Consider the following 55423-nt stretch of genomic DNA (forward strand, 5'->3'; position numbering starts at 1 on the left):
GCCGAAGGCATAGTCGGCCGTCACGAAGAACCAGCGCTTGCCGCCGCTCTTGAGCACGGCGCTGGCCGTTCCGCGCGCCATGGCCACCGTGTCGTAGGCATACATGACCGTGTAGGGCGAACACTGCTCGTTGGTGAGGCTGGAAGCACCCGAGCCGACCACGAAATAGGGCTTGCGCTTATCGCGCGCCACGCCCGCCATGGCAATGGCCGCGCCCGAGTTCACGCCACCGATCAGCATGTCGAAGCGCTCCACGTCGAACCATTGACGCGCCTTGGCTGCGGCGATGTCAGCCTTGTTCTGGTGGTCGGCCGCCACCAGCTCGATCTTCTTGCCGTTGATGGCTCCGCCCATGTCGGCGATGGCCATGCGTATGGCCTCTGCGCCTGCCGGCCCGTCGTAGTCGCGGTATACGCCCGACATATCGCTGATGAAGCCTATGCGTATCACATCGTCCGAAATCTGGGCTGCTGCCGTGGCCGCACCGGCCAGCGTCACGGCGCCCGCCAGGGCCTTGTATGTGAAGTTCATGATGCTGTCTCCTCGTTGTTTTGTGAGCTGTGCTGCGCCGTGCGCGGCTCAGGCAGCCTGTGCCATGGCGGCGGGCGCGAACGCGGGTCGCGGCATGCCACTGCGTTGCAGCCCCATGATCTGACGTGCTTCCTCGGGTGTGGCGGGCTCCATGTCGAGCTCGCGGATCAGGCGCACGATGCGCTCCGTCAGCTGCACATTGGTGGCCAGTTCGCCCTGGCGGTAGTAGAGGTTGTCCTCCAGGCCCACACGCGCATGGCCGCCCAGCAGCAGCGCAGCCACATTGGCCTCCAGCTGCGAGGGGCCGATGCCGCTGACGCAGAAGATGCTGTTGGCGGGCAGAACGTCCACCATCTGCTGCAGATAGCGCGGCGAGAACGGCATGGCGTTCTGGAAGTTGCGGTGGACATTCATCACCAGGTTGATGAAGTGCGGTGCGGCATCGTGGTCTTCCTCGATCAGCGTCGTCACGTCCTGCAGGATATGGGTGTGTGCGAAGACTTCCCACTCTGGCTTGATGCCGCGCGCCTTCATGCCTACGGCCAGCTCGCGGCCTCGGGACAGCGGCGTGTCCATGAGGATCTCGCGCCCTCCGAAGCTCAGGTTCAGCGTGGTCGCATCCAGCGTGCACATCTCGGCGCCTGCGTCCATGCCCTTGATGCGCTCCTCCCAGGCGATTTCCCAGCGCCCGCCCTGCAGCTCGCGCACCATGTCGCCGTGCACGCCACCACCCGTGGAGTTGTTGATCACGATGTCGCAGCCCGCAGCGCGGATGCGGGTGTTGATGTCGCGGTAGATGTCGGCATTGCAGGTGGCGCCGTCGTCGGGGCGGCGCGCATGGATGGCGGCCACGCTGGCGCCCGCATTGAAGCAGCGCACCACGTCCTCGGCGATTTCGTCCGGCTGGGTAGGGAGATGGGGGTTCTGCGATTTGTGGGCCATGCCGCCCGTGGGGGCAATGGTCACGATCACTTTGCGCTTGCTCATGGCGTCTCCTGATGCGTGGGGTTGGGTCGTCAGCTATTATTTTTTTCACCCCTGCACGAATCAGTCGTTGCGATGACATTTGACCTCGGGGTAAGTACGCAAGGAGCTTCACCATCGCCCGCCATCACCGCTCAACGGCCGCGGCCCGTCCCACCCTCGACGAACTGCTCTCCGGCTCGGCCTGGTTTCCCGTGCTCGACGTTGCCGTGCGCGAACGCGTGCGTGCGGAGATGCGCGAGGTGGACCTGCCCGCGGGCACTGCGCTGTGCCGTATGGGAGATGCGCCTCGGCACTGGTATGGCGCCATCGAAGGGCTGCTCAAATGGTCGGTGAGCAGCGCCGACGGCCGCTCTGTCACGCTGGGCGGCTTGTCGGTGGGCAGCTGGTTCGGCGAGGGAACGGTGCTGCGCGGAGTGGCGCGCACGGCGGACGTGATCGCTCTGCGCGACAGCCGCGTGGCCTTGATGCCCGCCGAGGTCTTTGAATGGCTGCGCGGCAGCGAGCGCAGCTTCGAAGCCTTTTTGCTGCGTCAGATCAACGAGCGCATGCACTGGTTCCTGGGCAACTTTGCGGCCCACCATCTGCTCGATACCGACAGTCAGGTGGCGCGTGCACTGGTAGGCCTGTTCCACCCCTGGCTGCATCCGGGCAGCGACCCGCGCCTGCGGGTGTCCCAGGAGGAGATTGCCAACCTCTCTGGCCTGTCGCGCCAGCGCTGCAACGCAGCGCTGCGGCGCCTGGCGGCGGCCGGCCTGATAGAGATCGAATACGGCGGCATCACCGTCATCGACCTGCCGCGGCTGCGATCACGCGTGCTCGCCGCGGCGTCGTTCTAGCGGCCAGATTCGCTCTGCGTCACGTTGCTCTCGCCGTGCTCATGGTAGGCAGCGATGGCGTCCATCAGTTCCTGCAGCTGGACCGATACCTGCTGTTCCTCGCGCACCAACATATAGCGGGGGCGCACTGCCCAGGCGTCGGTCAGCGGCACGCGGCAGACGCGCGGCAGGCCGCGGTAGCGCTGGGCCACGGTCTCGGGCACCACGGCCACGCCCACGCCTGCCGCGACCATGCGGCACATCGAGTCGAAGCTGGACAACTGTATGCGCAGCTTCAGCGTGGTGCCCAGTTGCTGGCTCAGCCGCTCCAGAAAGGTCTGCAGCGTGCTGCTACGGTGCATGCCCACAAAGCGCTCGTGCAGCACATCGGCAAAGGCCACGCTGCTCATGTCCGCCCAGCGCGCGGTGTCGGGGGTCACCAGCACCAGCCGGTCGGTGCTGAAATGCAGCACGCGCAGGCCGTGTGTGTCCACCTCGCCGGCCACGATGCCCAGGTCGGCGCGGCCGTCGCGGATGTCGGTGGCAATGCCGGCATTGGGGCGCTCCTGCAGGTCCACGCTGATGTGCGGGTGCTGGGTGAGGTAGGCCGCAAGTATGTCGGGCATGAACTCCGTCACGGCCGTGGTGTTGGCGAATACGCGCACATGGCCGCGCAGGCCCGCGCCGTACTCCTGCAGGTCGGCTTGCAATTGCTGCGAATGCTGCAGCATGGCGCGCGCATGGTGCAAAAAGGCCTCGCCGGGTGCCGACAGCTTTACCCCTCTAGCCTCTCGTATCAGCAAAGGCATGCCGGCCTGCTCCTCCAGTGCCTTGACACGTGCGCTGGTAGCTGCAAGCGATAGGTGAGACTGTTCGGACGCCCTTGTCAGGCTTCCTGTCTGTGCTATCAAAACAAAGAGTCTTAAATCCTTGAGATCGAATTGCATGGCGGCTCATGGTTTATACCAATCAAGTCAAGGCTTCGGAAAAACAAAAGGCTTGATTCCAATATCAGAGATTGTGCACAGAGCTGGCGCCAGCGAGCATAGGGCTATCAACCCCAAAAGAGGAGACAGTCGCCGTGCCAGTCCGATCAGCCCCGCCCTCCACTCCATCGGTATCGCGCCGCAGCCTCTGCGCCGGCGCCCTGCTGACCCTGGGCCTGCCGACCTGGGCGCAGACCTCCTATCCCGCCCGCCCCATCGTGCTGGTGGTGCCCCAGGCAGCGGGCGGAACCAATGACATCGTGGGCCGCATCGTGGCACAGAAACTGGGCGAGAAGCTGTCCGTGGGCACGGTGGTCGAGAACCGCCCCGGTGCCGGCGGCAACATCGGTACCCAGGCCGTGGCGAAGGCCGCCAGGGACGGCCATACATTGCTGATGACCATCAGCAGCAGCCAGGCCATCAATCCCGCACTCTACAAGTCGCCGGGCTTCGATCCCGTGGGCGACTTCACGCCGGTGAGCATGATCGGCGCCGTGCCCAATGTGCTGCTGGCCCATCCATCATTTCCTGCCCGCACCGTTCCCGAGCTGCTGGCCCTGGTCAGGTCCAAGCCCGGCGAGTTGCAATATGCATCGGCAGGCAACGGTACGCTCAACCACTTGCTGGGCGAGATGCTTAACCAGATGGCCGGCGTGCAGCTGCAGCATGTCCCCTACAAGGGCGTGGCGCCGGCACTTAACGATGTGCTGGGCGGGCAGCTACCGCTGCTGTTCGGCAGCCTGCCGTCCACGCTGCAGTACATCAAGTCGGGCAAGCTGCGGGCACTGGCGGTCAGCAGCGCAGCGCGCTCGCCCTTGCTGCCCGACGTGCCATCGCTGGGCGAGTTCGTGCCCGGATACAACGGCACGCTGTGGATTGCCCTGTTCGCGCCGCGCGGCCTGCCGCCTGCGGTGATGAGCCGGCTGCGCGAAGGCATGCAGCAGGCCATGGCGGACAAGGACATGCGAGCCCAGTTGCAGGCTCAGGGCGTGGAGCTTGCGGGCACGCCAGAGCGTCAAGTCACGCCTGACGAGCTGGCTGCCGTTCTCAAGCAGGACATCGCCAAATGGGCGCATATCGTGAAGACCTCCGGCGCCACGGTGAACTGAATCTCTTCCAGCACTTCCATCCATGCACCCGAACACTGTCCAGATCGACGCAGCCACCCTGACCAAGCTCCAGTCTTGGCAGGAGCGCAGCGAGACCATGTCCGACATCATCACCGCAGCTCCGCTGCGTGCCCTCTCGGCCACGCTGGATCGTGACGATCCCGTGCCTGAGGATGGCTCAGCCGTGCCTGCGCTATGGCACTGGCTGTATTTCCTGCCGCATGCGCGCCAGAGCGAGATCGGCCCCGACGGGCATCCCCGGCGCGGCGGCTTCCTGCCGCCCGTGCCGCTGCCGCGCCGCATGTGGGCGGGCGGACGGCTGCGCTGGGAGACAGACAATCCGCTGCGTGTGGGGCAGGAGGTGCAGCGCGTCTCCACCATCCGCAGCGTGCAGCACAAGACCGGACGCTCGGGCGAGCTGCTGTTCGTGCTGGTGGAGCACCGGTTCTTGAATCACGACGGCCTGGCGCTGACCGAAGAGCACGACATCGTCTACCGAGCCGCTGCAAGACCTGGCGACCCGGTGCCGCCACCGCAGCCGCCGCTCGCGGGCCAGGCTGCCTGGTCGCGCAGCATCGTGCCCGACGACATCTTGCTGTTTCGCTACTCGGCGCTGACCTTCAACGGCCACCGCATCCACTACGACCGCCGGTACGTGACCCAGGTTGAGGGCTACCCGGGCCTGATCGTGCATGGTCCGCTGATTGCCACGCTGCTGCTCGATCTGCTGCGCCGCCAGCTGCCCGGCGTCAGGGTGGTTGCGTTCGACTTCAAGGCCTTGCGACCGACCTTCGACCTGCATCCTTTCAGCGTGCACGGAAAGCCGCGCGATGACGGCAGGACCATCGACCTGTGGGCTCAGGACCACGACGGCTTTCTCACCATGCAGGCTACGGCCACGGTGTCCTGAAGAATTAAAAACCATAGCATATGACGCTTGATGGATAAGCGTTATAGGCCAAAAGGCTTTAAATGATCGAACATACCAGCTCGAATAACCACCATGAGATCCGCGATGCCATCCGCGCGCTGTGTGCGCAGTTCCCCGACGAGTATTTCCGCAAGATCGACGAGCAGCGCGTCTACCCCGAAGCCTTCGTCAACGCGCTCACGAACGCAGGCTGGCTGGCCGCGCTGATTCCGCAGGAGTACGGCGGCAGCGGCCTGGGCCTGACCGAGGCCAGCGTCATCATGGAGGAGATCAACCGCTGCGGCGGCAACTCGGGCGCCTGCCACGGCCAGATGTACAACATGGGCACACTGCTGCGCCATGGCTCGCAGGCGCAGAAGGAGAAATACCTGTCGCGCATCGCCTCGGGCGAATGGCGGCTGCAGTCCATGGGTGTCACAGAGCCCACCACGGGCACGGACACCACCAAGATCAAGACCAGCGCCGTGAAGAAGGACGGGCGCTATGTGATCAATGGTCAGAAGGTCTGGATCAGCCGCATCCAGCACAGCGACTTCATGATCCTGCTGGCGCGCACCACGCCGCTAGCGGAAGTGAAGAAGAAAAGCGAGGGCATGTCCATCTTCATGGTCGATCTGCGCGAGGCCGAGAAGAAGGGCATGACCGTGCGCCCCATCCTCAATATGGTCAACCACGAGACCAACGAGCTGTTCTTCGAGGACCTGGAGATCCCCGAGGAGAACCTGATCGGCGAGGAAGGCAAGGGCTTCAAGTACATCCTCGACGGCCTGAACGCCGAGCGCACGCTGATCGCGGCCGAGTGCATAGGCGACGGCTACTGGTTCCTGGACCGTGTGACGAACTACGTGAAGGACCGCCAGGTGTTCGGCCGTCCCATAGGCCAGAACCAGGGCGTGCAGTTCCCGATCGCCGATGCCTTCATCGAGGTCGAGGCCGCCAATCTCATGCGCTGGAAGGCCTGCGAACTGTTCGACGCGCGAGAGTCCATGGGCGCTCAGGCCAATATGGCCAAGTATCTTGCGGCCAAGGCCAGCTGGGAGGCGGCCAATGCCTGCATCCAGTTCCACGGAGGCTTCGGCTTTGCCTGCGAGTACGACGTGGAGCGCAAGTTCCGCGAAACCCGCCTCTATCAGGTGGCGCCGATCTCCACCAACCTGATCTATTCCTATGTGGCCGAGCACCTGCTGGGTCTGCCACGTTCGTTTTGATGTGCGACACCCCCCTGAGGCGCTGCGCGCCTTCCCGTTGCACGGCGCCCCCAAAGGGGGATGACAGCCTCGCTGCGGGGCGGCGTGGCCGGCCCAGGCCCTTGCTTGCTGTCCCTGGCTTTGAGCGCGTCAGTTGTTCGGGTCGTGAGTTTCGCCAAAGTGCAATGGATTTTCAAGATGAAAAAGCATAGTCTTCGACCCCTCGACGGCATCACCGTGGTCTCGCTGGAACATGCGGTGGCTGCGCCTTTCTGCACCCGCCAGCTAGCCGATCTGGGCGCGCGCGTGATCAAGGTGGAGCGTCCGGGAAATGGCGATTTCGCGCGCGGCTACGACCAGCGCGTCAACGGCCAGTCCTCGCACTTCACCTGGATCAACCGCAGCAAGCAAAGCCTGGAGCTCGATCTCAAGCGGCCCGACGCACTCGAGGCGCTGATGCAACTGCTCGAAGGCGCCGACGTGCTGGTGCAGAACCTGGCGCCCGGCGCGGCCGCGCGCATGGGTCTGTCCTGGGAGGTGCTGAAGGCCCACAATCCCAAGCTCATCGTCTGCGACATCAGCGGCTATGGCGCCGACGGTCCCTACCGCGACAAGAAGGCCTACGACCTGCTGATCCAGAGCGAGGCGGGGTTTCTATCGGTCACGGGTACGCCCGAGGTGCCGTCCAAGGCAGGTATCTCGGTGGCCGACATCGCGGCCGGCATGTACGCCTACACCAACATCCTGTCGGCCCTGCTGCTGCGCGGCCGCACGGGTGAGGGGAGCCATATCGATGTCTCCATGCTGGAGGCGCTGGGCGAGTGGATGGGTTACCCCATGTACTACGCCTGGGAGGGCGCGCCGCCGCCGCCGCGCACGGGCGCATCGCATGCCAGCATCTACCCCTATGGCCCCTTCGAGGCGGGCGACGGCGGCACGGTGATGCTGGGCCTGCAGAACGAGCGCGAATGGAAGCTTTTTTGCGAGCAGGTGCTGCTGCAGCCGGCACTGGCCAGCGATGCGCGCTTTGACAGCAATGCGCAGCGCAACGCCAACCGCGAAGAGCTGCGAGCGCTGATTCTGGATGTGTTCAACGCGCTGAATGCGGCCCAGGTCGTGCAGCGGCTGGACGCGGCCGGCATTGCCAATGCGCGAGTCAACGACATGGCCGGCCTATGGGCCCATCCGCAGCTGGCCGCGCGTCAGCGCTGGTGCAGCGTGGGAACGCCGGCCGGGCCGGTGCAGGCACTGCTGCCGCCCGGTGCCAACAGCGCCTTTGACTACCGCATGGAGGCTGTGCCGTCCGTAGGCGAGCACAGCGAGGCCATCCTGGCCGAGCTGGGCTGGTCGGCCGAGCGCATCCGTGCTCTGTACGCCGAAGAAGCAACTCTGTGAAAGCTGTGCGCAGCGTATGCGCGGGAGTGATTCCATGAAGAACGAGACCCAAGTGAGCATTCATCCGCTGGCCCGGTTCGCGGCCACGCTGTGCTGGGAGGGTGTCCCGCTGCAGGTGCAGCGCCGCGCCGAGGATCTGTGGGTGGACTGGTTCGGCTCCGCTCTCGCAGGCCAGAACGCGCGCCCCGTGCAGAGCATCACGCGCTTCGCGCTGTCCCAGGGCCCGGCCGCGGGCCCCTGCGAGATACTGGGCAGTGCCGCCACCAGTTCACCTCTGATGGCGGCCCAGGCCAACGCCGCTGCTTCGCATGTGGCCGAGCAGGACGATGTGCACAACGGCTCGGTGTTCCACCCTGCGGCCGTGGTCTTCCCGCCCGCGCTGGCGGTGGCGCAGAGCCTTGGTGCCAGCGGCGTCGAGCTTATGCAGGCCTGTGTTGCCGGCTATGAGGTCGGCATCCGGGTGGGCGAGTTTCTGGGCCGCAGCCACTACCGCATCTTCCACACTACGGCCACGGCAGGCACGCTGGCGGCGGCTGCCGCCGTGGGCCGTCTGCTCAAGCTGACGCCCGAGCAGATGCAGCATGCCTTCGGCTCGGCCGGCACGCAGTCGGCGGGGCTGTGGGAGTTTCTGCGCACAGGCGCCGACAGCAAGCAGCTGCACACGGCGCATGCTGCCTCAGCAGGACTGACGGCCGCCTTCCTGGCGCAGGACGGCTTCACGGGCGCGCAGGACATCTTCACGGGGCCGCAGGGACTGGCGGCAGGCATGTCCACGGATGCCGACCCGGCACGGCTCAGCGATGGACTGGGCACACGCTGGGCCACAGCCGAGACCTCATTCAAATGGCATGCCTCATGCCGCCACACCCACCCGGCCGCCGATGCGCTGCTGCAGGTCATGCAGGACCATGACCTGACCCCCGCCGACCTGGCCCAGGTCACCTGTCATGTGCATCAGGGCGCCATCGATGTGCTGGGCCCCGTGGTCAGGCCGAGCACCGTGCACCAGAGCAAGTTCTCCATGGGCACCGTGCTGGCGCTGGCGGCGCGTCATGGCCATGCGGGGCTGACGGAGTTCGACCGCGACTATCTGGCACAGGAAACCGTGGCGCTGCGCGACAAGGTGAGCATGGAGCTTGATGCCGAGGTCGACGCTGCCTATCCCCGACGCTGGATAGGCAAGGTCAGCGTGCAGACCACGGATGGCCGTTTGCTCAAGGGCCGTGTCGACGAGCCCAAGGGCGACCCCGGCAACACGCTGTCGCGCGAGGAAATCACGGCCAAGGCGCTGCGGCTGATCGCCTACGGCGGCCATGTGCCAGCCGAGCCCGCCCAGGCAGCGGTGGCAAGGCTGTGGCAGGTCGCGCAATGGCCGCGCGCGCGGCGTCTGCTGGACTGAGTTCTCCCGCCGGTCCCGGCCGGCGGATCCAAGGGAAAGGCGCCGTCACAGAGCGCCTCCCGCTTCCACCAAAGTGCACAGGAGACAAACCATGCAAAGCACAAACCCTTTCCGCCGCCGCCTTGTTCACGCAGCGGCCGCCGCCTGCGCGCTGGCGGCATGCGCCGGCGCCCAAGCCAGTTCCTGGCCGGAGAAGTCGGTTGTCCTTGTCGTTCCCTACAGTGCGGGCGGACCTACCGACGTGGTGGCGCGCCTGCTGGCCATCCCCATGGGGCAGGTGCTGGGCCAGAGCGTGCTGGTGGAAAATACCGTGGGAGCGGGCGGCACCATCGCACCGGCCCGCGTAGCCAAGGCCAAGGCGGACGGCTACACCATCCTCATCCACCACATGGGCATGGCCACGGCGCCGGCGCTGTACAAGAAACTGTCCTATGACCCGCTCAAGGACTTCGAGTACATCGGCCAGGTGCTGGACGTCCCCATGACCCTGCTGTCGCGCAAGGACTTCCCGGCCAGCAACTTCGCCGAGCTGCTCGACTACGTGAGGAAGAACCAGGACAAGGTCTCTCTGGCCAATGCCGGCATCGGTGCCGTGTCCCAGTTGTGCGGCATGCTGTTCATGCACCAGGCGGGCGTCAAGCTCACCACCGTGCCCTACAAGGGCGCGGGCCCCGCGATGAACGACCTCATGGGTGGTCAGGTGGACCTGCTGTGCGACCAGACCACCCAGACCGTGCCCGTGATCAAGGACGGTCAGCGCGCCAAGGTCTTCGGCGTGACCACACCTCAGCGCCTGTCGTCGCTGCCCAATATCCCGACGCTGGACGAGCAGGGCCTCAAGGGCTTTGACGTCAAGGTCTGGCATGGCATGTATGCGCCCAAGGGCACGCCCAAGGAGGTGGTCATGGCCATCAACAAGGCACTGAACGTGGCCATCAAGGACGAGAACGTCAGAAAGCGCATCGCCGAGCTCAGCTCCGACCTGGTATCGCCTGAGAAGGCCACGCCTGAAGGCCTGCGCACCCATCTGCAGGCCGAAGTGGTGCGTTGGAACAAGGTCATCAAGGCCGCCGGCGTTTCAGCCGAATAAGCCATTCTTCAAGGACATACGCATGCACGATCTGGCGCGACAGGCCACCTCCTTTCTTTTCGTTCCTGCCACGCGCCCCGAACGCCTTGGAAAGGCCATGGACAGCGGTGCCGACATGGTGATCGCCGACTGGGAGGACGCCGTGGCACCGGCCGACAAGGAGGGCGCGCGCCAGGCGCTGGCCCAGGCCGTGGAAGCGCTGGAAGGCACGCAGCGCGCACGCCTGCTGGTGCGCATCAACGCCGAAGGCACACCCTGGCATGCCGAGGACCTGCGCGCGCTGGCGCAGCTGGTGGAGATGGGCGTGGCCGGTGTCGTGATCTCCAAGGCCGAGCGTGCCCAGACCCTGCATGCGGTGGCCCGGGCTGCGGGGGCACAGGCGGCCTTGCTGCCCCTGATCGAGAGCGTGGCCGGACTGGACGCTGCGGCTGCCCTGGCTGCCGCTCCTCAGGTGGTGCGGCTGGCCTTCGGCCATCTGGACTTCCAGGTCGATGCAGGCATGGCCTGCGGGCTGGAGGAGGAAGAGCTGCTGCCCATGCGCATGGCACTGGTCCTGGCCTCGCGCCGCGCCGGCATTGGCGCGGTCGTGGACGGCGTGACCGTGGAAACGCGCAACCCCGAACGACTGGCACTGGACGCGGCGCGCGCCAGGCGCATGGGCTTTGGCGGCAAGCTGTGCATTCACCCGGCCCAGGTGCAGCCCCTGCACGCCGTCTTCGACCCCGACCCCGCCGCCGTGGCCCATGCGCAGCGCCTGTGCCAGGCGCTGGCCGAGGCTGGCGGCGGTGTCTGCGTGCTGGACGGCCGCATGGTCGATGCGCCGGTGCTCCACATGGCACAGCAGACGTTGGCTCGTCACGCCCGGGCACAGCAGCGCATGCATCGCAAGACATAGTCTTATCAGACGTTGCCGGGCGCCGCAGTTTGCTCCAGATTCATGCTGCTTCAAGACACAAAGGAAAGAGCATGAACCAGGCTTTGATATGTGTGGTGACGGGGGCCAGCCGTGGCGTGGGCCGGGGTGTGGCGCTGGCGCTGGGTGCGTCGGGTGCAACCGTCTATGTGACGGGGCGCAGCGTGAAGGAGGGCGACTCGCCGCTGCCCGGCACGGTAGGCAGAACAGCTGCCGATGTGACGGCAGCCGGCGGCCACGGCATTGCCGTGGCCTGTGACCATGGCGATGATGTCCAGGTGGCGGCGCTGTTCGAGCGTGTGCGCCGCGAGCATGGTCGGCTCGACATTCTGGTCAATTGTGCGATTGCGATTCCCGATGCGCTGACCGTTCCCGGCCCCTTCTGGCAGAAGCCGCTGGAGATGACCGGGCTGCTCGATGTGGGTCTGCGTTCCACCTACGTGGCCAGTCATTGCGCGGCCGGCCTGCTGATCGCGGCGCGCGGCCTGGTGGTCAATATCTCGTCGGCAGGCAGCCGCTGCTATATGCATGGGCCGGCTTATGGCGCGGGCAAGGCCGGCACGGACAAGATGAGCTTCGACATGGCCCACGATTTCAGGCCTGCCGGCGTGAGTGTGGTTTCGCTCTGGCCCGGACTGGTCAGGACCGAGCGCTCCGAACGCGTCTGCGCGGCCGAACCCGACAAGTACGGCGACAGCTTCGATAGCGCCGAAACGCCGCAATTCATAGGTCGGGTGGTACTGGCCTTGCATGGCGATGCCGACTGTCTGGAGCAGCGCTCCGGCGGCGTGTTCTATACGGCCGAGCTGGCCAGCGAGTATGGCGTGCAGGACATCGATGGCGCGCAGCCTGCGTCGCCGCGTGCCTACTTCGGCGCGCCACCGGAGTTCAGCCCGGTGGTGGTCGAATAGGCCGGTGCACTGACTGCACGCAAGAGCAGGGCCGTTGTGGCGACTACACTGCGGCCTTCTTTGCTTTTGCTGTACCCGGTCCGTGTCTGCTTCTGTCTCCCTTTCCCGCCGCCGATGTCTGCTTCTCCCCTTCTCGCTGTCTCTGGCTCTGGGTCTGTCGGCCTGTGCCACGACCACCCCTGAACAAAGTCAGGATGAACTGGTCCAGCACTTTTACCAACTGATTGCCGAAGGCGATTTCGACGCTTGCATGCGTTTGATTTCGGCACGCCATATTTCCAAGCAAGAGCTGGCAGGTTTCGAGAGCAAGCTGCGCCGGATACTGACCAGCGGTCAGAAGCTGATCAACTCCCGCGGCGGTTTGCTCAAGGTCGAGGTGCTGGAGCGAGTTGTGTCCCAGGAAGAGCAGGTCACCAAGCTCAGGGTTCAGGTTTACTACCGCGATGGTAGCAGTCGCCGCGAGCGCATCAATCTGTTCCAGGAACAGGGCGTCTGGAAAGTGCAGCTGTGATTTCTCGGCGGCTGGCAACGGCCGCTGTGATGGCGCTGTCGGCCTGCTGTGCTGGCCTGGCTTTTGCAACGCCGCAGCTGCCGCCGCAGGCTGCGCCGGGTGATCTGATCTTTCGCCAAGGTACGGAGAACGTCAGCCAACTGGTGCAGGCCGTGGACGGTGGTGACTTCAGCCATGTGGGCATGCTGGTGGGCCGGCCCGGTCACTGGCAGGTGCTGCATGCCACGCCGTCCGAACGCGAGGGCCAACCCGATGCCGTGGTGCTGGATTCGCTGGACTTTTTCCTGGGCGTTCAGCGCGCTCAGGCCTTTCGCCTGTATCAGGTCGCGGCAGACCACGGTGCGCGTGAGCGGGCCGTGGCCTGGGCCATGGCGCAGCAGGGCAAGCCGTTTCAGCTGCAGGGTTCGGGCCAGGGCGTCTATTGCACCACGCTGGTCTGGCAGGCCTGGCTGCAAAGCGGCGTGGATCTAGAGGTGGTTTTCACCGAAGTGGAACTGCCGATTTTCGGGGGGAGCTACCTGCTGCCCGGCAAGCTGCTGCGCTCATCCCGTTTGCGCCCGCTGACGCCCTTGCTGTCGTTACGCTAGACCAGGGTTTCAGACGCCCAGATATTGCTGGCGTGCCGCCTTGTCGCTCGCCAGCTCGGCCATGCTGGCCGCGTGCACGATCTGGCCTTTTTCCAGCACATAGGCCCGGTCGGCCACGACTTCGGCAAACGGCAGGTTCTGCTCGCTGAGCAAGATGCCTATGCCCTGTGCCTTCAGCTCCAGAATCGTGCGCGCCATCTGCTCGACGATCAGCGGAGCAACCCCCTCGGAGGGCTCGTCCAGCAGCACCAGACAGGGCTGGCCCATCAGCGTGCGGGCCACGCTCAGCATCTGCTGCTCGCCACCGCTCATGCGCCCGCCAAGGCGGTCAGGCATCTCGCCCAGGTTGGGGAACAGCGCAAAAAGCTTTTCGGGCGTCCAGTGCGGCATGGCGGAGCCATCGGGCCATCGGCGAGGCTTTTGCTTGCCGACCTCGAGGTTCTCCAGCACCGTCAGCTCGGTAAAGATGCGGCGATCCTCGGGCACATAGCCCAGGCCGCGCTGCGCGATCTGGTGCGAGGCTTTTTTCTCTATCGCCTCTCCCATGAAGCGGATACTGCCCTCGCGGTGCGGCACCAGGGCGGCAATGCTCTTGAGCGTGGTGGACTTGCCAGCGCCATTGCGACCCATCAGCGCCACGACTTCGCCCCGTCCCACGGCCAGAGATACCTGATGCAGGATATGGGCCGCGCCATACCAGGCATCGAGGTTCTGAACTTCAAGCAATTTGGGGCTCTTACCCTTATCCATCAAGCGCTGGTTGCTATGCATTTGATTCATTGCTGTTTTTCAAGAACGAGGCCGGTACCGAGGTAGGCCTGCTGTACGCGCGCGTCGTCGCGAATGGCTTGCGGCCTACCTTCGGCCAGCAGCTGGCCGCGCACCAGCACGGCCACACGGTCCGCCTGACCGAAGACCACGTCCATGCTGTGTTCGGTAAACAGCACGCCCATGCGGCGCTGCTGCGCCAGCTGGCGCGTCAGCTGCATCAGCGCGACACGCTCGCCCGGGGCCATGCCGGCCGTGGGTTCGTCCATGAGCAGCAGCAGCGGATCATGGGCCAGCGCCATGGCCAGCTCCACCCGCTTCACATCGCCATAGGCCAGAGCGCTGCAGGGGCGATCGGCCTGAGCCGCCATGCCCACCTGTTCCAGCAGGGTCAGGGCGTCCGCACGCCGGTGGCTGGCGGCACGCGGCCACCAGCTGAAGATCCTGCGATCGGCCGACAGCAAAGCCATCTGCACGTTTTCCACCACGCTGAGCGAAGCAAAAGTCTGTGCAATCTGGAAGGTGCGTCCCACGCCCTTGCGCCAGATGGCGCGCGGCGGCAGGCCGGTGATGGAACGGCCGTTAAGCAGCACCTGGCCGCTGTCGGGCGGCAGCTGGCCGCCGACCATATTGAAGGTGGTGCTCTTGCCGGCGCCGTTGGGGCCGATCAGGGCCAGCAGCTCGCCTGCCTGCAGGCTGAATGAGACCTGCTGCACGGCCTTCACGCCGCCAAAGGCCTTGCTGAGGTTCTGTACTTGCAGCAGGCTCATGTCCTGGCTCCTGCTTTGTCCTTGCCGCATACCTTGCCACATGTGCGCGACCACAGCAGTTGTGCATAGCCTGCAATGCCCTGCGGTGCCAGCAGCACCAGAATCAGCATGGTCGCCCCCATCAGCGCGCGCCAGTATTCGGTGTTGCGTGCCACGGTGTCGTGCAGCCAGGTAAAGGCGGCCGCGCCCACCACGGGGCCGGCCAGTGTCTGCACGCCGCCCAGCAGCACCATGACCAGTGCATCCACCGACTTGGTGACAGACATGGCGTCGGGCGCAACGCCGCCCTTGCTGAAGGCAAACAGCGCTCCGGCCAGACCGGCAAACAGCCCGGCGATCACGAATGCCGTCCACTGAATGCGGCGCACGTCGATGCCGATCGCATCGGCCCGCAGAGCCGAGTCGCGCGATGCGCGCAGCGCATAGCCCAGCGGCGAAAACAGCAGGCGGCGCAGCAGATAGATGCCAAGCGCGCAGATGCCCAGAGCCAGCCAGTAGAACGTCGAGCCCTGCGATACCCATTCGGGGGGCCAGACGCCGGTCAGGCCGTTGCTGCCGCCCGTGAAGTCATCCCACTGAAAGACGATGGCCCAGCTGATCTGCGCAAACGCCAGCGTCAGCATGGTCAGATAGACGCCCGACAGCCGCACGCAGAACCAGCCATAGAGCAGGGCGCCCGCAGCGGCGGCTAGGGGGCCGAGCAGCAGCGCCGCTTCCATGGGCAGATCCAGCGTACGCACCAGCAGTGCCGCACCGTAGGCACCCAGGCCAAAGTAGGCCGCGTGACCGAAGGAGTGCATGCCGCCAGGCCCGAGTATGAAGTGCAGACTGCTCGCAAACAGCGCGGCGACAAAGATATCGGCCAGCAGCACGGTGGCATAGCTGCCGCCTTCGGCGACACCCGTCGTCAGCGGCAGCAGCACCAGCGCGCTCAGCAGACCCAGCCAGGCGGCCGTTGCACCACGCCCCGAGCGGCGCAGAGGTTGTTCAGGCTCGCCCGCGTTGCGAGCCAGCGCCTGTGGCTTGCCCAGCAGGCCCCAGGGCCGCCAGATCAGCACCACGGCCATGACCAGGAACTCCACCACCAGCGTGAGCTTGGAGAACGACAGCTCAAGACCCGCGATCTCCTGCACGCCCAGCCAGATGCAGACGGCTTTGAGCTCTGCCACCAGCAACGCGGCAATGAAGGCGCCCGGTATGCTGCCCATGCCGCCGACCACGACCACCACAAACGCGGCGCCAATGGTGAGCATGTCCATCTCGAGGCTCGCGGGCTCGCGCGGCAGCTGCAGCGCTCCGCCCAGGCCTGCCAGCAGCGTACCCAGTGCGAAGACGGCGGTGAACAGCCAGGCCTGGTTGACGCCAAGGGCGCCCACCATTTCGCGGTCCTGCGTGGCGGCACGCACCAGGGTGCCAAAGCGGGTCCTGGTCAACAAAAGCGTCAGGCCCAGGAGGACGCAAGGGCCGACAGCTATCAAGAAAAGATCGTAAGTGGGGAACTGGCGGCCCAGAATCTCCACCGAGCCTTCAAGCCCTGTGGCACGCGGGCCGAACAGTTCCTCGGGGCCCCACAGCCACAGCGCAGCATCCTTGATGACCAGTACCAGCGCAAACGTGGCCAGCAGCTGAAACAGCTCTGGCGCCTTGTAGATGCGACGCAGAAGCAGTGTCTCGGTCAGCGCCCCGAGTGCGCCGCAGGCCAGCGGAGCCAGCAGCAACGCGGGCCAGAAGCCGATATGGGGCGAGAGCAGGTCCACGCTGCTGTAGGCGATGAAGGCACCCAGCATATAGAACGAGCCATGGGCGAAGTTGATGGTGCGGGTGACACCGAAGATCAGCGACAGCCCGACCGAAACCAGAAACAGCGACGATGCGCTGGCCAGTCCGTTGAGCAACTGGGCCAGCAGGCCGGATGCACTCATGCTGCGTAGCTCCTGAAGCTCGACATAGTGTGTTCAGAGATGAAAAAGCCACCTGCTGCAGTGCAGGTGGCCTGGTATTTTCGCCGATGCGAAATCAGTTCGCTGTCGCGGGGCGCAGCTTCTTCACTTCCTCGTCCGTGGGCTGGTAGTTCTTGCCGTCGGCATAGTGGTAGTTGACCAGCACGCCGCGCCCCAGCTTCTCGTCATAGGCAGTCTTGCCGATATAGGCGCCCATGGTGGACTGGTTGTCCTGTGCCCGGTAGGTGATGGGGCCGAAAGGCGTGGCGACTTCCAGGCCCTTGAAGGCCGCAATCAGTTTCTCGGTGTCGGGGTCGCCCTTGGTCTTGCGCAGGCCCGCAGCAATCGACTGGATGGCGTTGTAGCCCACGATGGTGCCCAGACGCGGGTAGTCCTTGAACTTGGCCTGATAGGCCTTGAGGAAGGCAGTGTGCTCGGGGGTGTTGATGGAATACCAGGGGTAGCCGGTCACGGTCCAGCCGACAGGCGCTTCCTTCTTGAGCGGATCCAGGTATTCGGGTTCTGCCGTCAGCAGGCCCACGACTTCACGGCCCTTGAACAGGCCGCGTGTATTGCCTTCGCGCACGAATTTGCCCAGGTCGGTGGCGAACAGCACGTTGAAGATGGCATCGGGCTTGGCGTCAGCAAGCGCCTGCACGACGGAGCCGGCGTCGATCTTGCCCAGCGCAGGTGCCTGCTCGGCCACAAACTCGATATCGGGCTGCTTGGCCTTCATCAGCGTCTTGAAGGTGGCAACCGCGGATTGGCCGTATTCGTAGTTGGGGTAGACGATGGCCCAGCGCTTCTTCTTGAGCTTGAGCGCTTCCTCCACCAGCATGGCGGTCTGCATATAGGTGGAGCCGCGCAGACGGTAGGTGTAGTGATTGCCGTCAGCCCAGACGATCTTGTCGGTCAGCGGCTCGGAGGCGAGGAAGAAGCGCTTTTTCTGCTTGGCGTAATCGGTCAGTGCCAGGCCCACATGCGAGAGAAAACTGCCCGTGAGCACATCGATCTTTTCGCGCGTGTAGAGCTCTTCTGCGGCACGCACGGCATCGCCCGGCGTGGCATTGTCGTCACGCACGATGAGCTGCAGCTTCTTGCCGGCAATGCCGCCTGCGGCATTGACCTGTTCAACCGCCAGTTCCATTCCCTTCTTGTAGGGCTCCAGAAACGCGGGTTGAGCCTTGTAGCTGTTGATTTCGCCAATCTTGATCACGCCCTGTGCCCAGGCGGGCAGGGCGGCCAGTGTCAGCAGGGGCAGGGACCAGCGCAGCTGCATTGTCATTCTCCTTGGTGCTAGGTGGGCGACCATGGCCTGAGACACAGGGTCGCCGCAATCACTAATGCTCAATCTGAGCATTTATATAGACAAATAAAGCGCTTGTTCAAAGCGCGTGGGGAATGATCCTAGAGCAGCGTTTTCCCTGAGTCAAGAACGGCGGGGCAGTTTTTCGTCGATACCGCGGTATCGGACAGCTTCATTCTGCTTATCACTATTCGATCTCAAGACATTCATGTGTGATTCACCCGTTTCTGTGCAATTGCCGGACAATATAGGTCTTGTCCCGCTTGGCAACCGGCAGCCAACGCGCTAGCAGCCCTGACCTGCAGTGCCCCGCCACCGCCCAGCATTTGCCGCGCAGGTTTTCTGCTTCGAGTTTTTATTTCAGACGAATCATGAGTGCTTTTCTTGAAGAACGCGTGCTGTCCGTCCACCACTGGACCGACCGTCTTTTCTCCTTCACCACCACCCGCGACACATCGCTGCGCTTTTCCAACGGCCACTTCACCATGATCGGCCTGAAGGTGGATGGCAAGAATCTGCTGCGCGCCTACTCCATCGCCAGCCCCAATTACGAAGAGCATCTGGAGTTCCTGTCTATCAAGGTACCCGAAGGCCCTCTGACTTCCAAGCTGCAGAATATCCAGGTGGGTGACACCATCATCGTGGGCAAGAAGCCCACGGGCACGCTGCTGATCGACTATCTGCTGCCCGGCAAGAATCTGTATCTGATCGGCACGGGCACCGGCCTGGCTCCCTGGCTGGCTGTGGCGCGCGACCCCGAGACCTATGAGCGTTTCGACAACGTGGTCGTGGTGCATGGCGTGCGTCAGGTGCAGGAGCTGGCCTATCAGGAGCTGTTCGAGAAGGAATTGCCCGAGCATGAATTCCTTGGCGATATCGTCAAGGGCAAGCTGCACTACTACCCCACGGTGACACGCGAGCCATTCCGCAACCAGGGCCGTATCTCCGCCCAGATCAACAACGGCACCTTCCCGCAAAACCTGGGTCTGCCCGATCTGAATCCCGAGACCGATCGCGTCATGCTGTGCGGCAGCCCCGCCATGCTGTCCGAACTCAAGGAGCTGCTGGAAAAGCGCGGCTTCAAGGAAGGCAACACCACCACGCCCGGCGACTTCGTCATTGAGCGTGCGTTTGTGGAAAAGTGATTCCACCTCGCCCCGAGCAAAAGGCCTGCATCAGCAGGCCTTTTTACATTGTCGACATGACGCAGATGGTTGCAAGCCCAGGTATGGCAGTCGATCTCGGCGGCTTCATATGTTCTCCCCTGCATTTTCGGGAAGACGCTGCACATCCATGGGTGTGGCGCTGGACGGCTTGCGTGAGACAAACGGGACGCCCAGCTGGACCTTGGATTTGCTGCAGGCCTTGGCCGTGGCGGCCGAGAACAGCAGGATGGCCGAGGTGAAATAAAACCACATCAGCACGACCACCAGCGAGCCGGCTGCGCCATAGGCCGATACCACGGCGGCGGTGGACAGATACCAGGCCAGGGCCTGTTTGCCGATGGTGAACAGGGCTGCTCCCGTCAGCGAGCCCAGCAGCAGGTATCTGGTGACGGGTTTGATGCCGGTACCCATGCGCATCAGGCCCCAGAACAGCAGCACCGCAATGCCGAAGGACAGGCCCTCGTTGATCAGTCCCATCAGCGGGCCCAGCGGCACAAGCTGCAACTCGTCATTGGCCCATTTGGTGATCATCTGGATGGCGGTCGAAAGCACCATGGACACCAGCAGCAAAAAGCCCAGGCCCACGACATAGCTCAATCCCCACAGACGTGAGATGGCCATGCTCCACCAGGGCTTGTTTTCCTGCGGGCGAGACTCTTCGCCCATGGACCAGAGCTTGTCCAGCGAAGCCTGCAACTCCACAAATACACCGGTGGCGCCCGAGAGCATCATCACCAGACCGAGCACGGACGCGAGCGATCCCTGATTGGCGTTCTGGGCGCTGGCCAGAGCGCTCTTGACGACCTGTGCCGCGCGCTCCCCGACCACGCTCTGTATCTGGCTGATCAAGGTGCTTTCCACATAGCTGCGATCCAGCCACCAGCCGAGCAGCCCCACGACGGCCAGCAACAGCGGCGCCAGGCTCAGCATGCCGTAAAACGACATGGCGGCACTCATGCGCAGACCGTCGGCCTGCAGCCAGAGCTGTACGGAGTCGATCAGCGGTTGCAGGGGGTGGGCGAGGCGTCGCAGCTTGTGCTGCCAGCCGGAGGTATCAAAAGCCATGTGTCGAATTCTGGTTGCTGAACCATGGTGGTTTTGTCAGCCTATGTCTGCTGGCAGTGAGTACAGGCAAATATTTTGTAATTTCCGCCTGCATTCTGGCAACTCTGCCATGGTGGTCGATTTCAGCAGTTTCAAGTTTTCATCCTTTATCCGTTGAGCGATGAATGCTCACTTTTTTGAGTTATGAATCCAACTTCGTCGGCTTCTTTAAAGAAAGCACATCGGGGTTTTCTCTAGTCAACTACGCTTGGCGACTCTCTGTGTGTCGTAGTTCAATCCGGGTTTGCACCAGTCAAAGTGCAACTATTGAACTACAAAAAAATACCATCCCTCTTCAAGAAGGCTGGCAAGACGAGACACATTACATGCAGACTTCCTTTTCCACCGCTTCTCCTGCAGATCGCGTGCTTTGCCCTGTCTTGCGCGAGCGCATCATGACGGCGGACCAGGCCGCCGGCCTGATTCAATCCGGCATGACACTGGGCATGAGCGGTTTCACACCCGCAGGTGCACCCAAGGCTGTGCCTCAGGCACTGGCACGCCGCATTGAAGAGCGCAACGCCAACGGCGGAAACTTCCGCATCAGTCTGTGGACGGGAGCTTCGACCTCGCCCGAACTCGATGGCGCACTGGCCAAGGTACATGGCATCGAACGCCGTCTGCCCTATCAGTCGGACCCAACAGTGCGCAAGGAGATCAACGAGGGCCGCATGCAGTATGTGGACATCCATCTGTCCCATGTGGCGCAGCATGTGTGGTTCGGCTTCCTCGGTCATCTTGACGTGGCGGTGATCGAAGTGGCGGGCATCCTGCCCGACGGTCGCCTGATTCCGTCGACCTCGGTGGGCAACAACAAGACCTGGCTGGAGCAGGCCGACAAGATCATTCTCGAGGTGAACAGCGCCCAGCCCGCCGAGCTCGAAGGCATGCACGATATCTACTACGGCGCGGCCGTGCCGCCAAAGCGCAAGCCCATACCCATGGAGCATCCGTTCGACCGCATCGGCGAACCCTATCTGCATTGCGATCCGAGCAAGGTGATTGCCGTGGTGCCCACTGCCCAGCGCGACAGGCTGGCGGCATTCACGGCACCCGATGAAGGCTCCATGCGCATTGCCGAGAACATCATCGACTTTTTGCAGCACGAGGTGAAGGCGGGCCGTTTGCCGCCAGAGTTGCTGCCTCTGCAGTCGGGCGTTGGCAATATCGCCAACGCCGTGCTGGCGGGGCTGAACAAGGGCCCGTTCGACCACCTGAACGCCTATACCGAGGTTCTGCAGGACGGCATGCTGGACATGCTGGAGTCGGGCAAGCTAGATACCGCATCGACCACCTCGCTGGCGCTGAGCCCGGCGGCCATGGAGCGCTTTCTGGCCAATATCGACTATTACCGCCAGCGCATCATGCTGCGCCCGCAGGAGATATCGAACCACCCGGAGCTGATCCGCCGCATGGGTTTGATTTCGATGAACGCGCTGATCGAGGCCGATATGTACGGCAACGTCAACAGCACGCATGTCATGGGCTCGTCCATCATGAACGGCATTGGCGGCAGCGGCGACTTTGCACGCAACGCCTATCTGTCCATCTTCATGACGCCATCCACGGCCAAGGACGGCAAGATCAGCTGCATCGTGCCCATGGTCTCCCATGTCGATCACACCGAGCACGACGTGCAGGTCATCGTGACCGAGCAGGGCCTGGCCGATCTGCGCGGCCTGGCTCCGGTGCAGCGCGCGCGTCTGATCATCGAGAAATGCGTGCACCCCGACTACAAGGCGGCGATGAGCGAGTATCTGGAGCGCGCGCTGCGCGACGCACCGGGCAAGCACACGCCACATTTGCTCGACCAGGCTTATGACTGGCATCAGCGCTATCTGAAGACGGGCTCCATGCAGGCCTAAGGGCGCATGCGCAAACCGGAAACGCTGCCATGGCAGCGTTTCCGGCGATTCTGTCTGCAGCTCAGGCAGCAGCTTCGCAAAGCACTCTGGATTGGCAAGTGTTTCAGAGGTGAGGGCGCCGTACGGCTTCAGGTCACCGGGGCCGGGTTGAACAGCACCAGCGCGTTGTGCAACTGCCAATGTTCGGCCCAGGTCTTTTTGCGACCGCTGGCGACATCGAGCATCAGCCTGAACATTTCCCAGCCTATGTCTTCGATCGTGGCCTCGCCGTCGGCAATGCGTCCGGCGTTGATATCCATCAGATCGTGCCAGCGTCGCGCCAGGTCGCTGCGCGTGGCCACCTTGATCACCGGCACCTGTGCCAGACCGTAAGGCGTGCCGCGGCCCGTGGTGAAGACATGCAGGTTCATTCCCGCCGCCAGCTGCAGCGTGCCGCAGATGAAGTCGCTGGCTGGCGTGGCCGCATAGACCAGGCCCTGGCTGATGTCGCGATCGGCCAGCCGCTGGCCCGGCGACAGCACGCCGGTGATGGGGGCCGTGCCGCTCTTGATGATGGAGCCCATGGCCTTCTCGACGATGTTCGACAATCCGCCTTTTTTATTGCCCGGCGTGGTGTTGGCGCTGCGGTCCACGCGGCCCTTGTCGAGATAGGCGTCGTACCAGGCCATTTCCTCGATCATGGCTTCGGCCACCTCGGGGCTTGCGGCGCGCGAGGTGAGCTGGTCGATGCCGTCGCGCACCTCGGTCACCTCGCTGAACATCACGGTGGCGCCCGCGCGCACCAGCAGGTCGGTGCAAAAGCCCACGGCGGGGTTGGCCGTGACGCCGCTGAAGGCGTCGCTGCCACCGCATTGCACGCCCACCACCAGGGCACTGGCGGGCACGGTCTCGCGGCGGCGGGCGTCGAGGCGGCGCAGATGCTGCTCGGCCTGGCGCATGATGGAGTCGATCATGGACATAAAGCCCACATGGGCCTCGTCCTGCAGACAGACCACATCGAGTGCTGGTTCGCGCTCGTCGACGATGGGAAAGCTGCCCGGCGGCAGCAGGCGCTCGGGCTGCAGCTTTTCGCAGCCCAGGCTGACCACCATGACCTCGCCGCCGAAGTTCGGGTTGCGGCTGATATTGCGCAGCGTGCGCTGCGGGATCTCGGCTCCCACGGCGTCGATGGCCACGCCGCAGCCATAGCTGTGCTCCAGGCCCACCACGTCGTCGACATGAGGGTATCGGGGCAGCAGCTCGGACTTGATGCGGCGCACGGCAAAGTCGAGCACCCCGGCCACGCATTGCACCGTGGTGGTGATGGCCAGGATGTTGCGCGTGCCCACCGTGCCGTCCGCATTGCGGTAGCCCTCGAAGCTATAGCCTGTCAGCGGCTCCAGCACGGGCGGCTTGACGGTGGCGATGGGCAGGCCCTCAAGCGAGCGTGCCTCGGGCATCTGCAGCAAGCGCTCGTGCACCCAGCTGCCGGCGGCAATGGGTTTGAGCGCATAGCCGATGATCACGTTGTAGCGGCGCACCTCGCCGCCCTCGGGAATGTCCACCAGCGCCACCTTGTGCGCCTGTGGCACCTGGTCGGCCAGCACCAGGCCGGAGGGCAGCACCGTGCCTGCGGGCAGGCCGCCGTCGTTGGCGACGATGGCCACATTGTCGGCCGGGTGCATGGTGATGGAAAGTGGGGCGGGGGTACTCATGGCAATGTCTCAATTTTCTATTTCGCTGCTCGCCTGGCGCGGTCCACGCAACCGGCATGGTCCATCAAGGGGCGCCGAGCAAGAGCCGCCTCGCGGCGGGGGCGCCCAGCCGAAGGCGTCGTCCCCCTCCGCGAAGCGAGAAGGGGCGCCGTGCAACGGGGAAGGCGCGAAGCGCCTCAGGGGGTCATTCCGCTTTAATTCCAGCAGACTTGATCACCTTGGCCCACTTGCTCACCTCGGCCTTCTGATAATCGGCCAGCTCGACGGTGCTCATATTCGACGGCAGCATGCCGAAGTTCTTGAGGCGGGCCTGGACTTCCGGGGTGGCCACGATCTTCAGGATTTCGGCATGCAGGCGGTCCACGATGGGCTTGGGCGTGCCCGCAGGGGCGAAAACGGCCTGCCAGGAGCCCATGTCGAAACCCTTCTCGCCGGCCTCGGCAATCGTCGGTACATCGGGCAGCGATTCCAGACGTTTGGAGCTGCTCACGGCGATGGGGCGCAGCTTGCCGGACTGGATGTGCGGGCCGACGACCAGAGCAGTGTCGAACATCATGTCCACCTGTCCGCCCATGACATCCTGCACGGCGGGACCGCTGCCCTTGTAGGGAACATGGGTGAACTTCACGCCGGTCTGATAGGCCAGCAGTTCCAGCGCCATGTGGTTGGAGGTGCCGTTGCCCGGAGAGGCCGAGGTCAGGCCGCCCGACGAGGCCTTGGCCTTGCTGCCAGCCAGCACGTCGGCCAGAGTCTTGTAGGGACTGGAGGCAGGCACTACCAGCACCAGAGGGCCGGAGCCGAGCATGGCGACGGGCGTGAAGGACTTGACGGGGTCATAGTCCAGCTTGGAGTACAGGCTGACATTGATGGCGTGCGAGCTGATGGTGCCGCCCAGGATGGTGTAGCCGTCGGCCGGGGCGCGTGCCGCCAGGGCCGAGCCCACGCTGCCGCCGGCGCCGCCCTTGTTCTCGATGACCACGGGCGTGCCCAGGGCCTTGCTCAGCGGCTGCGCAATCACGCGCGCCAGGGTGTCGGTATTGCCGCCGGGGGGGAACGGCACCAGATAGGTGATGGGCTTGCCCGTGGGCCAGTTGCCCTGCGCGGCGGCGGGCATGGCGGCCAGGGCCGTGCCCAGCAGCAGGGCGCTGGCGAGGGAATGTTGGATGAGTGTGCGGCGTTGCATGGTGCTTGTCTCCGGGAAGGGTTTGTCGTTGGAATGGCGTGGAAGCGGGTTCAGAAGCGCGGCTGGTGGCCGGTGAACGCGGGGTCGTACTTGCGCATCTGCCCCAGGTCGTCGCGGTTGCGGATGCCGCAATGCAGATAGTTGTCGTGCAGGCGGGCCAGGGCCTCGCGGTCCAGGCTCACGCCCAGGCCGGGCGTGGTGGGCACGCGCAGGCTGCCCTGCTCGAACTGCAGGCGGCCGCCTTCGACGACTTCCTCGTCCTGCCACGGATAGTGGGTGTCGCAGGCATAGGTCAGCAGGGGCACGCTGGCGCACAGATGCGTCATGGCCACCAGACTCACGCCCAGATGGGAGTTGCTGTGCATGGACAGGCCCAGGTCGAAGGTGCGGCACAGCGTGGACAGGCGCTGTGTGGCGCGCAGGCCGCCCCAGTAATGGTGATCGCTGAGTACGATCTTCACGGGGCAGCCCATGTCGGCGTTGCGGCGGAACTCGGCAAAGTCCGTCAACACCATATTCGTGGCCAGTGGCACATCGCACTCGCGTGCCACGGCGGCCATGCCGTCCAGGCCCGGGGCCGGGTCTTCGTAGTACTCGAGCACGCCGCGCAATTGCTGCACGATCTTCAGGCTGGTTTCCACGGTCCAGTTGCCATTGGGGTCGATGCGCAGCGGTGTGCCGGGGAAGGCCTCGGCCAGCGCCAGGATGCCGGCGGCCTCCTGCTCGGGCGGCAGCGTGCCGGCCTTGAGCTTGATGCTCTGGAAGCCGTACTGATCGATCATGCGCCGGGCCTGGATTACGAGCTGGGCCGGCGTCAGGGCTTCGCCCCAGGCGTCGGGTGCATAGGGCTGGCCCACATGCTCGGCGTATTTGTAGAACAGATAGGCCGAGTAGGGCACGCGGTCGCGTGCGGGTCCGCCCAGCAGGTCAACGATGGGGGCCTGGGCCATCTGGCCCTGCAGGTCCAGCATGGCGACCTCGAAGGCGCTGACCACCTTGGCCACGGTCTTGGAGACATGGGTGCCAGGGGCCAGCGAGACCTGCTGACCCAGAAATTCCGAGGCCGTGAGCTTGGGCGGAGTGACCAGGGCGGCGACACGGGCCTCCATTTCATTGAGGGCCCAGGGCGAGAGCCCGACCAGGGCCGGTGCGGCCTTGGCCAGGGCATCCAGCATGGGTTGGTCGCCATAGCTCTCGTTGATGCCGACCAGACCGGAAGCGGTCTCGATCTCGATGATGGAGCGCAGTGCCCAGGGCTCGTGAATGCCGGCGGCGTTGAGCAGCGGCGGATCACGGAAGGCAATCGGCGTGATGCGGATGTGGCGGATCTGGTGAGAAGTGCTCATCTTGAGATGACTGATGCGGCGCAGGAGCTGCGGGCCGAAGTTGAAATAGAGAGTCTTTGTGGTATGTTGTCGTACAACTGAAAGCCATTATCATCAGGCTCATGAGTACTCAGACATCGGAATTACCCCAATCAAGCCCGTCTTTGCCGCTGACGGAGGGGTACGCGCTGCGCAGCAAAACCAGCAAGGGCAGCCGCAGTCTGGCGAATCTGTTGTCCGAGGAGTTCGAGCACAAGATCCGCCAGGGCCTGCTGCATGAGGGGGACAAGCTGCCCACCGAGTCCGAACTCGTGCGCAGCTATGACGTCAGCCGCACCGTGGTGCGCGAAGCCTTGTCCAAATTACAGGCGGCGGGGCTGGTCGAGACCCGCCATGGCATAGGCACGTTTGTGCTGCCCGCGCGTCAGAGCGCAAGCCCCATGCTCAGCGCGCGCGAGCTCAGCGAGTCCGTCGATGTGCTGGCCGTGCTGGAGCTGCGCATCAGTCTGGAGACCGAGGCTGCCGGTCTGGCTGCCCAGCGCCGAAGCGAAGTCCATCTGAAGGTCATGAGCGAGGCTCTGCAGGAGTTCGAGCATCATTTCGCTCTGGGGCACGACACCGTCGAGCATGATCTGGCCTTTCACCTGAGCATCGCGCAGGCCACAGGCAACCGGTATTTCCAGGACATCCTGCAGCATTTCGGAACGCTGCTGATTCCGCGCAATCGCATCGCCTCCATGCATACGCCGGCACGCGATCCCGACTATCTGCGCCGGGTGAACCGCGAGCACGAGGAGATCTATGCCGCCATCGTGCGCCAGGATGCCGATTCGGCACGCGCCGCCATGCGCATCCATCTGACCAATTCGCGGGAGCGTTTGCGCCTGGCCCAGCGTCTGAGCCTGAGCGCAGAGTCCTGATTCCGAAACCCTGGCCTGGGCGGGCGCCAAATGGAAGAGACACTCGGTAGCAAAGAGTGGCGGACCGCCCGCGGCATGCGGCGACCGCAGTGTGCCGCTGCGCTGAGCACTTGGAAACGCTTCCAAATTTATAGCTTCAAGCGATCTTAAGGATTGGGTTTGACGCATATTTCTTGGATGAAATGACGAAGACCAAAGCCTGGTAGACGGCAGCGATCCGTGCTTACCCTTAGAAGAAATATCTTGGTGTTCAAAAAAACCTAGTTGTATGATGACTGACCACAACAAGGAGACATTTCACCATGGTCCGACGCACGCACTTTCTGCGCTCTCTGCTGGCCCTGGCGGCCGGCGGTTTGCTGTCGTCCACATTGCTGGCTGCCGATGCCTGGCCCAGCAAGCCCATCCGTCTGGTCGTTCCCTATCCGCCCGGCGGCAGCTCCGACATCATTGCGCGCTCCATCGGGCAGCTGATCTCCCAGGAGCTCAAGCAGACCGTGGTGATCGACAACAAGCCCGGCGCCAATGGCAATCTGGGCGCTGAGTTCGTCGCCCGTGCACCGGCCGACGGCTATACCTGGCTGCTCTGCGATCTCGGCGCGCTGGCCATCTCTCCCTCCATCTATACCAAGCTCAGCTTCGATCCTTCCAAGGCGCTGCGCGGTGCAGCCATGCTGGCCTATTCGCCCCATATGCTGGTGGTGCATCCCTCCGTCCAGGCCAGCAATCTCAAGGAGCTGGTGGAGCTGTCCAAGAAGCAGGACCTGAACTTTGCCGTCACCGCATCGGGCAGTGCCCCCCATCTCGCGGGCGTGGAGCTGGCCCGCATCACTGGCGCCAAATGGGTGTACGTGCCCTACAAGGGCGGTGTGCAGTCGGTCCAGGACACGGTGGCAGGCCAGACCCAGGTGCTGATGAACGGCATGTTGGCCACCTATCCGCATGTGCAAAGCGGAAAGCTCAAGCTGCTGGGCATTTCCAAGAACACCCGCATGCCGCTGATCGCCGATGTGCCGACGCTGGCGGAGCAGGGCGCACAGGGTTTTGCCTCGGGCACCTGGCAGGGCGTGGTGCTGCCCGCCAAGACGCCTGAAGCCGTGGTGCAGCGTGTGAACCAGGTGCTGCTCGCTGCCATCCGCTCCACCGAGGTCCGCTCCCGACTGACCGGCCAGGGTGCCGAGGTCGTCACGATGACGCCCGCGGAAACCGACAAATTCTTCAACGCCGAGCGCGCGCGCTGGCGCGCCGTGGTGCAAGCCGCCCAACTGCAGCTGGACTGAGCTGCCAGATCTTTTTTTGCTCTCCTCTTTTCAAGGATTACCATGACACCCCAAGACCTCAAAGACGTGATGAGTTCCGGCCTGCTGTCCTTCCCCGTGACGGACTTCGATGCCCAGGGCAACTTCAATGCCAAGGGCTATGCCGCGCGCCTTGAATGGCTGGCTCCCTACGGCGCCAGTGCCCTGTTCGCAGCCGGTGGCACGGGCGAATACTTCTCGCTGTATGGCGAGGAATACGGCCAGATCATCAAGACCGCCGTGGATACCTGCCGCGGCAAGGTGCCCATCATCGCCGGCGCCGGCGGCCCCACCCGCAACGCCATCGCCCATGCCCAGGAGGCCGAACGACTGGGCGCCCACGGCATTCTGCTGATGCCTCATTACCTGACCGAAGCCGGCCAGGAAGGCCTGATCGCCCATGTGGAGCAGGTCTGCAAGAGCGTGAAGTTCGGCGTCATCGTCTACAACCGCGACCGTTCGCGTTTCACGCCCGAATCCCTGGCCATCCTGGCCGAGCGCTGCCCCAACCTGGTGGGCTTCAAGGACGGCCTGGGCAATATCGAGACCATGTCCTCCATCTTCATGAAGATGGGTGATCGCTTCGCCTATCTGGGCGGACTGCCCACGGCCGAGGTCTATGCGGCCGCCTACAAGGCTCTGGGTACGCCCGTCTACTCCTCTGCCGTCTTCAATTTCATCCCCAGGACGGCGATGCAGTTCTACGAGGCCGTGCGCAGCGATGACCAGGCCACACAGCACAAGCTGCTCAAGGAATTCTTCATGCCCTACCTGAAGATCCGCAACCGTGTCGAAGGCTATGGCGTGAGCATCATCAAGGCCGGCGCCAAGCTGGTCGGCCACGATGCCGGTCCCGTGCGCGCTCCCCTGACCGACCTCAAGCCTGCCGAGATGGAAGAACTCAAGGTCCTGATCGACAAGCTCGGCCCGCAATAAGACCCGATGCAGGGGCCAGGCCAAGAACCGGGCCCTGCGTCTTCAGGAGACAAGGCATGAAAAAAATACTGATCACGCTGGGTGCCACCCTGGCCCTGGCCGCCCAGGCGGCCAGCAGCTTTCCCGACAAACCCGTCAACATCATCGTGCCCTTCCCGGCCGGTGGCTCCACCGACACCGTGGCGCGTGCCCTGGCCCTGAGCATGGGCGAGCAACTGGGCAAGCCCTTTGTCGTGGAGAACCGTCCTGGAGCCACGGGCACCATCGGTGCGGGAGCCGTCAAGCGCGCCGCGGCCGATGGCTACACCCTGCTGGTGGCTTCGCTGGGCCCTTTCGTGGTGACCCCTCATATGGTCAAGAACGTGCCCTATGACGCCGGCAAGGATTTCGACTACATCACCATTCCCGTGCAGGCGCCCAATGTGCTTGTCGCCAGCCCGACGCAAAAGGCCCGCAGCGTGAGCGAGGTGATCGCCGCGCTCAAGGCCAATCCCGGCAAGATCAGTTTTGCCAGCTCCGGCAATGGCTCCTCGGACCACTTGTCGGCCGAGCTGTTCTGGCAGCAAACGGGTACCGAAGCCGTGCATGTGCCTTACAAGGGCGGAGCACCGGCCATCACCGATCTGCTGGGTGGCCAGGTGGATTTCTCGTTCCAGAACGTCAACGCCGTGCTGTCCCATCTGCGTAGCGGCAAGCTGCGCGCCATTGCCGTGACCGGAACCCAGCGTTCGCCCGTGCTGCCCGATGTGCCCACACTGGCCGAGTCCGGCGTCAAGGGGGCCGAGGTCTATTCGTGGCAAGGCATGGCCGCTCCCAAGGGCCTGCCGGTCGATGTGAAGGCCAGATTGTCCAAGGCCGCGATCGCAGCCGTTCAGCAGCCCGACATCCGCAAGCGCTTTGTGGAGCAAGGGCTGGAAATCGTGGGCAACACGCCCGAAGAATTCACGCGCTTTCAGGCACAGGAGAACGAGCGCTGGAAGCAACTGATCCATACCCGCAAGATCACCGCAGATTGAGCTAGAAACAACGGGACGGCCCCCAGGCCGTTTCCCGCAGGCCAGCCACCACGCAGGCCCTTTTCACCGGGGCTTTCAGTCCCCGCAAGTTCCAAGGATTTCAAGGCATGGCGACCATCCGACCACGCGTTCTTCAATACGGCCAGATGCCACTGGCCCAACTCGACGCCGAACTGGCTCAGGCCTATGACGTGCATATCCTTTCTCAGGAAGCCGATCCCGACCGTTTCCTGGCCGAGCATGGAGCGCAGTTCGAATACCTGGTCACCTCGGCCGCCATGGGCCTGCCCGCCCGTGTGGTCGACGCTCTGCCAAAGCTCAAGTTCGTGAGCAGCTTCGGCGTGGGCTTCGATGCCCTGGACAAGGATGCCCTGCTGCGCCGCGGCGCGCGTGTGGGCTACACGCCCGGCGTGCTCGACGACTGTGTGGCCGACCTGGCCTTTGCCCTGCTGCTGGACGCTACACGCGGCCTCAGCGAATCCGACCGTTTCGTGCGCCGCGGCGACTGGAGCCGGGGCCGCTTTGGCATCCGCACCCGCGCCAGCGGCAAGCGCCTGGGCATCTTCGGCATGGGCCGCATCGGCAGCACCGTGGCGCGCCGCGCCTCGGGCTTCGACATGGAAGTGGCCTACCACAACCGCCGCTCCGTCGAAGGCTCGTCCCACCAGTACCTGCCCTCGCTGCTGGAGCTGGCGCGCTGGGCCGACATCCTGGTCATCACCGCCGCCGGCGGTGAAGGCACGCGCCACCTGGTGAATGCCGAAGTGCTGGCCGCGCTGGGCCCGCAGGGCTTCCTGGTCAACGTGGCCCGCGGCAGCGTGGTCGACGAGGTCGCCCTGGCCGATGCCCTGGAGAACAAGCGCATCGCCGGTGCGGGCCTCGACGTATTCGAGGACGAGCCCCGCCCCCTGCCGGCCCTGCTGGCCCTGGACAACGTGGTGCTGGCACCCCATATCGCCAGCGGCACCCATGAAACCCGCCGCGCCATGGCCGACCTGGTTCTGCTGAATCTGCAGCAGTTCATCGCCACGGGCCGCCCAGCGGCCGAGGTGCCCTGGTCCGCCGCGCAGTGATGTCCCTTTCCCTCCGAGTCTGTTGAAGAGTCTTCCCATGTCCACTACCCCGACCATCACCGCCATCGAAGTCATTCCCGTCGCCGGCCGCGACGGCATGCTCATGAACCTCAGCGGCGCGCATGCGCCCTACTTCACGCGCAACATCGTGCTGGTGCACGACAGCGCGGGCCGTACCGGGGTGGGCGAGGTGCCGGGCGGGGAAGGTATTCGCCAGGCCCTGGAGGACGGCAGGCAGGTGCTGATCGGCCGCTCCATCGGCCAGCACCTGCAGCTGCTGCAAGAGCTGCAGAAATCCCTGGAAGGCCGCGACACCGGCGGCCGCGGCTTGCAGACCTTTGACCTGCGCATCGGCGTGCACGCGGTGACCGCCATCGAATCCGCCCTGCTGGACCTGCTGGGCCAGCACCTGGGCGTGCCCGTGGCCGCCCTGCTGGGCGAAGGCCAGCAGCGCGATCGCGTGGAAATGCTGGGCTACCTGTTCTTTGTGGGCCCCCGCGACAAGACCGGCCTGGACTACGTCAAGCCCGGCGAAGACAAGCTGGGCACGGACGACTGGACCCAGGTGCGCCACATGACGGCCATGACGCCCGAGACCATCGTGCGCCAGGCCGAAGCCGCCTACGCGCGCTACGGCTTCAACGACTTCAAGCTCAAGGGCGGCGTGCTGGCCGGCGAGCAGGAAGTGGAAGCCGTGACCGCGCTGGCCAAGCGTTTCCCCGAGGCACGCGTCACCCTGGACCCCAACGGCGGCTGGCTGCTCAAGGACGCCATCCGCCTGATGCGCGACATGCGCGGCGTGCTGGCCTATGCCGAAGACCCCTGCGGCGCCGAAGGCGGTTTCTCGGGCCGCGAGGTCATGGCTGAATTTCGCCGCGCTACCGGTCTGCCCACGGCCACCAACATGGTCGCCACCGACTGGCGCCAGATGGTGCACGCCCTGTCGCTGCAGTCCGTGGACATCCCGCTGGCCGACCCCCATTTCTGGACCATGGCCGGCTCGGTGCGCGTGGGCCAGACCTGCCGCGACTGGGGCCTGACCTGGGGCTCGCACTCCAACAACCATTTCGACATCTCGCTGGCCATGTTCACCCATGTGGCCGCCGCGGTGCCCGGCAAGGTCACGGCCATCGATACACACTGGATCTGGCAGGACGGCCAGTACCTCACGCAGCAACCCCTGCAGATCAAGGGCGGTTTTGTGGAGGTGCCCAAGACCCCCGGCCTGGGTGTGACCGTGGACCGCGAGGCGCTCAAGCGCGCCAATGCCTTGTATCTGGAGCACGGCCTGGGCGCGCGTGACGACGCCATTGCCATGCAGCACCTGATCCCCGGCTGGAAGTTCGACAACAAACGGCCTTGCATGGTGAGGTAATGCCTCCCCCCTGAGGCGCTGCGCGCCTTCCCCCAGGGGGACCGCCATCGCTGAGGGGCGGCCCTTGCTCGGCGTCTCTGGCCTGGGCCGCGCCCTGATTTGCACGACGCTTGCTTCGCGTTCCTCTTTTTCTTACGGAGAACTCCATGTCCCGCTACGACAACCTCATCAACGGCCAGTGGACGGCTGCTGACAGTTATTCCCCCAACACCAATCCCAGCGATCTGTCCGATGTGATCGGCGAATACGCCCAGGGCGGAGCATCCGATGTGCAGGCCGCCGTGGCTGCTGCCGCTGCCGCGTTTCCTGCCTGGTCCACCTCGGGCATCCAGGCGCGCTCCGACGCCCTGGACAAGATAGGCACGGAGATCCTGGCGCGCAAGGCGGAGCTGGGCGATCTGCTGGCCCGCGAAGAAGGCAAGACCCTGCCCGAAGCCATTGGCGAAGTCGGCCGCGCCGGCCAGATCTTCAAGTTCTTTGCCGGTGAATGCCTGCGCCTGAGCGGCGAGACCCTGCCGTCGGTGCGTCCCGGCATCGGCGTGGAGATCACGCGCGAACCCATTGGCGTGGTCGGCCTGATCACGCCCTGGAACTTCCCCATTGCCATCCCGGCCTGGAAGATCGCCCCGGCCCTGGCTTTCGGCAACTGCGTGGTCCTCAAGCCCGCCGACCTGGTGCCCGGCAGTGCCTGGGCCCTGGCCGACATCATCCACCGCTCGGGCATCCCCGCCGGTGTGTTCAACCTGGTCATGGGCCGAGGCCGCGTGATCGGCGAAGCCTTGGTGAACCATGCCGATGTGGCGGCCATCAGTTTCACGGGCTCGGTGGGCGTGGGCCGCGGCATTGCCGAAGCCTGCGTCAAAAGCGGTAAGAAGGTGCAGCTGGAAATGGGCGGCAAGAACCCCCAGATCGTGCTCGACGATGCTGATCTCGCTCAGGCCGTGGAGCTGTCGGCCCAGAGCGGCTTTTACTCCACGGGCCAGCGCTGCACGGCATCGAGCCGCCTCATCGTCACCGACAAGATCTACCCCGCCTTCATCGAGGCCCTGCAGGCGCGCATGGCGCGGATCTTGGTCGGTGATGCACGCGCCGCCGGCACCGATATGGGCCCCGTGGTCAGCCAGGCCCAGCTGGAGCAGGATCTGAGCTACGTAGAAATCGCCAAGGCCGAAGGCGCGCGCCTGGCCGCCGGCGGCGCCCGCGTGGCCTGCCACACGGGCAGCGGCAAGCAGGGCTACTACATGGCGCCCACGTTGTTCGTGGACACCGAGGCCGGCATGCGCATCAACCGCGAAGAAGTCTTCGGCCCCGTGGCCAGCGTGATCCGCGTCAAGGACTACGAGGAGGCCCTGGCGGTGTCCAACGACACGCCGTTTGGCCTGTCGGCCGGCATTGCGACCACCAGCCTCAAGCACGCCACGCACTTCAAGCGCCACAGCCAGGCCGGCATGGTCATGGTCAATTTGCCCACGGCGGGCGTGGACTACCACGTGCCGTTCGGCGGTCGCAAGGGCTCAAGCTACGGCCCGCGCGAGCAGGGCCGCTATGCCCAGGAGTTCTACACCACGGTGAAGACGGCCTATACGCTGGCGTGATGCTTGGGGCTGTTCAAGCAAGCTGCAAAACTTGAGCGGCCCATTTTTCAGAAGAAGAGCGAGCATGCCCGGGCCGCGTCGCCCCCGCAGCGAAAGCTGCTACGCTGCGGCCCAGGTTTTCGCTCTTCTCTTCCATGGATTCGCTCACCCCTTTGCGCGCCTTCAGGCGCATTGTCGAACTGGGCAGCATTGCCAGGGCCGCCGATGCACTCGATCTTTCCTCGGCGGCTCTCAGCAAGCAGTTGCGCGCGCTGGAGGCACAGCTGGGGGCGGTGCTGATCCAGCGCACCACGCGCCGCATGAGTCTGACCGATACCGGCCGGGCCTATTACGCCGAATGCTGCCGGCTGCTGGATGGCTTTGACACGCTGGAGCAATCGGTACGTGCCCAGTCCCTGCAGGTGACGGGGCGGCTGCGCGTGAACGCGCCGCTGTCGTTTGCGCTGAGCACGCTGGCGCCGCTGCTGGCGCGCTTTATGCAGCGCCATCCGCAATTGCAGATCGACCTATCCATGGAAGACCGACTGGTGGACGCCGTGGGCCAGGGATTCGATGTCTCCATACGCCTGAGCGCCGAGCTCGCGGATTCATCGCTGATTGCGCGACGTCTGGCCTCGCTGTCGCAAATGTTGTGCGCGTCGCCGGCCTATTTACAGCAACACGGCCGCCCGGCCAGCGTGGCAGCGCTGCGCGACCATGCGCTGCTGAATTACAGCCTGGCTCAGGCTGACGACGGCCTGCAAGTTCCGAGCGAAGCACGAGCCAGCGTCAACAACAGCCTGATGTTGCGGGAACTGCTGGTGGCTGGCCTCGGCATTGGTGCACTGCCGTCCTTTCTGGCCCGGCCCGCCATCGCCCAGGGCCAGCTGGAGGCCTTGGCCCTGCAAGACTGGGCCGAGCAGCCGCGCCATGTCTACGTGGTCTACCCCACGCAACGCCACCTGCTGCCCAAGGTGCGCGCCTTTGTGGACTTTCTGGCCGAAGAGCTGCCTGCGGCCATGGGCGGGGATTCTTGACGCTGGATTAAGAGTTTCTCAAGCGCAGGCCTCTTACTCCTGCGAGGCCTGCGTCCTACGCTTGCTGTCCATCAGCCATGAAGGACACAAGCATGACGCAATGCCATGATTTTTTCTGCGCTCTGCCCGCGCAGGCCGCAGCCCATCCAGCCCCTGACCCGGTCCTGCCCGCGGCAGCGCAGGCAGCTCCCAGCATCAATTTCTTCCACGACGTGGTTTGCGGCTGGTGCTATGTGATGTCGCCGCGCCTGCGCCAGGTGGCAGGCGAGCTGGGCCTGCGTGTACGTCAGCGCAGCTTTGTGCTGCAAGCCTCCCGCGCCGAGATGGTGGCAAGGTTTGGTTCCATGGAGCAGGCCAAGCAGACCATTCTCGGGCACTGGGCGGCCTGCGCACGGCATGACGACACCCAGCGCATCGACATCGAAGGCATGCGCCGCGAAGCCTTTGAGTACCCCAGCGGCCTGGCCGGCGCACTGGCCTGCCAGGCCGCCCAGATCCTGGAGGGCGACGAGGCCCACTGGAATCTGTTCGATGCCATACAGCACGCCCATATGAGTGCCCATCGCAACATTGGCGACGCCGAGGTGCTGCTGGACATTGCCACGCACACCGGCTTCGAGCGCAATGCTTTTGCACGCTGCATGGAAAGCGCCGAGGCCATGGACCTGGTCCAGGAGGACCTTGCCCTGGCCCGGCGCCTGGGCCTGCGCAGCATTCCCACCTTGATCGCCCAGGGCCTGCCACCGCTACAGACCCAGCCCCTGAACATGCTGCGTGAACGGCTGCGCGTCCTGCTGGGCTAAGCCATTTCCTCTCACTTTCTCACTAGCGCCGAAAGGCGCACCGCTTCCTAGGAAACACTCATGAACTTCTCTTTCCGCGCCCGTGTCCGGCGCTTGCCTACCCTGTTGCTCGTGATGGCAGCAGCGTTCTCCGGCCTGGCTCATGCCCACGGTGGCCACACGCTCCCGGCCGGTGCCGGCCAGGATGTGGGCACCAGCCCCTGGGGGCCGGGCGACGAGATCGGCCGCCTGAACCTGATAACGCCCGCTTCGCGCGCTGCCATCCTGCAGCGCATCGCAGGCGGTCAGGTCTATGACCTCGCCACCGAGTACTACGTGGGCATGCCCAGCTGGCAGGATGCCGGCGATCCGCACTACCAGTTCTGGATGACGCACACGCCACGCGGCACCGTGGTGGACGACCCCATGAACGTGGGCAAGAACATGAACGCCACGCGCAGCTACACGGGCACGGCGTTCTCCATGTACAGCCACACGGGCACGCACATCGACGCACTCAACCATTTCGGCATACGCGGCAGGATCTGGAACGGCTTCAGCGCCGACGAGCATCTGGGCGACCGGGGCTGGCAGCGCACAGGCATAGAGAAATTCCCGCCTCTGGTGGCGCGCGGCGTGCTGATTGACGTGGCCGCGGCCAAGGGCCTGGACATGCTGCCCGACCAGTACCGGATCACCCGGCAGGACCTCAAGGATGCGCTGGCACGCCAGAGCGTGACGCTGCAAAAGGGCGATGTCGTGCTGATTCGCACGGGGCGCATGAAGCTCTACGAGCAACCCCAGGCCTATATGGCCAAACCGCCAGGGCTGGGCCTGGATGCCGCACGCTTTCTGGCCGAGGATGCCGGCGCCATGATTGTCGGCGCCGACAACCTGAGCCTGGAGACTTTCCCCTCGGAAGTGGACGATGACTATGTGCCGCTGCACAGCTACCTGCTGGCCCAGCAAGGCATTCCCATCATGGAATTGGTGGCCCTGGACGGGCTCTCGCGCGACAAGGTCTATGAGTTCGCCTTCATCGGAGGGCCGCTCAAGATCCGCGGCGGCGACGCCGCGCCGCTGCGCCCGATTGCCATTCCGGTGCGCTGAGAGCGGCGCTTGCCGGAGCCGGTCCCTGAGCGCCGCTCAGAAAAACAATGTGCGCACCCAGGGGGCGGCCAGCACATTGACGGCACCGGCAATCATCATCACCAGCGATGCCATCACGGCCTGCACCTCGCCGGCCTGGCGCGCTCTGGCCACGCCGCTGCCATGGGCAGCTCCGCCCCAGCTGGCGCCCGTGGCCAGCTTGCTGCGGATGCGGGGCAGCACACGCAACACGGTCTCGCCCAGCAGCATGGCACTGACACCGGTCAGCAGCACGAACAGCGCAGCCAGATCGGTGGGGCCGCCCAGCACTTTCTCGGCCTCGATCGCAAACGGTGTCGTGATGCTGCGCACGGCCAGGCCTTTTTGCAGCGCCTCGGACAGGCCGAACATATCGGCAAACGCAATGGTGGTGGAGATGGAGACCAGGCTGGCCACGACCACGCCGGTGGCAATCGACATCCAGTGCTTGCGCAGCAGCTTGCGGTTCTCGTACAGCGGCAGTGCAAATGCCACCGTGGTGGGGCCCAGCAGCCAGACCAGCCAGTGTGTCTGGGCGATGTACTGCGGGTAGCTGACATGGGTCAGCAGCGACAGGCCGATCAGCACCATGGGGGTGGCGACTATGGGCATCAGCAACGGGTGGGGATGCTTGCGGTACAGGCGCTTGTTGACCCAGTAGCAGGCCACGGTGGCCAGCAGCGACAGCAGGCCGATGACTTCATTCGACAGCATGGCTTATTCCTCATCCAGGGCGGCGGCATCGCGGCTGGACTTGCGCCTTGCCAGCCACAGCTCGAAGCGATAGACGCGATCGACTGCCAGTGCGGTCACGGCCATCACGCAGGCTGTGCTGGCGACGATGACGGCCAGAATGCGCAAGCCCTGGTGGCGGATCAGATCGGGGTATTCGGTGACCACCAGCATGGCGGGAACGAAGAACAGCAGCATCTCGGCCAGCAGCCAGTTGGTGCCGCTTTGCAGCCAGCGTGCCTTGACCAGGCCCGAAAAAAGGCCCACGGCCAGCAGGCCGAAACCGATCAGACCGGCCGGCATGCTCCAGCCGAAATGCTGGCGCAGCACATCCATGGCAATCCAGATGGCGCTGAGCAGGCACACTTGCAGCATGGCCTTGAGCAGTTGCCAGAGTGTCTGGGCGAAAGAATGGCTGCAGCCCTGGGCGCGAGGGGCGGCAGCTTCCGTAATCTGTGACATGGGTGAAATTCTAGGGTTTTCACCTATATTCATAAAATGACTTATTTTCATTTTTTCCATGCGTAAAAGGAATTGTCATGGACTTGCGCGCCCTGCGCTATTTCATTGAGGTTGTGCGTCAGAACGGCTTCACCCGCGCGGCCGAAACCTTGCATGTGACCCAGCCCACCATCAGCAAGATGGTCAAGGCGCTGGAAGATGAATTCGGTGGCCGTTTGCTGCTGCGCGAGGGGCGGGGCGTGCAGCTTACCGATGCCGGCCAGGTGGTCTATGACCGCGGGATGGAGATTCTCGAGCAGGCCCAGTTGCTGCGCCGCCAGGTGGCCGAGGTGGATCACATCACGCGCGGCGATCTGTCCCTGGGCATCATGCCCACCACGGGCCATTACATGGCGCCGGTGATCGCGCTGTTCCAGCAGCGCTATCCGGGTGTGAACCTTCAGGTCAACGAGCAGGGCGCGCGCGCCCAGTACCAACTGATCCAGGAAGGCAAGCTGGACATGGCGCTGGGCCTGTTCGCGGCCCCCGATCCGGCGCTGGAGCGCTACACCGTGGCGCGCCAGAAGACGCGCGTGGTGCTGCCCGCCCAGCAGGTGACAGACCCGGGCCAGCCCATGCGCTGGAGCGATCTGCGCGAGCTGCCGTTTGTGCTCTACACCTCGGACTTTGCGCTGCACGAGCATGTGCTGCAGCAATGCGAGGCAGCGGGCTTCACGCCACAGGTCAAGCTGCAGACGCGCTACTGGGATTTCATAGGCCATCTGGTCGCGGCCCAGGTGGGTGTGGCCGTGATGTTCGAGCATGTCATCGCCCGCTACGACCCGCAGCGCGTGGCCAGCCGCCCGCTGGTGGAGCCCGAGATCCCCTGGGATGTGGCGCTGATGTGGCGGCCCGGCTACCTGTCGCGTGCGGCCCAGGCCTGGCTGAACTGCGTGCGTGAGGTGTATCCACAGCCGCTCCTCGGTGCTGCTTTCCCGGATTTTCAAAACTGATAGCTATTTTTCATAGTCCAGTAAGCGATACAAGGCTTTTTGATGCTTGATGCCAGTCCAGGTCTTTGTTGCTAAGCTCGCTGCCATGCCCCGCCCGTTCTCTTCCAATCGCTCCAGCAACTTGCGCCGCAGCACCGTGGTGCGCCAGCCCGCGCCCCGGCCCGAGGTCACGCGTCTGCTGTGCTTTCACAAGCCCTATGGAGTGCTCAGCCAGTTCACGCCCGAGGGCAAGTGGCAGGGCCTCAAGGACTGGCTCGATGTGCCCGGTGTCTATGTGGCGGGCCGGCTCGATGCCGACAGCGAAGGCCTGCTGCTGCTGACCAATGACGGCCAGTTGCAGGCCCGCATTGCCGATCCGCGCCACAAGATGGAGAAGACCTACTGGGTGCAGGTCGAAGGCATCCCGGACGAGGCCGCTTTGCAGAGCCTGCGCGAGGGCGTGGAGTTGAGCGACGGCAAGACACTGCCCGCCAAGGCCCGCCTGATAGAACCCCAGCCCCTGATGTGGCCGCGCAACCCGCCGATTCGCGTGCGCCAGAACATTCCCGATTGCTGGATCGAGCTCATCATCCGCGAGGGCAGGAACCGCCAGGTGCGCCGCATGACGGCAGCCGTCGGCCACCCCACGCTGAGGCTGGTGCGCATGGCCGTGGGGCCTTATTCGATTGAAGGGCTGGAGCCCGGCCAGTGGCTGGATGTGTTGCCGCTCAGTGGTTCCTAGCGCAAAGTATCGAGCCGCAGCAGTTCATCTTCATCTTCCGGCAAGGCAGCTGCCTGCCAGCGCGGCAGAGCCGGCCAGGGGCGAAAGCGACTCCAGCCCACTTGCACCTCCTGCAGATTGCCCCGCAGCAATTGAAGAGCGGTCGTCAGCTCGGATTGGCGAGTCCGCACGCATTCGCGCAGCGATTGCATGGCTTGCTGGCCACGCCCGAAAAAGCGCTGTCTGCCCAACCAATCGGGGGAGGGCTGACATTGGGCATAGGCCAGTGGCAGGCTGCTGGCCTCTCCTTCCACCACGGAAATCAGGGCCTGCAGATGCATGTTGAGTTGCTCCTGCGGCATCAGACCCGCCAGTTGCAACTCCAGCGCATTGTTATGAAAACGATAGCGTGCGGGCAGGGCTGCGCTCAGGGTATAGCTGCCGCCGCTGCGCGAGCGGGCACGGTGACTCAGGATGCGGCTGCCTTGCTCCAGCATCGGGCGGACCAACTGCAACAAGGCCTGCTGGTGCTCGGCATCGTTGTGCTTCAGGGGGATGCGCAACTGCGTGCTGTCATAGCCCCGCCATTGCTCGCGCCAGACCATCCAGCCCGCCGTATGCGGTACGAAGAAAATCAGGGTGATGAGGGACAGCATGGGCACAATGCCCGCTGCCAGCGACCAGGCCGCCCTGATCTCGGCAGCGGCAGAGGCCTCCTCACCCAGGCTGACGAGATTGCCGCTCAGCTTGATGAGGGTGGCAAGACTGATGGCAAAGACCAGACCACAGATCAGAGAAAGCTGCTCGGGCGAATAAAGGCTGTCGGGCAGATGAATCAGAGTGGCCAGTGCGGCGGCGCATCCCAGCAGAACCACGGCTGCGGACAGCAGATAAAACAGGGCACAAGGGGCCTGCTGCTGGACATCGAGAGCCGGGTTCTGTTCCAGCTCGCGCAGCAACTGCCTGCGGCGCCACCAGCGCAGCGGCTGCCAGAGCAGGGCGCTGACCGCCAGGCCGGCGAGCATGCTGATGAACAGCGCCGAAAAAGCCCATAGCAGCAAGGCCGCCATCAGCAAGATACCCAGTCCGACCAACCAGTTCATGCCCGCGATTGTCCTTTTGAATTGATAGCTGCCTGTGTTTGATGGACAAGCAATCCAGCCTGTTGTGAATGAAAAATCGCGCTGCCTGCAATCGCAGGTCAGCGCGATGGTTTGATGCTACAGGTTCAGCTGCAGCTCTTGTTGTTGGCGCCGTGCATGCCGGCGGCCTTGGCATCGGCCTCGCTCATGTACTTGCCGTTCTTGGTCGTGCCGTAGTAACGGGTGCCGGGGCAGTGGTAGATCTTGCTGTCCTCATTGGCCCAGACCTTGCCTGCACCGCCGCCAGGTGCGGCGGTCGCGGCCGGCTTGGCGCCTGCTGCTGCCTTGGCAGTGGCCTGCTGATCAATGCCCTTGCGGCCCGAGCAAGCTCCCTTGGAGGACGCCGCGCTCATGGTGGAGCCATCCTTGCAGACAAAGGTCTGCATGTCCGTCTTGGCAGCGGCAGGGGCCGGCGCAGCCTTTGCTGCGGGTTCTGCCGCCGGCTTGGCGGGCATGGGGGCTGTTTTGGCGGCCGGTGCGGCAGGCGCCGCTGCCGGAGCCTGAGCAAGGCTCGCCCATGAGCTGCTGACCAGGGCTGAAGCCAGGCAAATTTTCCATAAATTGCGCATACGAACTCCCTCCAATAGATGTGATGTCACAAGGCGTGACAGGCGCATGCTGCTACGGAAGACCTGATTCCGCAAGCCTCGGCCGTCAGGCTTCAGGTTCCGCTGACATAGGGGTTCAGCTTGCGCTCGCGGCCAAAGCTGCTTTCCGGGCCATGCCCGGGGATGAAGATCGTCTGGTCGCCCATGGGCCACAGGCGCTGCACGATGGAGTCGATCAGCTGCTGATGATTGCCCTGCGGGAAGTCCGTGCGGCCTATGCTGCCGGCAAACAGCACATCGCCGACAAAGGCGCGGTCGATCTGCGGTGAGTGGAAGACCACATGGCCGGGCGTGTGACCTGGGCAGTGGCGCACGTTCAGCGTTTCCTGGCCGATGCTCACGGTGTCGCCGTCATGCAGCCAGCGCGTGGGCACAAAGGGGTCGGAGTGGGGAAAGCCGAACATGGCGCCCTGCTGGGGCAGGCCGTCGATCCAGAACTGGTCGCCCTCATGCGGGCCGATGATGGGCAGCTCGTACTTGGCCGCCAGCTCGCTGGTGCCGCCCGCGTGGTCGATATGGGCGTGGGTGATCCAGATGGCCTTGAGATTCAGGCCCAGGCGTTCCACCTCCCACTCGATTTGCTCGATATCTCCGCCCGGGTCGATGACGGCCGCGTCCATGGTCTGGTCGCACCAGACGAGAGAGCAGTTCTGTTGAAAGGCTGTGACGGGGACAGTGTGATATTGCAACATGGGTGACTTGTATTTTTCGGGCGTTTGCGTAGTCTCGCGGGCTGCGAACCCCGCAAGCATGACACGGCATGACACGCGCATCAAAAATGCCCGCTCAGATTCTGGCGTCATCCCTCATTTGAGCTAGCATGGATGCGAGTGCCCCATTTTGGTGCGGGCTGCTAAAACGTATTTGTGCTGCAAGGCAGCGGGCATTCGCTTCATGGGAGGCGCCCCGACACAGTTTCAAGATCGTTCAGGCCGTGCCAATGCCCATGCAATACAAGTTCCTCCCACGGGCAGGAATGACAGAGGACGGGGCGGTCTGGAGGAAAACCGTTTTTAAACTCCAGGAGACTCTGCATGTCTACCTCTTCCAACCAGCCGAGCGGCGCTGACGCCCAGCTTGGTGACGCCCAACGCTCTGGCGCCCAACGCATCGGCATTCCACGGGAAACCTTCCCGTTGGAAAAGCGCGTGGCCACCGTGCCCGATGTGGTCGAAAAACTCATCAAGCTGGGTTTTTCGGTCGCCATCGAATCGGGCGCCGGCGATGCCGCCAACTTCAGCGATGACGCTTATCGCGCAGTGGGGGCCGAGGTGCTGCCCAACGCTGCGGCGGTCTGGGCTGCTGCCGACATCCTCTTCAAGGTGCGCCCGCCCACCCCGCAAGAAGTCGCGCTGATGCGCGAAGGCCAGATCCTGATCGACTTCATCTGGCCGGCCCAGAATCCCGATCTGATGCAGCAACTGGCTGCCAAAAAGGTGACGGTGCTGGCGATCGACTCGCTGCCCCGGACATTGAGCCGCGCGCAGAAGATGGATGCACTGACCTCCATGGCCGGTGTTTCGGGTTACCGCGCCGTGATCGAGGCCGCCAACGCCTTCGGCCGCTATTTCAACGGCCAGATCACGGCCGCAGGCAAGGTGCCGCCAGCCAAGGTCTTCATTGCCGGCGCAGGTGTGGCCGGTCTGTCGGCCATTGGCACGGCCGCCAATCTGGGCGCCATCGTGCGCGCCAACGACACGCGCGCCGAAGTGGCCGATCAGGTCACATCGCTGGGCGGTGAGTTTGTCAAGGTCGACTACGAAGAAGACGGCGGCGGCGGCGGCGGCTATGCCAAGGTGATGAGCGAGGGCTTCCAGGCTGCGCAGCGCCAGATGTATGCCCAGCAGGCCAGGGAGGCCGACATCATCATCACCACCGCGCTGATCCCCGGCAAACCGGCGCCCAAGCTGATCACGGCCGAGATGGTGCAGAGCATGAAGCCCGGCAGCGTGATCGTCGACATGGCGGCCGAGCAGGGCGGCAACTGCGAGCTGACCGTTCCCAACGAGGCCGTGGTGCGCCACGGCGTGACCATCATAGGCTACACCGACCTCGCATCGCGCCTGGCCAAGCAATCGTCCACGCTGTACGCCACCAACCTGCTGCGCCTGACGGAAGAGCTGTGCAAGGCCAAGAATGGCGTGGCCGTGGTGAATATGCAAGACGATGCGATTCGCGGCCTGACCGTGGTCAAGGACGGAGAAATCACCTGGCCTGCCCCGCCCCTTGCCCAGGCGCCCAAGCCAGCCCCCAAACCGGCCGTGGCTGTGGTGGAGCAGAAGAAAGGCGGCCATGGTCATGGCGCTGCCGGCCCGCTGCCGGCCAAGACCTTGGCCATTATTTTTGCGATTGCCGCCTTGGCCTTCTGGTTCATCGGTGCCTACGCGCCGGCGGCCTTCCTGGGCCACTTCACGGTGTTCGTGCTGGCCTGTTTCATCGGCTACATGGTGGTGTGGAATGTGACGCCGGCCTTGCACACGCCGCTGATGAGCGTGACCAACGCCATCTCCAGCATCATCGCCATTGGCGCCCTGGTGCAGATTGCACCGCCGGGAACGGCGGGTACCGCTCGCCCTGATGACTTGATCCGCTGGCTGGCCTTTGCAGCGCTGGTGCTGACTGCCATCAATATGTTTGGCGGCTTTGCCGTGACACGTCGCATGCTGGCCATGTTCCGCAAATAAGAAGAACGAGCACAAGAGAGAAACACCATGTCCCAAAGTCTCGCAACGGTGGCCTATCTGGGGGCTGCCATTTTGTTCATCCTCAGCCTCGGTGGCCTGTCCAACCCCGAAACCTCACGCCGCGGCAATTTGTTCGGCATGGTCGGCATGGCGCTGGCCGTGCTGGCCACCGTGTTCGGCCCACGCGTCGATGCCGGCGGCATCGCCTGGATCGTCGGCGCGCTGGTGGTCGGTGGCGGTATCGGCCTGTATGCGGCCAAGGTCGTCAAGATGACCCAGATGCCCGAGCTGGTCGCCCTCATGCACAGCCTGGTCGGCCTGGCCGCCTGTCTGGTGGGCTTTGCCAGCTATGTCGATACCTCCATCGAGCTCGCTGGCGCAGAAAAAGCCATTCACGAGGTGGAGATCTACGTGGGCATCCTGATCGGTGCCGTCACCTTCTCGGGCTCGCTGATAGCCTTCGGCAAGCTCAACGGCAGGATAGGCGGCAAGCCGCTGCTGCTGCCCGCACGCCACTGGCTCAATCTGCTCGCGCTGCTGGTGGTGATCTGGTTCGGGCGCGAGTTTCTGCATGCCCAAACCGTGGCTGACGGCATGTTGCCGCTGATCGTGATGAGCGTCATCGCCCTGCTGTTCGGCGTGCACATGGTCATGGCCATCGGTGGGGCCGACATGCCCGTGGTGGTGTCCATGCTCAACAGCTACTCGGGCTGGGCTGCTGCGGCCACCGGCTTCATGCTGGGCAATGACCTGCTGATCGTCACCGGCGCGCTGGTGGGCTCCTCGGGTGCCATCCTGAGCTACATCATGTGCCAGGCCATGAACCGCAACTTCATCAGCGTGATTGCGGGCGGCTTCGGCTCCGGCGCTCTCGCCAAGAAAGGCGATGCTTCTGCGGCCGCCGAGCCCCAGGGCGAAGTGGCACCCGTCAGTGCAGCCGAGACCGCCGAGATGCTGCGCGAGGCAAAAAGCGCCATCATCGTGCCCGGCTACGGCATGGCCGTGGCCCAGGCCCAGCACACCGTCAATGAAATCACCCGGACCCTGCGTGAGCAGGGTGTGGATGTGCGCTTTGCCATCCACCCGGTGGCGGGCCGCATGCCCGGCCACATGAACGTGCTGCTGGCCGAGGCCAAGGTGCCTTACGACATCGTGATGGAGATGGACGAGATCAACGAAGACTTCCCCGAGACCGACGTGGCCATCGTCATCGGCGCGAACGACATCGTCAATCCGGCAGCCCAGGACGATCCCGAGAGCCCCATCGCCGGCATGCCGGTGCTGGAAGTGTGGAAGGCCAAGACCTCGATCGTGATGAAGCGCTCCATGGCCTCCGGTTATGCGGGCGTGGACAATCCGCTGTTCTATAAGGACAACAACCGCATGCTGTTCGGTGATGCCAAGAAGATGCTGGACGAGGTGCTGGGGGCACTGAAGAGCTGATGAGATGGAGTGGCCTCTGCTGAGGCGCTCTGCCCCCTCTGCCGCCTTGCTTTGCAATGCGGGAGCCCGGTGTCCCGGGTTGTGGCATATGCCTATTCTTGAAATGCCTGCGGTTTTCGGCCGCAGGCATTTTTGCTGTCAGAGATGCTGAACGGCGATCTCGCCCAGCAGCACGGCGGCAATCACCAGCATCAGCGTGCCCGACAGGCGCGAGACGGCAAGCGCGGCGGCGGGGCGCGAGCGCAGCACGCTTTGCGAGCCCCAGCCCACGCCGAAGTAGACCACGGCGCAACTGGCCGCATGGACGGCGCCCAGGGCCATGATCTGCGCAAACACCGGCCAGCCCTCGGCAGGCCGCACAAACTGCGGCAGCAGGGCCAGCAACAGCAACAGCTGCTTGGGGTTGAGGCCGCTGACGCTGGCACCCTTGATCGTCCAGTGCCAGCGCGTGCCGCTCTCGGCATCGCCGGCGCTGCCTATGGCTGCCGGGCTGCGCCACAGTCCCACGCCCATCCAGGCCAGGTACAGCGCGCCGGTGGCCGTCAAGGCGGTCAGCAGGGCCGGGTTGCGCGCCACCAGGGCGCCAACGCCTGCCGCCACGGCCAGCGTGGCCAGCAGCGCACCGCAGGCCAGGCCCAGCGTGGCGGGCAGCACCAGCCGTCTGCCGCGCAGACCGGCCGAGATCACATAGGCCCAGTCGGCCCCGGGCGTGAGCACCAGCAGAAAGGAGACGGCCCAGAAGGCGGTCAAGGCGGCGTAGGACACGAAATTCCCTCGAAAAGCGTTGATGCCGAGAGAATATGGAAGAGGAGAGAGAATGTGCTCTCAATATTCGCCGCCGATCGGCTTGAAATTGGAAGAAACTGCCTCGTGAACTCGCTGGATCGAAAAATTCTTGCTGCGCTCGAAAACAATGGCCGCCTCACGGTGACCGAGCTGGCCGAGCAGGTGGGCCTGAGCCTGTCGCCCTGCCACCGGCGTGTGCGTGCGCTGGAAGAATCGGGCGTGATTCGCGGCTACCGCGCCGAGCTGGACCCCGCGGCGCTGGGGCTGGATTTCTCGTCCCTGGTCTTTGTCACGCTCAAGGACAGCAAGTCCGTGCCTGCGTTCGAGGACGCCGTGGCCCGGCTCGACAATGTGGTGCAGGCCCAGCGCCTGTTCGGTGATCCCGACTATCTGCTGCAGGTCGTGGTGCGCGATCTGCCTGCCTACCAGCGGCTTTATGACGAGCAGCTGACCCGGCTGCCCGGCGTGCTGCGCATGACTTCCACGCTGGTGATGAAGCATGTGGTGAGCAACAGACCGCTGACTTCGGCGATGGAATAAGCCATGAAAAAGCGCCTGTGACGCGAATCACAGGCGCTTTGATGTAGCCGATTTTGCTCCTGATTTCAGAGCTTATGGCGCTTGCTTATCAATGTTTTTCAGTTTAAATAACTTCAAAACTTATATGAGGAAAGCGCTGCAAGCTCCTGAATCGGGAGCTTCGGAACTCAGGAGCCCAGCTTGAGCGAGCCCTTCATGAGGGCCGAGTGACCGGGGAAGGAACAGAAGAAGGCATAGTCAGTGCCAGCCTTGAGCTTGCTCGCATCGATGTCGAACTTGGTAGTCTCGCCGCCACCGATCACCTTGGAGTGAGCCAGCACGCGTGCATCGCCGGCCTTCACATAGTCGGCGCCAGCACCAGCGGCCATGCCGTCGGTGATCACGGCCTGCATGTCGGCAGCGGTGCTGACCACGATGTTGTGGCCCATTGCGGTCTTGGGCATCTTGCCCACATGCTTGAGAGTCACGCTGAACTTCTTGCAGGACTTGGGCACATCGATGCTTTTGACATTGAACTGCATGGCATCGTTGCTTTCAACGACGGCTTCGCAGCCTGCCGCCATGGCGGGTGCGCTCAGGGCACCGACTGCACACAGGGCCAGGGTCATCAGGATCTTCTTCATTGGCTATTCCTTTTCCTAAAAGCGAAACGGGAACCGCTGTGGCCTTGTCGCCCTCCAGGTTCCGCAGTTCATTCTTTCGGAAACCTGCCCAGCCGGCTCAGTACAACTCATGCTCGCATGGGTTGTACTGTTGCACCTTGCGCTAACTCAATTCGCCGAGCATGCGTGCGTTCACTGCCTTGCAGGTCGCTGCCGGCGTTGCTTGCGCGCTTCAGATCGCCATGTCGTAACCAATGGTGATGGGCGCGTGGTCCGAGAACTTCTCGCCCTTGTAGATGGACTCGGTGCGGGCCAGGGCCGCGATCGCCGGTGTGGCCAGGTGGTAGTCCAGACGCCATCCCACGTTGTTGGCATAGGCCTGGCCCCGATTGCTCCACCATGTATAGCAGGCATCCGTGGTGTCGGGCTGAAGCTGACGATAGACGTCGACCAGACCGCCGCCGGCCTCGGTCTTGTGCAGCAACTTGCTCATCCAGTCGCGCTCTTCGGGCAGGAAGCCGCTGTTTTTCTGGTTGCCGCGCCAGTTCTTCAGGTCTTCCTTCTGGTGCGCGATATTGATATCGCCGCAGAGCACGAAGTCGCGCTCTGCCTTGAGGTGCATCAGGTGGCTGTGCATCTTGGCGAGAAAGCGGAACTTGGCCTCCTGGCGCAACTCGCCCGAACTGCCGCTGGGAAAGTAGGCGCTGATGATGGAGAACTTGCGGCCGGGCGTGTCGAAGCGGGTTTCGACATAGCGGCCCTCGGCGTCGAACTCGTCGATATCGAAGCCGACGACCACATCGCTGGGCTCGTGGCGGGTGTAGACGCCCACGCCCGAGTAGCCTTTTTTCTCGGCAAAGTGGAAATAGCCCTTCATGCCGGCCAACACCTCGAAGCGCCCGGCCATATCCGAAGCCTGGGCCTTGATTTCCTGGACGCAAATACAATCCGGCGCAGTGGCTTCGATCCAGGCTTCGGCGCCTTTGGTCGTGGCAGAGCGGATACCGTTGAGGTTGAGGCTGGTTAATTTGAACAAGGATGAATCCATGGTGGTGAGTGAGAAGCCAATGGGCGGTGCAGACCGTCTGGCGCAGGATTTTGTGCAGTTTGCCGTCGATGCGGGCGTGCTGCGTTTTGGCGAATTCAAGACCAAGGCCGGGCGCATCAGCCCGTACTTCTTCAATGCCGGCCTGTTCGACGATGGCGCCAAGATGGCCCGTCTGTCCGAATTCTATGCAAAAGCCATTCTGGCCAGCGGCATGGAGTTTGATATGGTCTTCGGGCCTGCCTACAAGGGCATCCCTTTGGCAGCCACGGTGGCGGTGGAACTGGCACGCCAGGGCAAGAACGTACCCTTTGCCTACAACCGCAAGGAAGCCAAGGACCACGGCGAAGGCGGTACTTTGGTGGGCGCTCCCCTCAAGGGCCGCGTGCTCATCATTGACGACGTGATGTCGGCCGGTACGGCCGCGCGCGAGTCGATTGCTATCATCAAGGCGGCCGGTGCCGAGCCGCATGCCGTGGCCATCGCTCTGGATCGCCAGGAAATGGCGACGGAGAATGGCCAGGACGTGCCGCACAGCGCCGTGCAATATGTGCGCAATCAGCTGGGCATGCAGGTCTGTGCGATTGCCAAGCTGGCAGATCTGTTGCTTTATCTCGAGCAGCAGGGCGGGGATGCCGGCCGCGAGCATCATGAGCGCGTGCTGGCCTACCGTCAGCGTTATGGTGTTGAAGACAAGGAATAAACACGCAAATGAAGCAGGCCTTGCATGCAAAACTGAGTTTGTATGTGATAGCTACCGTCTGGGCAGGCGCCATGCCGGCTCAAGCCCAGGCCCCAGCCAATAGCGGCGGTATCTACGCCTGCACGGATGCCAATGGGCGGCGCATCACGGCCGACAGACCTATTGCCTCCTGCGTCGATCGCGAGCAGCGTGTGCTTGGTTCCACGGGCGTCGAGTTGCGCCGCGTGGGCCCCACGCTGACCGATCAGGAGCGCAGTGCACAGGAGGCCAAGCGCCGCCAGGACCAGGCCGATCAGCAACGCCTGCGTGAGGAGCGCTCGCGTGACCGTGCCATGCTGGCGCGCTTCCCCAATCAGGGCGTGCATGACGCCGCCAGAGCCGAGGCGATTGCCCAGGTCAACGATGTGATCGGCGTGGCCCAGCAGCGCCAGGTCGATCTCAAGGAACGCCGCCGCAAGCTCAATACCGAGCTGGAGTTCTATCAGAACGACCCGAAGAAGGCTCCCGCCAATCTGCGCCGTCAGCTGGACGACAACACGGAATCTCAGGCCGAGCAGCAGCGCTTCATCAAGCAGCAGGAAGAGGAAAAGCAGCGCATCAACCAGCGCTTCGATGCCGAGCTGCAGCAGCTGCGCAAGCTATGGGCTGATCTGCAGCCGGCCGCAACGCGCTCGCACTGACGGTTGTGCCTTCAGTCTTCGTGGCCGTCTTTGTGCATGGCCATGACTCGACCCAGCAGCAGGGTCGCAATCCAGGCCACTCCAGCGATGATCAAGGGCATCTGCACCAGCAACGGTGCCTGAGCCATGAGCATCAGCGCATCGGCTTGCCACAGCGCCCCATAACCCTTGAACAAGCCATAGGCCAGCCATAGCAGCAGGCCTGCGCTGGCAATGGCGGCCATGCTGCGCATATTGCGGCCGTCACGGCTGCCTGCGGGGATGCGAAGGGCGGTACGCCATAGCCAGCCCACGGCGGCCAGTACCAGCAGCACGCAGGCCGCAACGGACAGCGGCATCCACAACGAAAGAGGAATCAGCGACATGGCGCCGCACTTTAGCCCAGTTGATCCCTGGATGAAAAAGAAAATACCCACCGAAGTGGGCATGCATGAAGGGGCTTGTCAGCGGCTCAGTTTGCGCGCCAGACCACATGGTGGCCCGGCACGGACTGAATGCCCAGCACGGTGGCGTGGTGGGCGAGCAGCTCTTCGAAGGTCTTGGTGATTTCGCTGCTGGCAGTGCTGCCTTCATATTCCGTGGCCACCTGTGTCGCGGTAAAGGAACTGGCTCCAAAGCTTTGCACGATGTTGCGCAGCTTGTCGAGGTTGGGGGTGAACACGGCGTCCATGGCAGCAACTCCTTTTCGGGCAATCAAACCAGTACTGCCCATAGTTTATCCAGCAGCCCGTGTCAGGCAAGAGGGCCTTTGCCCGCATGGCTATTGATTGATGGAGAGCAAGGTGCGAATCACGTCGGAGCGCGTGATGACCCCGACCAGGGTTTTGCCGCGCAGCACGGCAATGAACTGAACGCTGTGCGATGCCAGCTCGTGCAGCAGATCGCCCATGGGTGTGTCTTCCTGCACGCTCATCTCTGGTGCGCGCATCAGTTCCTGGGCTACGGACTGCACTTTGGATGGCCTGCTGCGCAGTCGCTGCCAGAGGTTTTGCTGCTGGCGCGCGCGGTGATCCTGCCAGAGCCAGTCGAACAGGTCGGCGCGCAGCACGCGGCCAATCAGCTCACCTTGCGCATCGACCACGGGAAGGCTTTTGATCAGATGGCGGTGAAACAGCTCGGCGACCTCTTCGAGCGGAGTCTGCGGGCTGACGGTCAGGAGCTTGGCGGACATGACGGTGCCGCAGTTCACGCTGGACAGCCGGCGCTTGATGGCTTCCTCCTCGGCGGCGGCCAGCAGCTCGCCCAGGTCCTCGGGTGTCAGGTTGTAGCTTTGCTCGAAGCGTTGCAACAACTGCTCCAGATCCTGCTCGCTCAGCGCCAGGCGCGTGGTGGGGCGCAGGGTCTTGGCCGCCTGGGGCGGCTGGTGCAGGTAGGGACGGCCGCAGGCACGATGGTAGAGCACGCCGACTGCAGCAAGAACGCCTGAGAGCACGGCCATGGGAATCAGCAGATGCCAGCCCAGCGGCGCCATCTGGGCCGCCGCCAGTACCGTCAGCAAGGCCACGGCGCCACCCGGTGGGTGCAGGGCACGCAGCAGCAGCATCAGGGCAATGGCTCCTGCCACGGCCAGCGCGGCCAGCGAGGTCTGGGACAGCGTGGGAAACGCCCAGAGCAGCAGCAAGGTATAGAGAGCAGGCACGGTGTTGCCGACGACACAGTTCCAGGGCTGGGCCAGCGGGCTGCTGGGCACGGCGAACACCAGCACGGCCGTGGCGCCCAGCGGTGCGAACAGAAACAGGGTGTTGGGAAAGAAATGCTCGACCAGCCCCACCAGAATGCCGGCCAGAGCCAGGCCCAGGCCTGCGCCAATGCTGGCGCGGATCAGCTCTTTCCAAGAAGGGCGCGAGGCCACCGGCCCCAGGCGCTGCCACATTGTTTGCATGACGGACATAGGCTCAGGCTGCGGGGCGCAAATTTGATAGCTGCTCCCGCAATGTTGTATTGATTAATGCGGCAATTCTGTCAAAAAAAGCTCCACAGGGTGAGCTGTGGAGCTTTGGCGGGATTGGCTCCGCTTCAGGCGGTTGCGGCGGCCTGAACGGCTCCGGCACTCAGCATTTCGGCCAGCGGCTTGCGGCCCGAGGGCTGCTCGCGCTCGCGCAGATCGTCGGGCAGCGTGGCAGCATCGGCGCGGCGGCCCACGGCGATCACGCATTCGGGCACCAGATGCTCGGGCAGGTTCAGCACCTTGCGGGCTTCATCGGCAGAGAAGCCGCCCATGGCGTGCGTGGCCAGACCCATGGCATGGGCCTGCAGCGCCAGATAGCCCCAGGCGCAGCCCGCATCGAAGCTGTGCTTGGCGGCGGAAGCCTGCCTGTCCGACAGCAGCACGATCAGCGCGCTGCCATTCAGGCACCAGCGGCGGTTGGCTTCGTTGGGGATCTGCGAGAACGCCTGCCAGTTCGCGTCGTCACGCAGGGCGTAGGCAAAGTGCCAGGGCTGCTTGTTGCTGGCCGAAGGCGCCCAGCGGGCGGCTTCCACCAGTTGCTCGATCTGGGCAGCGCTCAGTGCTTCAGGCACAAAGGCGCGCGGCGACATGCGCTCGACGAATTGCGCGTGGACGGGGACGGTACTGCTACGGGTGGTGCTCATGGTGATATCGCTGAACTGAAAAGAAAAGGGCCCGCCTGCTGTACAGCGGCGGGCCCGAAACCATAGCGCAAGCTCCGGCCTTTGTGCCGGAGCCGGGAGATCAGGACTTTTGACCCGATTGCGCGCCGATGCCGCGCAGATGGCGCTCCATGCGGAACATCACCAGCGCCATCATCACCATCACCAGGCAGGAAATCAGCAGCGTGGCAAAAGCCGTGTCCATGCCCAGAAACTCCCACTTTTCCTCATCGGGGTTGTCGCCGCGCAGCTTGGCGGCCGTGCGGTCGAACGACAGTGTGTAGTTGGTCAGCAAGGTGTTGACGATCTGCGGAGCGGACTGCTGCTGCAGCTTCTTGGCCAGGCTTTCGTTGCCCAGCACCTTCTCCAGCGCCACGGGCAGCCCCTTGATGTAGGCGGCGTATGAACCCTCGCCATGCTCCATCTCGGCTGCCTGGGCACGGTCGTTGATTTCGGAGGCCAGGTTCACCGGATCCATCAGCATGGCGTCTTCGCCCGAAGCCTCGGCGGCTGCCGCAATCGCTGCATCGGCTGCAGCATCTGCGGCGGCACGTGCCATGCGGTCCTCGCGGGTCAGCGAGATGCGGCGAGCCGTCCAGGCGGCATCCACCTCGGCAGCGGCCGCGTCGGCAGCCTCCTTGTCGCAGCAGGAGTTTTCACGTGCCTCGCGCATCTTGATCTGGCGGTTGATATCGTCGGCCGAGGGCAGGGCATCGCCCTTGAGCAGGGGGTGGATGGGATCCAGGCCCTGGCTGCTGTTTTCCGTTTCTACGCGTTTGCGCGCAGCCGTGTCTCGGTAGATGAAGCCACGCAGCAGGCCGTCGGCCTTGCGGAAATCAGGACGCAGGGCAGGGTCGGCCAGACGCTTTTCCATAGGCACGGCGTTGCCGAGGACGCTCAGGTCGCGGCCGGTCTCTTCTTCCATGTACTTGAGGTCGTAGGGCGCATCCTTCCAGTTCAGCGCCGTTGCGCCGGCAGTGGCGATATCGGGCTTCTTGGGCTTGTAGTGGTCCCAGATCCAGTGGCCCATGCCAAACAGCACAAAGATGGAAAAGGCGAGCAAGACAAGACGCAGAACTTGAATCAGCAAATCTTCTGCGCGGCGCAAGAGGGTCAGCATAGGCAGCAAATCCTTGTAAAAAGCTTGAGTGGTCTGCACTTTCAACTATGAAATTGGAAGCGCGTGAATGATCGCGATTGTAGGAAGCGAATCGGAAAGTCGTAATTTGTTACAGCTGAGTCGACACATGCACGCTTCCGTCCCGCCCAGTGCTTGTTTTTGGGCCAGGGACGCCGGTGCGGCTCCTCTTCACTTCACGAAGGAGCGATGCACCCAGATCCTGTAACGGAATTACGAAACCGCTGTAATGGAGTTTTGATGGATCGAGGCTGGATCATGGGTAAGACGTCGCTGGATAAATCGAAGATCAAGTTTTTGCTGCTCGAGGGCATACATCCCTCCGCGCTCAAGGTGCTGCATGACGCGGGCTACACCAATGTGGAGGCACTGACCGGCGCGCTGGACGGCGAGGAGCTCAAGCGCAAGATTGCCGATGTGCACTTTGTCGGCATCCGCTCGCGCACCCAGCTCACGGCCGATGTGTTCGCGGCCGCGCAGAAGCTGGTGGCCGTGGGCTGCTTTTGCATCGGCACCAACCAGGTGGATCTCAACGCAGCGCGCGAGCGCGGTGTGGTGGTCTTCAACGCGCCTTACTCCAATACCCGTTCGGTGGCGGAGCTGGTGCTGGGCGAAGCCATTTTGCTGCTGCGCGGCATCCCCGAAAAGAATGCCGTCTCCCACCGCGGCGGCTGGAAGAAGAGCGCGGAGAATTCCTTCGAGATCCGCGGCAAGACGCTGGGCATCGTCGGCTATGGCTCCATCGGCACCCAGCTGTCGGTGCTGGCCGAAGGCCTGGGCATGAAGGTCATCTTCCACGACGTGGTGACCAAGCTGCCGCTGGGCAATGCCCAGCAGAGCAGCGGTCTCAACGAGCTGCTGGCCCAGTCCGACATCGTCACCCTGCATGTGCCCGAGCTGGCCTCCACCAACGGCATGATGGGAGCGGCGCAGATTGCCGCCAT

The 55423-nt window shown here is 64.0% G+C and carries 55 protein-coding genes (2 of these 55 only partly in view); 31 read left to right on the forward strand and 24 right to left on the reverse strand.

Annotated features, from left to right (window positions below):
• Window positions 1–531, reverse strand: partial view of an ABC transporter substrate-binding protein gene (locus JAO85_RS10675; RefSeq protein WP_202788050.1) — the 5' end (the start) only. It extends 678 nt beyond the left edge of the window; 531 of the gene's 1209 nt are visible here — the first part of the coding sequence; the start codon lies at window positions 529–531; its stop codon lies beyond the left edge, outside the window.
• Between the two features lie 48 nt (window positions 532–579).
• Window positions 580–1518, reverse strand: coding sequence for a 3-keto-5-aminohexanoate cleavage protein (locus JAO85_RS10680; RefSeq protein ID WP_054073327.1), 939 nt, complete (start codon window positions 1516–1518; stop codon window positions 580–582).
• Window positions 1519–1709: 191 nt separating this feature from the next.
• Between JAO85_RS10680 and JAO85_RS10685 the strand changes: the two genes are divergently transcribed.
• Window positions 1710–2354 carry a Crp/Fnr family transcriptional regulator gene (locus JAO85_RS10685; RefSeq protein WP_240487497.1) on the forward strand — a complete coding sequence of 215 codons (645 nt, stop codon included), beginning with the start codon at window positions 1710–1712 and terminating at the stop codon, window positions 2352–2354.
• On the opposite strand, the gene JAO85_RS10690 is transcribed toward JAO85_RS10685, so the two are convergent.
• On the reverse strand, window positions 2351–3280 hold the full coding sequence (locus JAO85_RS10690) for a LysR substrate-binding domain-containing protein (RefSeq protein WP_202788051.1): 930 nt from the start codon (window positions 3278–3280) through the stop codon (window positions 2351–2353). The two genes, JAO85_RS10685 and JAO85_RS10690, sit on opposite strands and share 4 nt — an antisense overlap.
• 134 nt (window positions 3281–3414) lie before the next feature.
• Between JAO85_RS10690 and JAO85_RS10695 the strand changes: the two genes are divergently transcribed.
• From JAO85_RS10695 to JAO85_RS10740, 10 genes are all read left to right on the forward strand, one after another.
• Window positions 3415–4428 (forward strand): tripartite tricarboxylate transporter substrate binding protein, encoded by a 1014-nt coding sequence (locus JAO85_RS10695; protein WP_039049419.1) that lies wholly within the window; start codon window positions 3415–3417, stop codon window positions 4426–4428.
• A gap of 22 nt (window positions 4429–4450) precedes the next feature.
• Window positions 4451–5338, forward strand: a complete 888-nt coding sequence (locus tag JAO85_RS10700) for a MaoC family dehydratase N-terminal domain-containing protein (protein ID WP_202788052.1) — start codon at window positions 4451–4453, stop codon at window positions 5336–5338.
• A 62-nt stretch (window positions 5339–5400) separates the two neighbouring features.
• The gene (locus JAO85_RS10705; protein ID WP_202788053.1) at window positions 5401–6567 is read left to right on the forward strand and encodes an acyl-CoA dehydrogenase family protein; all 1167 of its coding nucleotides are present in this window, start codon (window positions 5401–5403) and stop codon (window positions 6565–6567) included.
• Window positions 6568–6744: 177 nt separating this feature from the next.
• Entirely contained in the window at window positions 6745–7941 is a 1197-nt protein-coding gene (locus tag JAO85_RS10710; protein WP_202788054.1) for a CaiB/BaiF CoA-transferase family protein, read from the forward strand.
• A gap of 34 nt (window positions 7942–7975) precedes the next feature.
• Window positions 7976–9340 (forward strand): MmgE/PrpD family protein, encoded by a 1365-nt coding sequence (locus JAO85_RS10715; RefSeq protein WP_202788055.1) that lies wholly within the window; start codon window positions 7976–7978, stop codon window positions 9338–9340.
• A gap of 91 nt (window positions 9341–9431) precedes the next feature.
• A complete protein-coding gene (locus JAO85_RS10720; protein ID WP_202788056.1) occupies window positions 9432–10430 on the forward strand; it encodes a tripartite tricarboxylate transporter substrate binding protein BugD in 999 nt (332 codons plus the stop codon).
• A gap of 22 nt (window positions 10431–10452) precedes the next feature.
• Window positions 10453–11325, forward strand: coding sequence for a CoA ester lyase (locus JAO85_RS10725; RefSeq protein WP_202788057.1), 873 nt, complete (start codon window positions 10453–10455; stop codon window positions 11323–11325).
• 71 nt (window positions 11326–11396) lie between these two features.
• Window positions 11397–12254: an SDR family NAD(P)-dependent oxidoreductase gene (locus JAO85_RS10730; protein WP_202788058.1), complete on the forward strand. Its 858-nt coding sequence runs from the start codon at window positions 11397–11399 to the stop codon at window positions 12252–12254.
• Window positions 12255–12336: 82 nt separating this feature from the next.
• Window positions 12337–12765 (forward strand): DUF4878 domain-containing protein, encoded by a 429-nt coding sequence (locus tag JAO85_RS10735; RefSeq protein ID WP_202788059.1) that lies wholly within the window; start codon window positions 12337–12339, stop codon window positions 12763–12765.
• On the forward strand, window positions 12762–13352 hold the full coding sequence (locus JAO85_RS10740; protein WP_202788060.1) for a YiiX/YebB-like N1pC/P60 family cysteine hydrolase: 591 nt from the start codon (window positions 12762–12764) through the stop codon (window positions 13350–13352). The genes JAO85_RS10735 and JAO85_RS10740 overlap by 4 nt, the downstream gene beginning before the upstream one ends.
• Before the next feature lie 9 nt (window positions 13353–13361).
• Here the strand turns inward: JAO85_RS10740 and JAO85_RS10745 are convergent, their stop codons facing one another.
• The 4 genes from JAO85_RS10745 to JAO85_RS10760 form a co-directional block, all read right to left on the reverse strand.
• The gene (locus JAO85_RS10745) at window positions 13362–14132 is read right to left on the reverse strand and encodes an ABC transporter ATP-binding protein (RefSeq protein WP_202788061.1); all 771 of its coding nucleotides are present in this window, start codon (window positions 14130–14132) and stop codon (window positions 13362–13364) included.
• Entirely contained in the window at window positions 14129–14890 is a 762-nt protein-coding gene (locus JAO85_RS10750) for an ABC transporter ATP-binding protein (protein ID WP_202788062.1), read from the reverse strand. The genes JAO85_RS10745 and JAO85_RS10750 overlap by 4 nt, the downstream gene beginning before the upstream one ends.
• Window positions 14887–16812: an ABC transporter permease gene (locus JAO85_RS10755; protein WP_202788063.1), complete on the reverse strand. Its 1926-nt coding sequence runs from the start codon at window positions 16810–16812 to the stop codon at window positions 14887–14889. Before JAO85_RS10755 ends, JAO85_RS10750 begins: the two co-directional genes overlap by 4 nt.
• 94 nt (window positions 16813–16906) lie before the next feature.
• Complete coding sequence (locus JAO85_RS10760) at window positions 16907–18109, reverse strand: ABC transporter substrate-binding protein (protein ID WP_202788064.1); 1203 nt, start codon at window positions 18107–18109, stop codon at window positions 16907–16909.
• 398 nt (window positions 18110–18507) lie between these two features.
• Between JAO85_RS10760 and JAO85_RS10765 the strand changes: the two genes are divergently transcribed.
• Entirely contained in the window at window positions 18508–19281 is a 774-nt protein-coding gene (locus tag JAO85_RS10765; protein WP_003059561.1) for a ferredoxin--NADP reductase, read from the forward strand.
• A gap of 105 nt (window positions 19282–19386) precedes the next feature.
• On the opposite strand, the gene JAO85_RS10770 is transcribed toward JAO85_RS10765, so the two are convergent.
• On the reverse strand, window positions 19387–20367 hold the full coding sequence (locus JAO85_RS10770; protein ID WP_202788065.1) for a YihY/virulence factor BrkB family protein: 981 nt from the start codon (window positions 20365–20367) through the stop codon (window positions 19387–19389).
• A gap of 365 nt (window positions 20368–20732) precedes the next feature.
• Here JAO85_RS10770 and JAO85_RS10775 point away from each other — a divergent pair, with 365 nt between their 5' ends.
• Entirely contained in the window at window positions 20733–22271 is a 1539-nt protein-coding gene (locus JAO85_RS10775; RefSeq protein WP_087866041.1) for an acetyl-CoA hydrolase/transferase family protein, read from the forward strand.
• A 128-nt stretch (window positions 22272–22399) separates the two neighbouring features.
• Here the strand turns inward: JAO85_RS10775 and garD are convergent, their stop codons facing one another.
• The 3 genes from garD to JAO85_RS10790 form a co-directional block, all read right to left on the reverse strand.
• A complete protein-coding gene (gene garD / locus JAO85_RS10780; protein WP_054073312.1) occupies window positions 22400–23965 on the reverse strand; it encodes a galactarate dehydratase in 1566 nt (521 codons plus the stop codon).
• 184 nt (window positions 23966–24149) lie between these two features.
• Window positions 24150–25148 carry a tripartite tricarboxylate transporter substrate binding protein gene (locus tag JAO85_RS10785; protein WP_012836720.1) on the reverse strand — a complete coding sequence of 333 codons (999 nt, stop codon included), beginning with the start codon at window positions 25146–25148 and terminating at the stop codon, window positions 24150–24152.
• A 50-nt stretch (window positions 25149–25198) separates the two neighbouring features.
• Entirely contained in the window at window positions 25199–26494 is a 1296-nt protein-coding gene (locus JAO85_RS10790; protein ID WP_202788066.1) for a glucarate dehydratase family protein, read from the reverse strand.
• Between the two features lie 101 nt (window positions 26495–26595).
• On the opposite strand from JAO85_RS10790, the gene JAO85_RS10795 reads away from it, so the two are divergent.
• The 10 genes from JAO85_RS10795 to JAO85_RS10840 all read left to right on the forward strand — a co-directional run bounded on the left by JAO85_RS10795 (window position 26596) and on the right by JAO85_RS10840 (window position 37594).
• Entirely contained in the window at window positions 26596–27393 is a 798-nt protein-coding gene (locus JAO85_RS10795) for a FadR/GntR family transcriptional regulator (protein WP_041743873.1), read from the forward strand.
• A gap of 302 nt (window positions 27394–27695) precedes the next feature.
• Window positions 27696–28673, forward strand: coding sequence for a tripartite tricarboxylate transporter substrate binding protein (locus JAO85_RS10800; RefSeq protein WP_003070432.1), 978 nt, complete (start codon window positions 27696–27698; stop codon window positions 28671–28673).
• A gap of 42 nt (window positions 28674–28715) precedes the next feature.
• The gene (gene kdgD, locus JAO85_RS10805) at window positions 28716–29627 is read left to right on the forward strand and encodes a 5-dehydro-4-deoxyglucarate dehydratase (protein ID WP_012836723.1); all 912 of its coding nucleotides are present in this window, start codon (window positions 28716–28718) and stop codon (window positions 29625–29627) included.
• A gap of 56 nt (window positions 29628–29683) precedes the next feature.
• Window positions 29684–30643 (forward strand): tripartite tricarboxylate transporter substrate binding protein, encoded by a 960-nt coding sequence (locus tag JAO85_RS10810; RefSeq protein WP_003070430.1) that lies wholly within the window; start codon window positions 29684–29686, stop codon window positions 30641–30643.
• Window positions 30644–30750: 107 nt separating this feature from the next.
• Window positions 30751–31716: a 2-hydroxyacid dehydrogenase gene (locus tag JAO85_RS10815; RefSeq protein WP_039049435.1), complete on the forward strand. Its 966-nt coding sequence runs from the start codon at window positions 30751–30753 to the stop codon at window positions 31714–31716.
• 37 nt (window positions 31717–31753) lie between these two features.
• A complete protein-coding gene (locus tag JAO85_RS10820) occupies window positions 31754–33091 on the forward strand; it encodes an enolase C-terminal domain-like protein (RefSeq protein WP_202788067.1) in 1338 nt (445 codons plus the stop codon).
• A 146-nt stretch (window positions 33092–33237) separates the two neighbouring features.
• On the forward strand, window positions 33238–34686 hold the full coding sequence (locus JAO85_RS10825; RefSeq protein ID WP_202788068.1) for an aldehyde dehydrogenase family protein: 1449 nt from the start codon (window positions 33238–33240) through the stop codon (window positions 34684–34686).
• A gap of 134 nt (window positions 34687–34820) precedes the next feature.
• Entirely contained in the window at window positions 34821–35702 is an 882-nt protein-coding gene (locus JAO85_RS10830) for a LysR family transcriptional regulator (protein WP_202788069.1), read from the forward strand.
• A 92-nt stretch (window positions 35703–35794) separates the two neighbouring features.
• Window positions 35795–36505 (forward strand): DsbA family protein, encoded by a 711-nt coding sequence (locus JAO85_RS10835; RefSeq protein WP_202788070.1) that lies wholly within the window; start codon window positions 35795–35797, stop codon window positions 36503–36505.
• A gap of 60 nt (window positions 36506–36565) precedes the next feature.
• Entirely contained in the window at window positions 36566–37594 is a 1029-nt protein-coding gene (locus JAO85_RS10840) for a cyclase family protein (RefSeq protein ID WP_202788071.1), read from the forward strand.
• Window positions 37595–37630: 36 nt separating this feature from the next.
• Here JAO85_RS10840 and JAO85_RS10845 read toward each other — a convergent pair whose 3' ends face one another.
• Together JAO85_RS10845 and JAO85_RS10850 are read right to left on the reverse strand one after the other, a co-directional pair.
• Entirely contained in the window at window positions 37631–38326 is a 696-nt protein-coding gene (locus JAO85_RS10845) for an LrgB family protein (RefSeq protein ID WP_003059524.1), read from the reverse strand.
• A 3-nt stretch (window positions 38327–38329) separates the two neighbouring features.
• A complete protein-coding gene (locus JAO85_RS10850) occupies window positions 38330–38806 on the reverse strand; it encodes a CidA/LrgA family protein (RefSeq protein WP_123974891.1) in 477 nt (158 codons plus the stop codon).
• Window positions 38807–38883: 77 nt separating this feature from the next.
• Here JAO85_RS10850 and JAO85_RS10855 point away from each other — a divergent pair, with 77 nt between their 5' ends.
• Together JAO85_RS10855 and JAO85_RS10860 are read left to right on the forward strand one after the other, a co-directional pair.
• Window positions 38884–39798, forward strand: coding sequence for a LysR family transcriptional regulator (locus JAO85_RS10855; RefSeq protein ID WP_012836732.1), 915 nt, complete (start codon window positions 38884–38886; stop codon window positions 39796–39798).
• Between the two features lie 49 nt (window positions 39799–39847).
• The gene (locus JAO85_RS10860; RefSeq protein WP_202788072.1) at window positions 39848–40519 is read left to right on the forward strand and encodes a pseudouridine synthase; all 672 of its coding nucleotides are present in this window, start codon (window positions 39848–39850) and stop codon (window positions 40517–40519) included.
• On the opposite strand, the gene JAO85_RS10865 is transcribed toward JAO85_RS10860, so the two are convergent.
• From JAO85_RS10865 to JAO85_RS10875, 3 genes are all read right to left on the reverse strand, one after another.
• Complete coding sequence (locus JAO85_RS10865) at window positions 40516–41601, reverse strand: hypothetical protein (RefSeq protein ID WP_202788073.1); 1086 nt, start codon at window positions 41599–41601, stop codon at window positions 40516–40518. The genes JAO85_RS10860 and JAO85_RS10865 overlap by 4 nt on opposite strands.
• Before the next feature lie 125 nt (window positions 41602–41726).
• The gene (locus JAO85_RS10870) at window positions 41727–42095 is read right to left on the reverse strand and encodes a hypothetical protein (protein WP_202788074.1); all 369 of its coding nucleotides are present in this window, start codon (window positions 42093–42095) and stop codon (window positions 41727–41729) included.
• Window positions 42096–42301: 206 nt separating this feature from the next.
• Window positions 42302–42940: an MBL fold metallo-hydrolase gene (locus tag JAO85_RS10875; protein WP_039050972.1), complete on the reverse strand. Its 639-nt coding sequence runs from the start codon at window positions 42938–42940 to the stop codon at window positions 42302–42304.
• A 342-nt stretch (window positions 42941–43282) separates the two neighbouring features.
• On the opposite strand from JAO85_RS10875, the gene JAO85_RS10880 reads away from it, so the two are divergent.
• Complete coding sequence (locus JAO85_RS10880) at window positions 43283–44932, forward strand: Re/Si-specific NAD(P)(+) transhydrogenase subunit alpha (protein ID WP_237734795.1); 1650 nt, start codon at window positions 43283–43285, stop codon at window positions 44930–44932.
• 27 nt (window positions 44933–44959) lie between these two features.
• Window positions 44960–46375, forward strand: a complete 1416-nt coding sequence (gene pntB / locus JAO85_RS10885) for a Re/Si-specific NAD(P)(+) transhydrogenase subunit beta (RefSeq protein WP_202788075.1) — start codon at window positions 44960–44962, stop codon at window positions 46373–46375.
• Window positions 46376–46513: 138 nt separating this feature from the next.
• On the opposite strand, the gene JAO85_RS10890 is transcribed toward pntB, so the two are convergent.
• Window positions 46514–47140: a LysE family translocator gene (locus JAO85_RS10890; RefSeq protein WP_039050970.1), complete on the reverse strand. Its 627-nt coding sequence runs from the start codon at window positions 47138–47140 to the stop codon at window positions 46514–46516.
• A gap of 105 nt (window positions 47141–47245) precedes the next feature.
• Between JAO85_RS10890 and JAO85_RS10895 the strand changes: the two genes are divergently transcribed.
• A complete protein-coding gene (locus JAO85_RS10895; protein ID WP_003070362.1) occupies window positions 47246–47701 on the forward strand; it encodes an Lrp/AsnC family transcriptional regulator in 456 nt (151 codons plus the stop codon).
• 167 nt (window positions 47702–47868) lie between these two features.
• Here JAO85_RS10895 and azu read toward each other — a convergent pair whose 3' ends face one another.
• Both azu and JAO85_RS10905 read right to left on the reverse strand, forming a co-directional pair.
• Entirely contained in the window at window positions 47869–48324 is a 456-nt protein-coding gene (azu, locus tag JAO85_RS10900; protein ID WP_003070364.1) for an azurin, read from the reverse strand.
• 211 nt (window positions 48325–48535) lie between these two features.
• On the reverse strand, window positions 48536–49339 hold the full coding sequence (locus tag JAO85_RS10905; RefSeq protein ID WP_202788076.1) for an exodeoxyribonuclease III: 804 nt from the start codon (window positions 49337–49339) through the stop codon (window positions 48536–48538).
• Between the two features lie 10 nt (window positions 49340–49349).
• On the opposite strand from JAO85_RS10905, the gene pyrE reads away from it, so the two are divergent.
• Window positions 49350–50051 (forward strand): orotate phosphoribosyltransferase, encoded by a 702-nt coding sequence (gene pyrE, locus JAO85_RS10910; protein ID WP_045839220.1) that lies wholly within the window; start codon window positions 49350–49352, stop codon window positions 50049–50051.
• An 8-nt stretch (window positions 50052–50059) separates the two neighbouring features.
• Window positions 50060–50731, forward strand: coding sequence for a DUF4124 domain-containing protein (locus JAO85_RS10915; protein ID WP_202788077.1), 672 nt, complete (start codon window positions 50060–50062; stop codon window positions 50729–50731).
• An 11-nt stretch (window positions 50732–50742) separates the two neighbouring features.
• Here JAO85_RS10915 and JAO85_RS10920 read toward each other — a convergent pair whose 3' ends face one another.
• From JAO85_RS10920 to JAO85_RS10940, 5 genes are all read right to left on the reverse strand, one after another.
• Window positions 50743–51096, reverse strand: a complete 354-nt coding sequence (locus tag JAO85_RS10920; protein WP_003070374.1) for a hypothetical protein — start codon at window positions 51094–51096, stop codon at window positions 50743–50745.
• Window positions 51097–51182: 86 nt separating this feature from the next.
• On the reverse strand, window positions 51183–51401 hold the full coding sequence (locus JAO85_RS10925) for a hypothetical protein (RefSeq protein WP_003070377.1): 219 nt from the start codon (window positions 51399–51401) through the stop codon (window positions 51183–51185).
• 90 nt (window positions 51402–51491) lie between these two features.
• Window positions 51492–52613: an HPP family protein gene (locus JAO85_RS10930; RefSeq protein WP_229227851.1), complete on the reverse strand. Its 1122-nt coding sequence runs from the start codon at window positions 52611–52613 to the stop codon at window positions 51492–51494.
• A 134-nt stretch (window positions 52614–52747) separates the two neighbouring features.
• A complete protein-coding gene (locus tag JAO85_RS10935; RefSeq protein WP_237734796.1) occupies window positions 52748–53323 on the reverse strand; it encodes a nitroreductase family protein in 576 nt (191 codons plus the stop codon).
• A gap of 100 nt (window positions 53324–53423) precedes the next feature.
• Window positions 53424–54461 (reverse strand): hypothetical protein, encoded by a 1038-nt coding sequence (locus tag JAO85_RS10940; RefSeq protein ID WP_202788078.1) that lies wholly within the window; start codon window positions 54459–54461, stop codon window positions 53424–53426.
• A 276-nt stretch (window positions 54462–54737) separates the two neighbouring features.
• On the opposite strand from JAO85_RS10940, the gene serA reads away from it, so the two are divergent.
• On the forward strand, window positions 54738–55423 hold the 5' portion of the coding sequence (gene serA, locus JAO85_RS10945; RefSeq protein ID WP_034357918.1) for a phosphoglycerate dehydrogenase. Its footprint extends 544 nt past the window's final position; only the first 686 of its 1230 coding nucleotides appear in the window; the start codon lies at window positions 54738–54740; the stop codon falls past the right edge of the window.

The sequence above is a fragment of the Comamonas sp. NyZ500 genome (assembly GCF_016772095.1).
GTDB lineage: Bacteria > Pseudomonadota > Gammaproteobacteria > Burkholderiales > Burkholderiaceae_C > Comamonas > Comamonas thiooxydans.

Bases quoted from the DNA above. Each gene is read 5' to 3' on its own strand.
- JAO85_RS10680 (WP_054073327.1), bottom strand. From the start codon at position 1,518: ATGAGCAAGCGCAAAGTGATCGTGACCATTGCCCCCACGGGCGGCATG.
- JAO85_RS10690 (WP_202788051.1), bottom strand. From the start codon at position 3,280: ATGCAATTCGATCTCAAGGATTTAAGACTCTTTGTTTTGATAGCACAG.
- JAO85_RS10700 (WP_202788052.1), top strand. From the start codon at position 4,451: ATGCACCCGAACACTGTCCAGATCGACGCAGCCACCCTGACCAAGCTC.
- JAO85_RS10705 (WP_202788053.1), top strand. From the start codon at position 5,401: ATGATCGAACATACCAGCTCGAATAACCACCATGAGATCCGCGATGCC.
- JAO85_RS10710 (WP_202788054.1), top strand. From the start codon at position 6,745: ATGAAAAAGCATAGTCTTCGACCCCTCGACGGCATCACCGTGGTCTCG.
- JAO85_RS10715 (WP_202788055.1), top strand. From the start codon at position 7,976: ATGAAGAACGAGACCCAAGTGAGCATTCATCCGCTGGCCCGGTTCGCG.
- JAO85_RS10720 (WP_202788056.1), top strand. From the start codon at position 9,432: ATGCAAAGCACAAACCCTTTCCGCCGCCGCCTTGTTCACGCAGCGGCC.
- JAO85_RS10725 (WP_202788057.1), top strand. From the start codon at position 10,453: ATGCACGATCTGGCGCGACAGGCCACCTCCTTTCTTTTCGTTCCTGCC.
- JAO85_RS10730 (WP_202788058.1), top strand. From the start codon at position 11,397: ATGAACCAGGCTTTGATATGTGTGGTGACGGGGGCCAGCCGTGGCGTG.
- JAO85_RS10745 (WP_202788061.1), bottom strand. From the start codon at position 14,132: ATGAATCAAATGCATAGCAACCAGCGCTTGATGGATAAGGGTAAGAGC.
- JAO85_RS10750 (WP_202788062.1), bottom strand. From the start codon at position 14,890: ATGAGCCTGCTGCAAGTACAGAACCTCAGCAAGGCCTTTGGCGGCGTG.
- JAO85_RS10755 (WP_202788063.1), bottom strand. From the start codon at position 16,812: ATGAGTGCATCCGGCCTGCTGGCCCAGTTGCTCAACGGACTGGCCAGC.
- JAO85_RS10760 (WP_202788064.1), bottom strand. From the start codon at position 18,109: ATGCAGCTGCGCTGGTCCCTGCCCCTGCTGACACTGGCCGCCCTGCCC.
- JAO85_RS10765 (WP_003059561.1), top strand. From the start codon at position 18,508: ATGAGTGCTTTTCTTGAAGAACGCGTGCTGTCCGTCCACCACTGGACC.
- JAO85_RS10770 (WP_202788065.1), bottom strand. From the start codon at position 20,367: ATGGCTTTTGATACCTCCGGCTGGCAGCACAAGCTGCGACGCCTCGCC.
- JAO85_RS10775 (WP_087866041.1), top strand. From the start codon at position 20,733: ATGCAGACTTCCTTTTCCACCGCTTCTCCTGCAGATCGCGTGCTTTGC.
- garD (WP_054073312.1), bottom strand. From the start codon at position 23,965: ATGAGTACCCCCGCCCCACTTTCCATCACCATGCACCCGGCCGACAAT.
- JAO85_RS10785 (WP_012836720.1), bottom strand. From the start codon at position 25,148: ATGCAACGCCGCACACTCATCCAACATTCCCTCGCCAGCGCCCTGCTG.
- JAO85_RS10790 (WP_202788066.1), bottom strand. From the start codon at position 26,494: ATGAGCACTTCTCACCAGATCCGCCACATCCGCATCACGCCGATTGCC.
- JAO85_RS10795 (WP_041743873.1), top strand. From the start codon at position 26,596: ATGAGTACTCAGACATCGGAATTACCCCAATCAAGCCCGTCTTTGCCG.
- JAO85_RS10800 (WP_003070432.1), top strand. From the start codon at position 27,696: ATGGTCCGACGCACGCACTTTCTGCGCTCTCTGCTGGCCCTGGCGGCC.
- kdgD (WP_012836723.1), top strand. From the start codon at position 28,716: ATGACACCCCAAGACCTCAAAGACGTGATGAGTTCCGGCCTGCTGTCC.
- JAO85_RS10810 (WP_003070430.1), top strand. From the start codon at position 29,684: ATGAAAAAAATACTGATCACGCTGGGTGCCACCCTGGCCCTGGCCGCC.
- JAO85_RS10815 (WP_039049435.1), top strand. From the start codon at position 30,751: ATGGCGACCATCCGACCACGCGTTCTTCAATACGGCCAGATGCCACTG.
- JAO85_RS10820 (WP_202788067.1), top strand. From the start codon at position 31,754: ATGTCCACTACCCCGACCATCACCGCCATCGAAGTCATTCCCGTCGCC.
- JAO85_RS10825 (WP_202788068.1), top strand. From the start codon at position 33,238: ATGTCCCGCTACGACAACCTCATCAACGGCCAGTGGACGGCTGCTGAC.
- JAO85_RS10830 (WP_202788069.1), top strand. From the start codon at position 34,821: ATGGATTCGCTCACCCCTTTGCGCGCCTTCAGGCGCATTGTCGAACTG.
- JAO85_RS10835 (WP_202788070.1), top strand. From the start codon at position 35,795: ATGACGCAATGCCATGATTTTTTCTGCGCTCTGCCCGCGCAGGCCGCA.
- JAO85_RS10840 (WP_202788071.1), top strand. From the start codon at position 36,566: ATGAACTTCTCTTTCCGCGCCCGTGTCCGGCGCTTGCCTACCCTGTTG.
- JAO85_RS10845 (WP_003059524.1), bottom strand. From the start codon at position 38,326: ATGCTGTCGAATGAAGTCATCGGCCTGCTGTCGCTGCTGGCCACCGTG.
- JAO85_RS10850 (WP_123974891.1), bottom strand. From the start codon at position 38,806: ATGTCACAGATTACGGAAGCTGCCGCCCCTCGCGCCCAGGGCTGCAGC.
- JAO85_RS10855 (WP_012836732.1), top strand. From the start codon at position 38,884: ATGGACTTGCGCGCCCTGCGCTATTTCATTGAGGTTGTGCGTCAGAAC.
- JAO85_RS10860 (WP_202788072.1), top strand. From the start codon at position 39,848: ATGCCAGTCCAGGTCTTTGTTGCTAAGCTCGCTGCCATGCCCCGCCCG.
- JAO85_RS10865 (WP_202788073.1), bottom strand. From the start codon at position 41,601: ATGAACTGGTTGGTCGGACTGGGTATCTTGCTGATGGCGGCCTTGCTG.
- JAO85_RS10870 (WP_202788074.1), bottom strand. From the start codon at position 42,095: ATGCCCGCCAAGCCGGCGGCAGAACCCGCAGCAAAGGCTGCGCCGGCC.
- JAO85_RS10875 (WP_039050972.1), bottom strand. From the start codon at position 42,940: ATGTTGCAATATCACACTGTCCCCGTCACAGCCTTTCAACAGAACTGC.
- JAO85_RS10880 (WP_237734795.1), top strand. From the start codon at position 43,283: ATGTCTACCTCTTCCAACCAGCCGAGCGGCGCTGACGCCCAGCTTGGT.
- pntB (WP_202788075.1), top strand. From the start codon at position 44,960: ATGTCCCAAAGTCTCGCAACGGTGGCCTATCTGGGGGCTGCCATTTTG.
- azu (WP_003070364.1), bottom strand. From the start codon at position 48,324: ATGAAGAAGATCCTGATGACCCTGGCCCTGTGTGCAGTCGGTGCCCTG.
- pyrE (WP_045839220.1), top strand. From the start codon at position 49,350: ATGGTGGTGAGTGAGAAGCCAATGGGCGGTGCAGACCGTCTGGCGCAG.
- JAO85_RS10915 (WP_202788077.1), top strand. From the start codon at position 50,060: ATGAAGCAGGCCTTGCATGCAAAACTGAGTTTGTATGTGATAGCTACC.
- JAO85_RS10920 (WP_003070374.1), bottom strand. From the start codon at position 51,096: ATGTCGCTGATTCCTCTTTCGTTGTGGATGCCGCTGTCCGTTGCGGCC.
- JAO85_RS10925 (WP_003070377.1), bottom strand. From the start codon at position 51,401: ATGGACGCCGTGTTCACCCCCAACCTCGACAAGCTGCGCAACATCGTG.
- JAO85_RS10930 (WP_229227851.1), bottom strand. From the start codon at position 52,613: ATGCAAACAATGTGGCAGCGCCTGGGGCCGGTGGCCTCGCGCCCTTCT.
- JAO85_RS10935 (WP_237734796.1), bottom strand. From the start codon at position 53,323: ATGAGCACCACCCGTAGCAGTACCGTCCCCGTCCACGCGCAATTCGTC.
- JAO85_RS10940 (WP_202788078.1), bottom strand. From the start codon at position 54,461: ATGCTGACCCTCTTGCGCCGCGCAGAAGATTTGCTGATTCAAGTTCTG.